Origin of the sequence: Micromonospora sp. NPDC051925 (genome assembly GCF_044548625.1) — a bacterium.
Taxonomy (GTDB): domain Bacteria; phylum Actinomycetota; class Actinomycetes; order Mycobacteriales; family Micromonosporaceae; genus Micromonospora.
The window spans coordinates 55817-111839 of the sequence record NZ_JBIUCH010000001.1 but is presented as its reverse complement, the minus strand read 5'-3'; the positions used below and the strand labels follow the sequence as shown (position 1 = coordinate 111839).

Genomic DNA, 56023 nt, shown 5'->3' with positions numbered 1-56023 from the left:
GAGAAGGTCGGCCTGTCGGTCTCGGCCGTGCACCAGCGGGTCCGCCGGCTGGAACAGCGCGGCGTGATCAGCGGCTACACCGCCCGGGTGTCGTTCGAGGCGCTGGATCTGCCGTTGACCGCGTTCGTGGCGATCCGGCCGTTCGACCCGTCCCAGCCGGACGACGCGCCGGAGCGGCTGGCCCACCTGCCCGAGATCGATTCGTGTTACTCGGTGGCGGGGGAGGACTTCTACCTGCTCCTGGTGCGGGTTGCCGGGCCGGCTGACCTGGAGCGGGTGCTCCAGGAGATCCGTACCGCCGCGAACGTCACCACCCGCACGACGGTGGTGCTGTCCACCCCGTACGAGGGTCGGCCGCCGAAGGTCGCCGTCGGCGAGCCCCGGGTCCGTTCCCGGGGTGGCGTCGACGCGTCGGCCTGACCTCCGGCTGGTGCCCTCAGTGGCCCCTCAGCCGACGCCGGGCTGAGGCTGGCGGGCCGCGCCGGCCGGGGGCCGCGCTCAGCCGCCGTTCCACCGCAGGATCACCGGGCGGCCGTGCTCGTGGCCGAGCACGCTGACGGTGGCGGTGTCCAGCCGGAGCTTGCCGCCGCCGGCGGCGGGCAGGCCGATCCAGCGGGCGCCGACCACGCGCAGGGTGTGGGCGTGCCCGACCAGGCCGACGCTGCCCCGCTCCAGCAGGGGAGTGAGCCGGGCGAGCAACCGGTCGACCCGGGCGCCGACCTGGTCGGGGGACTCTCCGCCGGGGCAGCCGTCGGTCCAGATGTTCCAGGCCGGCTGGTCGGCGTGGATGTCGTCGGTGGTCCGGCCCTCGTACCGGCCGTAGTTCCACTCGGCGAGGTCGTCGTCGGTGTGGTCGACGGTGAGGCCGGCGAGCTGCGCGGTGCGCAGCGCCCGTAGCCGGGGGCTGGCGAGCACGGTGGCGAAGCGCTGGCCGGCCAGCACCGCGGCCAACGCGCGGGCCTGCCGCTCACCGTCGGGAGTCAGCTCCAGATCGGTGTACGAGGTGTGCCGTCGGGCGGCGCTCCAGGTCGTCTCGCCGTGCCGGATCAGGATGATCTCGCTCATGTCTCCCAGTCAACCAGCCTCCGCCGCGACCAGCCCGCACAGCCTGCCGCCGGTGTCCCGCCGTACGGTGGACGACCCAATCATCCTAGGACGGCTTAGAGGTGGTGCGCAGACGCGCACCACTACCTCTGCGCCTACGGCGCAGTCCGTTTGAGCCCGGACAGATCGGGGACGCCGACGGGGAGCGGGGCGCAGACCCCGTGACCGCCGCAGCGACAGGAGGCGACATGAGCTTCACCGACAAGGCGAAGAACAAGGCCCAGGAGCTGACCGGCGTTGCCAAGGAGCGGATCGGCGACGTCACCGACAACGAGCGGATGCGGGCCGAGGGCACCACCGAGCGGAACAAGGCACGGGCCCAGCAGGCCGGTGAGCACGTCAAGGACGCCGGTCGTGACGTCAAGGACACCATGCGCTGAGAGCCGCCGTATCCGCCTGACGCGGCGTCGGGTGGCCCCCCCCGGGAGATCCGGGGGGGCCACCCGCGTTAACGTGCGGTCATGCTGGTCGCCCGATCACTGGTGTTGTTCGTCCTGGCCGCGCTCGCCGAGATCGGTGGCGCGTGGCTGATCTGGCAGGGCTGGCGGGAGCACCGGGGGTTGTGGTGGATCGCCGCCGGGGTGGTCGCGCTGGGCGTGTACGGCTTCGTGGCGACGTTCCAGCCGGACGCCAACTTCGGCCGCATCCTGGCCGCGTACGGCGGGGTCTTCGTGGCGGGTTCGCTGGCCTGGGGGGTGCTGGTGGACGGCTTCCGGCCGGACCGGTGGGACCTGACGGGCGCGGCGATCTGCCTGCTCGGCGTCGTGGTGATCATGTACGCCCCGCGCGGGGCGTGACCGCACACCCGCTGCCTCCGCGACCCGACCGGTCACGGAGGCGGCGGGTGTGCGGTGGGGTCAGTCGTCGCGGTGCGCGGCCCACCACTGCTGGCCGGCGTCGGGGAGGGTGTCGATCGGGTCGTAGTAGGCGTAGCGCTTGTTGAGCGCCTCCAGGTCGGCGGACTCGATGGAGGTGCGGTAGTTCTTGGTCCAGTAGGAGATGCCGCGCTCGCGGTCGTACTCGGTGAGCATGTGCACCCAGCGTTTGCCGACGAAGGGGACGTCGCAGACGATCCGGGGGGTGGCGTAGCCGGGCAGGTAGCCCATGATGTCGTGCTGGAGTTGCTGGGCGTGCCAGACCGGGACCCGCCAGTGTTCGGCGTTGGGGATCATGTCGCACATGTAGAAGTAGTACGGCAGGATGCCGGCCTCGCCCTGGAGGGCGAAGCAGAGGTCGAGCAGGTCGGTGGTGGTGGCGTTGACGCCGCGCATGAGCACGCCCTGGTTGCGGACGTCGCGGACGCCGACGTCGAGGGCGGTCTGGGTGGCCCTGGCGACCAGCGGGGTGATCGACTGGGCGTGGTTGACGTGGGTGTGGATGGCCAGGTTGACGCCGCGTCGGGCGGCGGTGCGGGCGACCCGTTCCAGGCCCTCGACGACGTCGTTCTGCAGCCAGTGCTGGGGCAGGCCCATCAGGGCCTTGGTGGCGAGCCGGATGTCGCGGACGGTCTCCAGTTCGAGCAGCCGCATCAGGTACGACTCGAGGTTGCGCCACGGGACGTTGGCCACGTCGCCGCCGGAGACGACGACGTCGCGGACGCCGGGGTGGGCCTTGAGGTAGCTGATGTGGGCGTCGTAGCGGTCGACGGGCTTGAGGGTGAGCTTGAGCTTGTCGACGGCGGGGGTGGAGTTGCCGACCAGGTCCATCCGGGTGCAGTGCCCGCAGTACTGGGGGCAGGTGGAGAGCAGTTCGGCGAGGACCTTGGTGGGGTAGCGGTGGGTGAGGCCCTCGGCGACCCACATGTCGTGTTCGTGGAGTGAGTCGCGGCTGGCGTAGGGGTGCGACGGCCAGTCGGTGCGTCGGTCGGCGGCGACCGGGATCATGTAGCGCCGGACGGGGTCGGCGCGGAACGCCTCGGTGGTCATCGGTGCGAACGGCACCATCGTATTGATCATCTGGGGTGGCACCAGCATCGACATGGTGGCCAGGGCCTGCTGGTCGGCTGCCAGGTCGGTGTAGAAGGTCTCGTCGACGCTGTCGCCGAGGACGGTGCGCAGCTGCTTGATGTTCTTGACGCAGTTGACGCGTTGCCACTGGGCGTTCTCCCACTGCTCGCGGGTGACGTGGCGCCAGCCGGGGAAACGGGTCCAGTCGGGTTCGGTCAGGGGGCTGCGGCGGTATTCGTAGGGCTGGCCGGCGGTCGGCACGGCGACCGGGGCGGGGCGGGGCCCAGGGATGGTCTCCATCGGTTGGGTCTGGGTCACGGCCCCTCCTCGTGGTGTGCGTGGCCGGGGTGACCGGCGGGCTGGTGCGATGATCGGTAGATCCGAAGGCTACTGGAAAATATCCGGCGAAGAAATTAGTCTGCCGTAAGTTTTCCCGCGATGCGAGTCCTGGTCGGGGCTTCGGGCGGTGGAGAGGGGAGGTTGGCGTGACGTCACCGGTGGGCCTGCATCGCGTCGTGGAACCGGCGGGGGTGCTGCCGCAGGCAGCCTGGCGGCTGGACGCCGACCCACGGATCGCCCCGAACGAGGTGCGGATCCGGGTCGAGCGGCTGAACCTCGACGCGGCCAGCTTCCGGCAGTTGTCGGAGAAGCACGGCGGGGACGGGGAGAAGGTCCGCGCCGAGGTGCAGGAGATCATCTCGACCCGGGGCAAGATGCAGAACCCGGTGACCGGGTCGGGTGGGATGCTGATCGGCACCGTGGAGGAGGTCGGTCGTCGGTCGCCGCTGGGGTTGACGGTGGGTGACCGGGTGGCGACGCTGGTGTCGCTGACGTTGACCCCGCTGACCGTCCTCGACGGGCTGGCCCGCTGGGACGGGCGCAGCGAGCAGGTGCCGTGCGACGGGTACGCGATCCTGTTCGCCCGGTCCATCGCGGCGGTGTTGCCGGCGGACCTGCACCCGGAGTTGTCGCTGGCGGTGCTGGACGTGTGTGGGGCGCCGGCGTTGACCGCGCGGGTGGTCGGCGAGCGGGTGGCGCGGCGGGAGCGGGCCGGTGACCCGTCCCCGGTGACGGTGGCGGTGGTCGGTGGGGCCGGTAAGAGCGGGTCGTTGTCGTTGGCGGCGGCGCGGCGGGCGGGCGCGGGTCGTACCGTCGGGGTGGTGCCGGTGGCGGCGGAGCGGGACGCGCTGGCGGCGGCCGGGGTGGCGTCGGTGGTGGCGTTGGCCGACGCGCGGGATCCGGTGGCCCTGTCGTCGGCGGTGACCACGGCGTTGGGCGGGCCGGCGGACGTGACGGTGGTCTGCGTGGACGTGCCGGGTTGTGAGCACGGTGCGGTGTTGGCCACGGCGGACGGCGGCACGGTGATCTTCTTCTCGATGGCGACGAGTTTCGCGGCGGCGGCGTTGGGCGCGGAGGGGCTGGCGGCGGATGTGACGATGCTGGTGGGCAACGGGTATGTGCCGGGGCACGCGGAGCTGGCGTTGGGGTTGTTGCGGTCGGAGCCGGGGGTACGTGCTCTCTTCGAGTCCCGGCTGGCGGCAGACTGAGTGTCATGACGAACCCCTCGACGTTGTACCGCGGCGCTGTGCTGCACTGTCCGGCGGAGCCGAGCGCGACGGCGCTGTTGGTCCGGGACGGGCGGATCGCCTGGTTGGGTGTCGACGCGGATGCGCCGGCCGCTGATCGGGTGGTGGACCTGGACGGGGCGTTGGTGACGCCGGCGTTCGTCGATGCGCATGTGCACGCGACGGACACCGGTCTGGCGTTGTCGGGGTTGGATCTGTCGTCGGTGCGCTCGGCGGGGGAGTTGTTGGCGGCGGTGTCGGCGTTCGCGGCGGGGCTGCCGGCCGACGGGGTGCTGCTGGGGCATGGGTGGGACGAGTCGGGCTGGGCCGATCGGCGGTTGCCGGACGCCGGGGAGCTGGATCGGGCGGCGGGTGGCCGGCGGGTGTATCTGTCGCAGGCGTCGATCCATTCGGCGTTGGTGTCGTCGGCGTTGTTGGCGGCGTGTCCGCAGGCGGCCGGCGCGGCGGGTTTCGACGCGTCGGGGTGGTTGCGGCGGGACGCGCATCATGTGGTGCGGGCGGTGGCCCAGGGGTCGGTGGGTCGGGGGCAGCGGGTCGCGGCGCAGCGGGTGGCTCTGGCACATGCGGCGTCGTTGGGGATCGCGGCGGTGCACGAGTGTGGTGGTCCGGAGATCTCCGACGAGGAGGATTTCACCGGGTTGTTGGCGTTGTCCGGTGCGGGGTTGCCGGAGGTGTACGGGTACTGGGGTGAGTTGTCGGGGGCGGCGCGGGCCCGGGACCTGGGTGCGGTGGGTGCGGGTGGTGATCTGTTCGCCGACGGGGCGTTGGGGTCGCGGACGGCGCACGTGTCGGCGGCGTACCGGGACGGGCAGGGTTGTGGGCACGGGTATCTGAGCGTCGATCAGGTGCGTGACCATCTGTTGGACTGTGCGGCGCACGGGATGCAGGGCGGGTTTCATGCGATCGGTGACGCGGCGATCTCGACGGTGTTGGCGGGGTTCGCGGCGGTGGCGGCGAGGTTGGGGACGGATCGGGTGCGGGCGGCCCGGCACCGGGTCGAGCACGCGGAGCTCATGAACAAGCGGTTGATCGCCGGGTTCGTGGAGTTCGGGGTGGTGGCGTCGATGCAGCCGGCGTTCGATCGGTTGTGGGGTGGCGCGGGTCGGATGTACGAGTCGCGGTTGGGTCTGGACCGGTCGTGGGAGTCGAATCCGATGGGGGCGATGCACTCGGTCGGGGTGGCGTTGGCGTTCGGGTCGGATTCGCCGGTGACGCCGTTGGACCCGTGGGGTGGGGTGCGGGCGGCGGCGGCGCACCACAATCCGTCGCAGCGGATGAGTGTGCGGGCGGCGTTCGCGGCGCACACCCGGGGTGGGTGGCGGGCGGTGCGGCTGGACAACGAGGGTGTGTTGGCGTTGGGGGCGCCGGCGACGTTCGCGGTGTGGTCGAGCCCGGCGGGGGTGGAGCGGGGTCTGCCGGTGTTGTTGGCGCAGGACCCGGAGTTGCGGGGTCCGTCGGATCCGACGCCGTTGCCGGTGTGCCGGCGCACGGTGTTGCGCGGTGAGGTCATCTACGAGGAAGGCGTTTCGTGAGCGAGCTATCCATCGGTAGGGCGCGGCAGGTGGCGGCGTGACGGGCAAGCTTGACCTGGATCCGGTGCTGGTGGGGCGGGCGCGGGAGTTGGCGCGTCGGGCCGGGCAGCCGGTGGTGGATCTGGCGCGTGGGCACACCACGGTGTCGGTGGAGCGGGCGGTGTTGCGGCTGGCCGGGGTGTCGGGTGCGGATCCGGATGGTATTCCGTGGGTGAACCGGCTGGTGGACGCGGTGGTCGGGGATGTCGGGTTGGGTCACGGGGTGGCGTTGCCGGTGTTCGACGCGTTGGCGCGGGAGCAGTTGTCGGATGTGACGTTGTTGGCGCAGCGGGCGGCGGCGGGGTCGGTGCGGTTCGCGGTGCCGTCGGGGCGGGCGGCGACGGCGGCGCGGCGGGCGGCGCGGCGGGCGGTCGGTGCGGGGGTGCGGTTGATCGATCGGCGGCGTGCGGAGCGGGATCGGTTGGTGCGGCGGTTCGGGGATCCGGTGCGGCGGCCGTGGATCTATCTGATCGTGGCGACGGGTGACATCTATGAGGACATTCCGCAGGCGCAGGCGGCGGCGCGGGCGGGTGCGGATGTGATCGCGGTGATCCGGTCGACGGGGCAGTCGTTGTTGGATTACGTGCCGGAGGGGGCGACCCGGGAGGGGTTCGCGGGCACGTATGCGACGCAGGAGAATTTCCGGTTGATGCGGGCGGCGTTGGATTCGACGTCGAAGGAGTTGGGCCGGTATGTGCGGTTGACGAATTACGCGTCTGGTTTGTGTATGCCGGAGATGGCGACGTTGGCTGGCCTGGAGCGGCTGGACATGATGCTCAACGATTCGATGTACGGGATTCTGTTCCGGGACATCAATCCGGTGCGGACGTTTGTGGATCAGCGGTTCTCGCGGCAGGTGCACGCGCGGGCGGGGATCATCATCAACACCGGTGAGGACAACTATCTGACCACGGCGGATGCGGTGGACGAGGCGCACACGGTGACGGTGTCGCAGTTGCTCAACGAGTTCTTCGCGCATGAGGCGGGGTTGGCGGACTGGCAGTTGGGGTTGGGGCACGCGTTCGAGATCAATCCGGAGGTGCCGGAGTCGTTCCGGTTGGAGTTGGCGCATGCGTTGTTGGCGCGGGAGTTGTTTCCGGATGCGCCGTTGAAGTGGATGCCGCCGACGAAGCACATGACTGGGGACGTGTTCCGGGGGAATCTGCTGGACGGGTTCTTCAATCTGGTGGGGACGATGACCGGGCAGGGGATTCTGCTGGTGGGGATGATGACGGAGGCGGTGGTGACGCCGTGGTTGTCGGACCGGGACATCGCGTTGCAGAACGTGCGGTACGTGTTGGGTGCGGCGGGTGGGTTGCACGAGGATTTCGTGCCGGCACCGGGTGGGTTCATTCAGCAGCGGGCGCACCGGGTGCTCGGTGCGGCGGTGGAGTTGTTGGAGCGCATCGGTGACGAGTCGTTGTTGTCGGCGATCGCCGAGGGCACGTTCGGGATCATGAAACGGCCGGCGGACCGGGGTAAGGGCCTGGCCGGGGTGGCCGCGCACGAGGCGGGTTACTACAACCCGGCGACGGAGATCCTGGAAGGGGCGGCGGCGTGAGTGACGCGACGGTCGTGCGGCCGTACGGGGACACCACCGGTGACGGGATGGTGCAGGTGTCGTTCACGTTGCCGGTGCCGCATGACAAGCGGGCCGAGGGCGCGGCGATCCAGTTGGCGAATCGGATGGGTATCGATCCGGCGATGCTGGTGCACGCGAAGCCGATGAGTGACGGGTTCACCTTCTTCGTGGTGTACGGGCGGGTGAATCATCTGGTCGACCTGGCGAAGGTGCAGGTGGTGGAGCGGGATTTTCCGCTGCTGTCGGCCAAGGAGGTCAACGCGGTGGTGAAGCGGCGGTTGCGGCGCAAGTTGTCGGTGGTGGGGGCGTGTATCGGCACGGACGCGCACACGGTGGGTATCGACGCGATCCTCAATGTGAAGGGCATCGCGGGGGAGAAGGGTCTGGAGTACTACCGGGAGTTGAAGGTGACCAATCTGGGGGCGCAGGTCGGTGTCCCGGAGTTGGTGGAGGCGGCGCGGCGGGAGCGGGCGGATGCGGTGCTGGTGTCGCAGGTGGTGACGCAGCGGGATGCGCATCTGCACAACACGCGGGAGATGTCGGCGGCGTTCCGGGAGGCGTTGCCGGTGGGGCGGCGGCCGTTGTTGATCGTGGGTGGGCCGAGGTTCGACGAGTCGATGACCGCGGAGTTGGGGGTGGATCGGATCTTCGGTCGGGGCACCACCCCGGGTGAGGTGGCCAGTTACCTGGTCCATGCGTTGGTCACGGACCGGGCGGACGGGAGGGCGACGGCATGAGTGACGGGCGGTTGGGGTTGACGGTGACGCATCGGCGTTATGTGCCGTACTCGCATGCCCATTACGCGGGGAACCTGGTCGACGGGGCGTACGCGTTGGGGTTGTTCGGGGATGTGGCCACGGAGGTGTGTATCCGTACCGATGGTGACGAGGGGTTGTTCGCGTCGTACGCGGATGTGCAGTTCGTGTCGCCGATGCGGGCCGGTGACGTGGTGGAGGTGACGGCGACGGTGGTGCGGGTGGGTACCCGGAGCCGGACGGTCGAGTTCGTGGCGCGGGTGGTGTGTCGGGGCCGCCCGGAGCGGGGCGGGTCGGCGGCGGAGGTGTTGGCGGAGCCGATCGTGGCGGTCACCGCGACGGGCACCGTGGTCGTTCCCGGGGCGGCGTGAGTCTGGCCGTCTGCGCCGACGTCGGGTCCACCTGGACGAAGGCGGCGGTGGTGGACCTGGAGGCGGGGCTGCTGGTGGGGGCGTCGTCGGCGCCGACGACGGTGGGCACGGATGTGCTGCACGGCCTGGACGCGGCGGTCGGCGCGGCGGTCGACCGGGTCTCCGGTGGCGGTCGGGTCGCCGGTGGTGACCTGCCGTGGTTCGTGTGTTCGTCGGCCGGGGGTGGGTTGCGGCTGGCCGTGGTCGGTTACGAGCCGCTGGTGACCGCGCAGGCGGGTCGGCGGGTGGGGTTGTCGGCGGGGGCGAACGTGGTGCACGTGGCGGCCGGTCGGCTGGGGGCTGCCGACCTGGCGGCGTTGCGGGCGGCCCGCCCTGATGTGGTGCTGCTGGTCGGGGGCACCGATGGTGGTGACGCCGACACGGTGACGCACAACGCGACCCGGTTGGCGCGGGCCCGGTGGCGGGTGCCGGTGGTGCTGGCCGGCAACGTCGACGTCCGCGACGACCTGCACGCGGTGTTGGCGGCGGCGGGGGTGCCGGTGACGGTGGCGGACAATGTGCTGCCCCGGATCGGGGTGTTGGCGCCGGCGTCGGCGCGGGCGGCGATCCGGGAGGTGTTCCTGCGGCACGTCATCGGCGGCAAGCGGTTGTCGCGGGGCGCCCGGTTCGCGCGGTTGGTGCGGGCGGCCACCCCGGACGCGGTGCTGACCGGGGTGGAGGTGCTCGCCGACGTGGTCGGTGGTGACCTGGCGGTGGTGGACGTGGGTGGGGCGACCACCGACGTGTATTCGGTGCTCACTCCCGACGAGCGCGCCGGTGGACCGGGTCGGGAGGTGGCCGGGACACTGTGGCGGGCCCGCACCGTGGAGGGTGATCTGGGGATGCGGTGGAGCGCGCCGGGGGTGGTGCGGGCCGCCGTGGAGGAGCGGCTGCTCGATGCCGCCGGGCAGGATGCCCTGGCGGGGGCGGCGGCGGTGCGGGCGGCCGATCCGGGGTTTCTTCCGGCCGGGGCCGAGGAGCGGGCGGTGGATCGGCGGATCGCGGCGTTGGCGGCGACGGTGGCGTTGCGTCGGCATGCCCGGGGTGCGGCGACCGGGGAGCGGGCCGGTAGGGACCTGCGGGACGTGCGGCTGTTGGTGGGTTCCGGTGGTGTCCTGCGTCACGCCGACGCCGGTGTGGCGGTGGGGGTGCTGGCGCAGGTGCTCGCCGATCATGCCGGGGGGTGGCCGTTGCCGCGGGCGGCGCGGCCGGCGGTGGACGTGGACTACGTGCTGGCCGCCGGTGGGTTGCTCGCTGGGGAGCATCCGGTGGCGGCGGGGGCGTTGTTGCGTCGGCATCTCGGTGGGGATTGAGACGCGCCGACGCGACACGCCGTGTCGGAACACACGACTGGCCGGGGGTGGGTTGACAGCGGCGGGGGTGCAAGCCGTACCGTCTTTGAGTCCTACTACGGGAAGCGGCTGTTGTTCGCTTCGTCCCTTCGTCCGCTGGCCGAGCGACATGTTTTGGTGCATCTCGTCGCGGCGGCCAGGTCCAGCGGGCGGGGGTCGGCGGGGCGGCGCGAACCGGCCGCGGTTACCGGTGTACGGGCAGGGTGAGAGGTACGGCCAGTAGACAACGGCCCGGCGGGGGCAGCCAGTCCACGTCCGGTCGGTCCGAAGGTCGGCGTCGCTCATCCTCGCCCCACCGGCCGGGGAGGGCCTGGGAGCATCGGGGCGCGGCTTAGGCCGCGCCCCGATTTTGTCTGTGCGGGTCGGTGCGGCCCGGCCCGGTGTCGCGTCAGTCCAGGTCGGACAGGTCGAGTACGAAGCGGTAGCGGACGTCGTTTCGGCGTAGGCGGTCGAGGGCCGTGTCCAGTCGTGCCGACGGGAGCACTTCGATGTCGGCGGCGATGGTGTTGTCGGCGCAGAACTGGAGCATCTCGGCTGTCGCGGGGCGCCCTGCGCTGCCCGCGGAGCTGAGCTTTTTGCGGCCGATGAGCAGGTCCGTCGCCTCGACGGTGACGGCGCCCAGGTGGCCGAGGAGGCTGAGGGTGCCGTCCATTGCCACCAGCTTCAGGTACGGGGCGAGGTCGTGTGGTGCGGAGATGGTGTCGATGACGACGTCGAAGGTGTCACGTGCGGTGGCCAGTTGCCGGGTGTCGGTGGAGTCGATGAGGTCGTGGGCACCGAGCCGGTGGGCGTCGTCGCGCTTGTCCTTGGTGCGGCTGAGGACGGTCGTGGTGGCGCCGAGGGCCACGGCCAGCTTGACCGCGAGGTGGCCCAGGCCGCCGAGGGTGGTCGAGCCGTCCTGCCGGTCGGTGCCGCCGTAGGTGAGGGTCGGGAAGGAGTGGCAGAAGTTCTGCTGGCCGGCCCGGCACATGGCGCAGGTGCCGCAGGAGTCGACGATGTTGCCCACCGCGACGCGGTCGCCGGTGGCGAAGGTGGTCACCTCGGGTCCGGTCTCGGTGACCACGCCGGTGAATTCGTGGCCGGGCACCAGGGGTGTCGTCGTGTGCGGGTCGTAGTGGTGCAGGAGCAACCCCAGACCTCGCGGGGCGCGCGACCTACCAGCGCATCCTGGACGCCGCCACCGAGGAGTTCGCCCGGCACGGCATCGCCGGGGGCGCGTATCGACCGGATCGTGACGGCGGCACGCACCAACAAGGCGCAGCTCTACGCCTACTTCGGCGACAAGGACCGGCTCTTCGACGCGATCTTCCTCAGCTCGCTGGAGCGCATCACCAACGTCGCGCCCATCGACGCCGACGATCTCGCCGACTGGGCCGTCCGCCTCTACGACGAGTACCTGCGCCGCCCCGACCTCATCCGGCTGGCGACCTGGACCCGACTGGAGCGTCGACCCACCGGGCACCTCGTCGAGACCCATCAGCACTACGACGATCGCAAGCTCACGGCCATCACCGAGGCCCAGGCCGCTGGGCGGGTCCGCGCGGGGGATCCGTTCGACATCATGGCCATGGTCATCGCCATGTCGATGGCCTGGTCACCGGTCAGCAACGTGTACGCGGCCAGCAGCCAGGAACCCGACGAGGCGCACGACCAGCGCCGCGCTCTGCTGCGCGACTGCGTCCGGAGAGCCACCGCCGCTGACGGAGCTGACGGCCACCCACCGCGGGAGACCGCTACGCAGGGGTGACTCGCGTGTCGGCAGGGTCACCCTCGATCCCCCGTGAACCGTGCCGGGGCGCAACGTGCGGGCCGACGAGCGCACGCCGGTCGTCGGAGCCGGGCGGGTAGCCTTCGGGCCGTGATCGTGGTGAGGTGCCGGTGACGACGCTCGACCGGGATGAGACCCGTACCCCGGTGGTGGTACGGCGCGGCGGCGCGGCGTTGCCGCTGCGGGTGGCGGTGCCGGTGGCGGTGGCCGCCGGGGTGGCGCTGCTGCTGGCGTTCCCGCCGTACGGGTGGTGGCCGCTGGCCCCGGTGGGGGTGGCCGGGTTGGCCGCGGCGGCGCACCGGCGTCGGCTGCGCGCCGGTGCCGGGCTGGGGTTCCTGACCGGGGTGGCGTTGTTCGCGCCGCTGCTGGAGTGGACCAACCTGCACACCGGTTACCTGCCGTGGGTGTTGCTGTCGTTGTTGCAGGCCGGCTACCTGGCGTTGCTGGGTGCCGCGACGGCGTGGGTGTCGCCGCTGGTGGACCGGTGGCGGTGGACGTGGCCGCCGGTGACCGGGGTGTTGTGGGTGGGGCAGGAGGCGCTGCGCGACCGTACGCCGTTCGGGGGGTTCCCGTGGGGGCGGTTGGCGTTCAGCCAGGACACGTCGCCGTTGCTGCGGTGGGCCTGGCTCGGTGGCGCCCCGCTCGTCACGTTCGCGGTCGCGGTGGCCGGGGGGTTGCTGGTGGTGGGGCTGTGGCGGCGCTGGCCGGGCCCGGACGGGGCGTGGCGGCCGGTTGCCGGGGTGGCCGCCGGGTTGCTGCTGCTGGTCGGGGCGGCGGCGTTGCCCACCGGTACGGGTGACGACGGCCGGTCGGTGCGGGTGGCCATCGTGCAGGGCAACGTGCCGCGGCTGGGCCTGGATTTCAACGCCCAACGGCAGGCGGTGCTCAACAATCACGTCGACGCGACGCTGAAGCTGGCCGCGCAGGTCGACGCCGGCACCGCGCAACGTCCCGACCTGGTGGTGTGGCCGGAGAACTCCTCGGACATCGACCCGCTGCGCAACACCGCCGCCGGGGAGCGGATCTCCCAGGCCGCCGACGCGATCGGGGCGCCGATCCTGGTCGGCGCGGTGCTCGTCGGCCCGGACGAGGGGCAGGTCCGCAACGCCGGGATCCTGTGGCGGCCGGGTACCGGCCCGGACCTGGAGCAGCTGTACACCAAGCGGCATCCGGTGCCGTTCGCCGAGTACGTGCCGATGCGGGCCCTGGCGCGGAAGATCTCCGCGCAGGTCGACCGGGTGCGTGCCGACTTCGTGCCGGGCGTGGCTCCCGGTGTGGTCGACGCCGGGGCGGCGGTGCTCGGTGACGTGATCTGCTTCGAGGTCGCCTACGACGGCCTGGTGCGGGACACCGTCGACGGTGGGGCGCAGTTGCTGGTGGTGCAGACGAACAACGCGACCTTCGACGTGGCGGAGGCCCGTCAGCAGTTGGCGATGGTGCGGTTGCGGGCCGTGGAGCACGGTCGTGCGGCGTTGATGGCCTCGACGGTCGGGGTGTCCGGGTTCGTCGCCCCGGACGGGCGGGTAAGCGACGCCACCGGGTTCAACACCCGGGCGGTGGTGGTGCGGCAGTTGCCGCTCACCGACGGGCGGACCCCGGCCACCCGGGCCGGGAGGTGGCCGGAGGTGGCCCTGGCGGGCCTGGCGGTGCTGGCCCTGGCCGGTGCGGTGGTGCTGCGCCGCAGCCGGCGGCGGGAGGTCACCGCCGTCGGTTGAGCCGGCAGAGACGGGGGAGACGGTGGGTGAGTCAGTCGGAGGGCAGCCGGGGGTGGGCCGGGTGCTGGTGGTGATCCCCACCTACAACGAGGCCGACAACGTCACCGACATCGTGGCCCGGGTCCGCCGGGCGGCGCCGGTGGTGGACGTGCTGGTCGCCGACGACAACAGCCCCGATGGCACGGGGGCGCTGGCCGAGGCGATGGCGGCCACCGATGCGCAGGTGCACGTGCTGCACCGGCCCGGTAAGGAGGGGCTGGGTGCGGCGTACCTGGCCGGGTTCGGGTGGGCGCGGCAGCGGGGTTACGACGCGGTGGTGGAGATGGACGCCGACGGGTCGCACGCCCCGGAGGATCTGCCCGTCCTGTTGGCGGCGGCCCGGGATGCGGATGTGGTGATCGGGTCGCGGTGGGTCGGTGGGGCGCGGGTGGTGAACTGGCCGTGGCGGCGGCTGCTGCTGTCGCGGTGCGGCAACCTGTACGCGCGGATGGCGTTGGGTGTGCCGGTGTCCGACGCCACGGGTGGGTTCCGGGTGTACCGGTTGTCGGCGTTGCGGGCGATGCGGTTGGAGTCGGTGTGCTCGCAGGGGTACTCGTTCCAGGTGGAGTTGTCGCGGCTGGCGCACCGGGCGGGCGCGCGGATCGTGGAGGTGCCGATCACGTTCGCCGAGCGGGAGCGGGGGGCCAGCAAGATGAGCCCGTTGATCGTGGCCGAGGCGTTGTGGCGGATCACCACCTGGGGGTTGCGGGACCGGCGTCCGGCGAGGTGGCGTCGCGGTCATGACCGGTGGCCGTGAGGTGGGGCGTGGCATGCTGGAGAGGCGGGCCTGTCGCCCCGGGCATTGTCCGACCGGTGGCGGTGATCGGGTGCCGCGCGACGCGGATGAGGTGAGATGCGCCGATACCTGAGGTTCGTGCCACCGGCCCTGCTGCTGGCGGTGGTGCTGGAGTTGGCGGTGTTCGTCGGGGTGGGCCGGGCCATCGGGTTCGGTTCGGCGGTGCTGCTGGTGTTCGCGGCGTCCCTGGTGGGGCTGGTGTTGCTGCGCCGGGAGGGGATGCGTGCCTGGCGGGGGTTCCGCACGTCGGTGGAGTCCCGGCAGCCGCCCGGTCGGCAGGTGACCGATGGTCTGGTCGGGTTGGCCGGTGCGTTGTTGCTGGCGACTCCGGGGCTGGTCAGCGGCCTGGTCGGGGTGCTGCTGCTGGTGCCGCCGCTGCGCCGGTTGGCGCGCTCCGGGGTGCAGCGGGCCACGGAGCGGCGGGTGTCGTCGATGGTCGCGGGTGACCTGTTCGGCCCGCGTACGGTGCGGGTGCGTCGCGGTGAGCCGGCGGCGGAGCCGCCGGTGGACGGTGACGTGGTGGCCCCGCCTTTGGTCGACGAGGGCCGGGCCATCGAGGGGGAGATCGTGGAACCCCGCCGGCCCTGAAAGCCGGATCGGATACGGAACGACGATGGCGCCCCCGGGAGGATCCTCCCGGGGGCGCCATCGTCGGTGCTGGTCAGGCGCGGCCGCGGCGGGTGCGGACCTCCTGGAGCCGTTCGGCGAGGATGTCCTCCAGCTCGGCGATGGAGCGCCGCTCCAGCAGCATGTCCCAGTGGGTACGCGGCGGCTTGGCCTTCTTCTGCTCGGGTTCGGTGCCGTCGACGAGCCGGGCGACGCTGCCGTCGAACTTGCACTCCCAGGTCGTGGGGACCTCGGCGTCGACGGCGAAGGGGACCTCGAACTGGTGGCCCTTGGCGCAGAGGTACTCGCGGGTCTGGCGCGGCGCGAGCTCCGTGTTGCGGTCGGATTCGTAGCTGACCGCGCCCAGTCGGCTTCCGCGCAGCATGCGCTCGCCCATGATCGACTTCCCCTCGTTCGTGGTGCAGGTCTACCGGTGTAACGGCCGGTCACCGCTGGGGCATTCCCGCCCGGCGGGTGGAACGACCCCCGCAAGGGTAGCCGGCCACCACAGCGACCCGGCGGGGTCGTCCCCGGCCGGGTCGAATCGGTGCAGTCTTCGGTGTTCACCGGGGATGGTAGCCGTCCGAGCCGAGTCCGGCGGCGACGATGAGCAACGCCACGCCGGCCGTCGCCCGCCGGTCACCCGGCGATCCTGTTCCTGCGGCCGGCCGGTGTTCCCGACGGGCCGCCCGGCGCGCGACGGTCCGGTCGGGGCCCGCCCGCGACGGCCGGTGGCGATAGCATCCGCGGCATGGCCACCACCGTGCATCCCGGCGCGTGCCCCCTGGACTGCCCGGACACCTGTGTCTGGCAGCTCACCGTCACCGACGGGCAGCCGGTGGCGCTGCGCGGCGACCCCGGGCACCCGTTCACCCGCGGCGCGTTGTGCGGCAAGGTCAACCGCTACCTCGACGCGGTCACCGGGCCCGACCGGTTGACCACCCCACTGGTGCGGGTCGGCCCCAAGGGTGTCGGGCCGGTGTCGTACCGGCCGGCGAGCTGGGACGAGGCGGTGCGCCGGGTCGCCGACGGGCTGCGTGCGAGCATCGACCTCCACGGCCCGGAGTCGGTCCTGCCGTACTACTTCGCCGGCACCATGGGTTTCGTGCAGGGCTGGACGATGGGTCCCCGGCTCTTCGCCCACCTCGGGGCGTCCCGGTTGCGCACCACCATCTGCACCGCTGCCTCCCGGGCCGCCCTGGGCTCCCTCTACGGCGGGTCCGTCGGCTTCGAACCGGAGTCGGTGGTCGAGGCGAAACTGATCATCCTGTGGGGGGCGAACCTGCTCTCCACCAACCTGCACCACTGGCCGTTCGTGCGGCAGGCCCAGCAGCGCGGCGCGTACGTCGTCACCATCGACCCGCTGCGCACCGACACCGCCGCCCGCAGCGACGAACACGTGGCGCCGCTGCCGGGCACCGATGCCGCCCTCGCCCTGGGGCTGATGCGCCACGTGCGGGACCTCGGTGGCGCGGACCGGCCCTGGCTGGCCGCGCACACCGTCGGCTGGGAGCGGCTGGAGGCCCGCCTGGACGAGTGGCCGGTGTCGCGCGCCGCCGCCGAGTGTGGCCTCGACGTCGACGTGGTGCGCCGCCTCGGCGCGCGGATCGCCACCAGCCGCCCCACCGCCATCCGCATCGGGCTCGGCCTGCAGCGGCACGCCGGCGCCGGGCAGGCGGTCCGGGCCATCGCGGCGATCCCCCTGGTCACCGGGGACTTCCGCTATCCCGGCGGTGGGGCGCTGGCCACCACCAGCGGCCACCACCGCATCGACCCCGACCGGGTGGCCCGGCCCGCCGGGATGCCCGCCCCGGCGGCCCGGTCGATCAACATGAGCCGGCTCGCCGCCGCGCTCACCGACGAGGCCGACCCGCCGGTCACCTCGCTGGTGGTCTTCGACTCCAACCCGGTCGCCACCGTGCCCGACCAGAACCGGCTGCGCCGCGGGCTGACCCGGGCCGACCTGTTCACCGTGGTGCTGGAGCAACGCTGGACCGACACCTGCGACTTCGCCGACGTGGTGCTGCCCGCCACCATGCAGCCCGAACACCTCGACCTGCACACCTCCTACGGTCACCACTACGCCACCCTGAACCTGCCGGTGCTCACCCCGCCGGGGCAGGCGCTGCCCAACACCGAGATCTTCCGCCGGATCGCCGCCGCCCTCGGGCTGGACCATCCTCGGCTGCGTGACAGCGACGAGGACCTGGCCCGGCAGCTGCTCGACGGCAGTGGGATCAGCTACGAACAGTTGACGCGCAGCACGTACGCCCGGTCCACCGGCGTCGCGGTGGGCACCGCCCCGTACGCCGAGGGGGGCTTCCCCAGCCACGACGGGCGGGCCCGGTTCCACGACCCCCGGCTGACCGCGCAAGGGGTCGACCCGCTCGTCGGCTACACCCCGCCGGCCGAGGTCGGTGACGCGGCGCTGGCCCGCCGGTTCCCCCTGGCGCTGATCTCCCCGGCCGGCCGGTTCTTCCTCAACTCGACGTTCGCGTCGCTGCCCTGGCACCGGGGTCGCACCGGCCCGCCCCGCATCCACCTGCATCCCGTCGACGCCGCCGCCCGGGGCCTGGCCGACGGTGACCCGGCGCGGGTGCACAACGACCGGGGCGAGTTCCTGGCCACCGTCGCCGTGGACGAGGCCACCCGCCCCGGGCTGGCCTTCACCTACAAGGCGTACTGGGCGCGGTTGAGCCCCGGCGGCAGCACCGTCAACGCGGTCACCGGGGTCCGCGACACCGACCTCGGTGGTGGGCCGACGTTCCACGACACCCGGGTCGAGGTGCACGCCGCCGGGCCGCTCCCCGAACCGGCCGATGCGCCACCGGCGGACGGAAGACCGGTCACCCCGGTCGCGGCTCAGCCGCGCTGAGTCGTACCGCCGAGTCGGGCCAATGCGGTGGCCAGGTCGCTGACCTGGTCGGCGAGCTGACCGGCCCGCCGCTGAGCGGCGTCGCGGTCGGCCTGCGCCGCCGGCAGCAGCCGGTCCAGTTCGGCCAGCCGGGCCCGGTCGGCGGCCATCGTCTGGTGTGCCTGCGCCAGTTCGGCGTGCGCCTGCGCGAGTTCGGCGGTCAGGGCGTCCACCCGGACAAGGGCGGCGGCCAGGTCCTCACCGGCGCGGGCGGTCAGCGCGGCGGTCTCCTGCCGGGCGGCGTCGGTGTCGGCCCGCGCGGCGGCGGCCTCCCGGCGGGCCGCCTCGGCGTCGGCTCCGGCCTGCCGGGCCTGCTGCCCGGCGGTGTCGGCCTCGGTGCGGGCCGCCACCGCGTCGGCGCGGGCCCGCCGGGTCTCCTCCCGGGCGGCGGTGGCCTCGGCGTCGGCCCGCTGGGCGTCGGCCTGCTGCCGGGCGGCGTCGGCGCGGGCGGCGTCACGTTCGGCGGTCAGGTCGGCGGCGCGCTGCCGCTCGGCGTCCCGCTCAGCGCGCAGGGTACGCAGTTCGTGGCGGGCGGCGTCGCGGTCACGTTCGGCCTGCACCCGCAGCGCCTGCGCGGCGCTGGCGTCGCGGCGGGCCGCGTCGGCGGCGGCGTCGGCCTGCCCGGCCCGCTCCTGCGCGGCGGCGGCGCGGGCGTCGGCCTGCGCCGCGCGGGCCTGCGCGGCGTCGGCGGCGGCGGTCGCGGCCCGGGTCTCCTGCCGGGCCCGGGTGGTCTCGGCGGCGGCCGTCTCGGCGGCCTCGCGGGCCTCGTCGCGGGCGGTGTGGGCCTGGGCGATCTGCGTGGCGGCGTCGGCACGGGCCTGGGCGAGCTGCCGCTCCACCCCGACCGGGGACAACTCGGCGTGCAGCGCCTCGGTGAGGGTTTCCACGACCTGGTCGAGGCGGTCGACGGCCTCCCAGGTGCGGGCCACCTGCCCGGGTAGACCGGGGGCGTTGCGGTGGCGCATCCGTGAGTTGCGCGACGCCCGCTGGCAGGCGCCGTCGTTGTCCCGGCAGTAGCGGAACGGACGCCCCGCGCCGGCGCGTTGCGGCACGTCACGTCCGCAGTGGGCGCAGGGGCGGGTGTCGGCGGGGGAGGGCTGCGGGTCCATCGACGGGGAAGTCTAGGGCCTGCGGCGACACGCGGGTCAGCCCACCCGGGCGGCCCGGTCCAGGGTGTAGCGGCGTTGCTGGAGCAGCGCGCCGACCATCAGCACGGCGGGCAGCAGACCGAAGCCGTACCGGACTGCGGCCAGCGCGGTGCCGGACTGGAGCACGGTCTGCCCGGCGGTGGAGGCGACGAACCCGCCGGCGGCCAGGCACAGCGAGTACGCCCACGCCCCGAGCGCCCCGCCGAGCGCCTCGGTGGCCGTCCACACCCCGGTGTAGGTGCCGGCGGCGCCGCCACCGGCGCGGATCGCGTCGGGCAGCATCGCGAAGGGCAGCAGTTGCATGCCGGCGAACGCCACCCCGAGCACCACCACCGCGGCGACCAGCACCGGCAGCCCGGCCGCCGCGCCGACGGCCAGGACCAGCGACCCGACGGCGAACGCGGCCTGCGCGGCGAGCAGCGCCCGCTGCTTGCCGACCCGGCGGGCCACCGCCAGCCAGCCGGGGGTGACCAGCAGCGCCGGGGCGACGAAGGCGGCCACCAGCACGGTGGTCAGCTCCGGTCGGCCCAGTTCGTACTCGGCGTAGTAGGGGGCGCCGGCGAGCACCAGGTGGGTGGTGGTGGACATGGTCAGGTAGGCGGTGACCAGCCGGCGGAACTGCCGGTCCCGCAGGGTGGCGAGCAGTGCCCGCCGGCCGCCCTCGGGCGCGGCGGGGGCTGCGGCGGCGACCCGCCGCAGCCGGGTGATGCCGGCGACACCGACCAGCATCGCGGCGAGCATCCCCACGGCCAGCAGCATCCCCATCCGCCGGTAGCCGTCCCGGGTGGCGTCGTTGCCGCCGGTCAGCAGCGGCGCCAGCAGCCCGGAGACGAGGATGCCGACGGTCAGCACCACCATCCGGAAGGCCATCAGCCTGGTCCGCTCGTGGTAGCCGATCCGCAGGTCGGCGGGGGTGGCCAGGTAGGGGACCTGGTAGGCGGCGAAGAGCAGGTTCGCGGCGACGAACGCCACGGCCACCCAGGCGGCGGCCGGCCCGCCGGTCCACCCGGCGGGCACCGCGAACAGCGCGGCGAATCCGGCCGGCAGCGCGCAGCCGAGCAGCAGCAGCCGACGTCGGTCGCCCCGGCGGGCCTGCTCCACGTCGCAGCGGTGCCCCACCCACGGGTGCAGCAGCACGTCGGCGACCTTCGGCAGCAGCAGGGCCAGCCCGGCCAGCCACGGGGTGACGGCCAGCACGTCGGTGAGGAAGTAGAGCAGCAGCAGCCCGGGGACGGTCACCCAGACGCCCATGCCGAGGGAACCGGCCGCGAAGCCGAGCAGCGGTCCCCGGGGCAGCGCGGTGGCGTCGCCGGTACGCGGGTCCTGTCCGGCCATCGCCGCCACCTCCCGGCCAATCCAACGATCGTCGGATTGTAGGGGCAGAATGGCGGCCATGACCATCGCCCGTCGCCGTCCGGGCCGGCCCCGGCGGGACCAGAGCCGACCGACCCGCGAGGTGGTGCTCGCCGCCGCGACCGAACTGTTCGCCCACCGTGGCTTCGACGCCGTCGGGTTGCGGGAGGTCGCCGCCGCCGCCGGGGTCGACGTGGCCACGGTCGCCCACCACACCGGTACGAAGGCGCAGCTCTACGACGCCTGCTTCGCCCGGGTCTTCGCCGCCGAGCAGGAGGTGCTGCACGCCGCTGCCGAATCGGCCCGGTCGGCGTTGTCCGCCGGGCCGCAGGCCGCCCGGCAGGCCCTGCACGACCTGGTCGACGTGTTCGTCGACTTCTCCGAGGACCGGCCGGAGACCACCGCGCTGTGGCTGCGACGCTGGTTGGAGCCACAGCGTCACGCCGAGCTCGACGCCCGCTACGCGGTGCCGTTGTACCGGCTGGTCACCGACCTGCTCGTTGCCGCCGCGCAGGCCGGGGCGCTGGTCGAGCCGACCCCGCACACGACGGTGCGCAGCCTCGTCTGGGCGGTGCACGGGCACGTGGTGGCGTTGGTCGCCGCCGACGGCTCGCCGGCGCGGGAGCGACGGGAGTTCCGGGCGTTCGTGCACCGGTTCCTCGATGCCCTCTACGGCCCGGCCGGGTCTTGACGGGCCGTCGCCCCCCGGCCATTATCCGACAGTCGTTGGATTGAGGGGAGGGGGTCGGTGATGGCGGGGCCGCAGCCCACGGTGGCGGTGATCGGGGCGGGCGCGGCCGGCCTGGCCACCCTCAAGGCGCTCGCCGACGCGCAGGTGCCGGCCGTCTGCTTCGACTCCGGCGACCGGGTCGGCGGCCTGTGGGTGTACGGGGCTCCCGGCTCGCCCGCGTACCGCACGCTGCACCTGAACACCAGCAGGACGCGTACCCAGTTCGCCGACCACCCGATGCCCGCCGACTGGCCCGACTACCCCGACCACGCCCGGGTCGCCGGCTGGCTCGCCGACTACGCCGACCGGTTCGCCCTGACCGGGGCGGTCCGGCTGCGGCACACCGTCGACCGGGTGGTGCCCGAACGCGGTGACCGGTGGACCGTGCACGCCGACGGCCCGGACGGCCCGACCGCCGTCACCGTCGACGCGGTGGTCGTCGCCAACGGCCACAACCGGGTGCCCCGACCACCGCAGCCGTATCCGGCGGGTGTGAGCACCGCGAAGCAGCTCCACAGCCACGCCTACCGCAGCCCGGAGCAGCTCGCCGGTCGGCGGGTCCTCGTCGTCGGCGGCGGGAACTCGGCGATGGACATCGCCGTCGACGCCTCGTACACCGCAGACCGGACCCTGCTGTCGCTGCGCCGGGGTGTCTGGGTGGTGCCCAAGCACCTGCTGGGCCGCCCGTCGGACACCCTCAACGGCGCGCTCGCCCGGCGGTTGCCGTGGCGGCTGCGCCAGCGGATCAGCCAGGCCCTGCTCACCGCCACCGTCGGCGACCCCACCCGCTACGGGCTGCCCGCCCCCGCCCACGGGTTCCTCCAGGACCATCCCACCCTCTCCGACGGGCTGCTGTCCCGACTGGCCCACGGCGAGATCCACCCCCGCCCCGGCATCGCGGCCCTCGACGGCGACCGGGTCACCTTCACCGACGGCCGCACCGACGAGGTCGACCTGATCATCTGGTGCACCGGTTACCGGGTGGAGATCCCGTTCCTCGACCCGGCGCTGCTCGGCGACGGCGCCGACACCCTGCCGCTGTACCGGCACGTCTTCCACCCCGACGTGCCCGGCCTGGCCTTCGTCGGGCTGATGCAGTCGACCGGTGCGGCGTTCCCGCTGGTGGAGGCGCAGGCCCGGCTGGTCGCCGCGCACCTCGCCGGCCGGTACGCGCTGCCCGACCCGGCCCGGCAGCACGCCGACATCCGCGCCGAGCGACGCGCCGCCACGCAACGGTGGGGTCAGCGACGGCCCGCCATGCGGGTCGACTTCGACAGCTACCTGCACCAGCTCGGCCGGGAACTGACCGCCGGGTTCCGGCGTGCCGCACGCGGCGGAGAGCCTGCCGGGGTCGCCGTGGTGACCGGATCGGCGGACAGCGGGAGGAACGGATGACCGACCTGCACGGACGACGGGTGGTCGTCACCGGCGCGCGGGGCACCTTCGGCCGGCAACTCTGCGCCACCCTGCACGCCGCCGGCGCCAGGGTGGTCGGGCTCGACCGGTACCCGGGCACCACCGCCGGGGTGGTGGTGCTGGGCTGCGATCTGACCGACGCCACGGCGGTGCCGGTCGCGGTGCGCGCCGCCGTCGACCGGCTCGGTGGGCTCGACCTGCTGGTCAACAACGCCGGCGTCGGCGGCCCCGCCCCCGCCGAACTGCCCCCCGACGACACCGTGCGCCAGCAGTTGGAGGTGAACCTGCTGGCCGCCTGGCGGACCACCGCCGCCGCCCTGCCCGACCTGATCACCGCCCGCGGCCGGGTGATCTTCGTGGCCAGCCGGATGGCCGTGCTGCCGCTGCCGCTGGCCGCCGCGTACGGGGTCAGCAAACGCGCCCTCGTCGGGTACGCCGACGCGCTGCGCCACGAGGTCGGCACCCACGTCGGCGTCAGCGTGGTCTACCCCAGCATGGTCGCCTCACCGATCCACGACAGCACCACCGAGGCCGGCTTGTCGCTGCGCGGGGTGTCCCGGGTCGAGCCCGTGCAGGGTGTCGTCGCGGCCATCGTCCGGGCGGCCACCGCCCGGCGGGCGCCCCGCGACGTCGCCACCACCCGCCGTGGCCGGCTGGAGCTGGCCCTGGCCCGGCACGCCCCCGCCCTCACCGACCGGGTGGTCCGGCGGGCCGTCGCCGGGCGGATCGCCGCCGGGGACCTCGACGCCGCCCCGCTGGCCGCCGGGATGGTCCGCCGGTACCGCGACCGTTGACCCCGGCCGGGGTGGTGAGCAGCCGGCATCCGTGGTGCCGCGCCGACGTGCGGTGACCGGTCAGCCGCCGAAGGCCACCCGCACCGCCGTGCCCACCGGCAGGTCGACCACGGTGTCGCCGTAGGGGCTGCGGACCTGCACCCGCTGGTCGGTCGCGGCGACCAGCCGGGCGGTGACCCGACCGTCGCCCCAGGTCAACTCCTCGACGGTGAGCCGGCCCCGGCAGGTCACCCCGCGCAGCACCCCCCGGTCCAGGCCCGGCGGCAGCGCCGGCAGCAGCCGCAGCAGCCCCGGCCGGGACTGCACCAACGACTCGATCAGCACCGCCGGCAGGGTGTGCGCGGCGTCGGCGTTGTAGGTCACCCGGCCCGGGTTGTGGGCGCTCATCAGCGACCGGAAGAACATGTCGGCGGCGACGATCCTCCGCAGGGTCGCCCCGACGAGCGGCCCGTCGCCCAACCGGGCCGCCACCAGGGCCCGGTGCAGACTGCCGTGCGCCGAACCGTCCTCGTCGCCGCGTACCACCAGCGCCCGGTGGGCCGCCTCGGCCAGCTCCGGGGTGTCGTCCGGGTCGATCTCCCCGAGCGGCCACACCGGATAGAGATGACTGACGTGCCGGTGGTCGTCGTCGGGGCGGTAGCCGGGCCAGGCCCACTCGGCCAGCGCGCCCCGCTCGTCGACGCGGTAGTCGGGCAGCCGGGCCCGCAGCGCCACCCACCGGTCCGATCCGGTCACCTCGGCCGCCACCGTCATCGCGTGCCGCGCGGCGGCGACGTCCATGGTGGCGTTCACCGCCACGGGCACCGGTCGGCCGGCGTCGTCCAACGGCCCGGTCTCCGCAGAGTACGAGGGCACCAGCACCACCTGCCCGTCGACCTCGGTGACGACGTCGGCGAAGAAGTCCGCCACCTCGGCCAGCCAGCCGGCCACCTCCCCGAGCGGCTCCCCGGTCACCTGGTGGTGTTCGTACAGCGGGTGCAGCAGCCAGTCGGCGCCGGCCAGCCAGGCGGTGAACGGCCAGTGCGGATGGACGTGGAACAGGTGCCCGTTCTCACCGTCGGTGCGGCTGGGCGCCAGCAGACCCCGTGCCCCGTACACCGCGCGGGCGTTGCGCCGCCAGTGGTCGACCTGGGCGCGGACCAGCCGGGCGTGCGCCGCGGTCACCTCCGGCAGCGCGCCGACGTTCGCGCCGGCCAGTTGCAGGTTGAGGTTCGCGTCGGTGGTGAAGTCCCCGGCCCAGGCGGCGTCCCAGGACCCCAACCAGATCCCGGTCAGCCGGGGCGGCAGCACCCCGCTGGCGCTGAACAGCAGGTATCGGCCCGCGTGGAAGAGCCGTTCCACAAGCGCCGGGTCCAGCCGGTCGGGGGTGGCGAGCTGCCGGGCGATCAACTCACCCACCGGGAGGTCCCGGTCCGCCGCCGGCACCGCCAGATCCAGGTCGACCCGGCGGTACGGTTCGGTGTGCCGCGCGACGTGCCGGGCCAGCAGCGTCGGGTAGTCGGTCGCGCCGTCGACCAACCGCCGTTCCCGTTCGGCGGTGCACCAGCGGGGGGTCTCGGTCCGGTGCAGGACTGTGGTCAGCAGCGCCGGCCCGTGCACCAGCACCCGGTCACCGGCGGGTTCGACGTCCCCGCGCACCAGGGTCAACCCCTCGAAGCCGTACGCCCCGCCGGCGTCCGGGTAGTGGCCGCGTACCCGCAGGAACACCTGCCCGTCGCGGCGGTACGCGGTGGTCTCGTAGCGCACCGTCTCGGGGCGGCCCGGCAGGTCCCCGGTGCCGCCGACGACACACGAGCCCTGGTCGAGGTGGGTGACGACCAACCGGTCGGCACGGGAGACGAAGCTGCGCCGTAGCCCGCCGGACCAGCGCACCACCACCTCGCCGGTGGTGAAGTCGGTGTGCCGCCGGTAGTCGTGCACCGGGGTCGGTGCGGCGTCGACGGTCACCGCGAACCCGGGGTGGTACGACTGTGTCCACACCAGGTCCCGGCCGCCGGTGAGCAGCGCGCCGGCCTCGGCCCGCCGGCCGGCGAGGACGAGTTCCCGGACTCGGGGCAGCAGCGCGGCCAACTGCGGGGGTCGGGCGTCGCGGGTGCCGTTGGGCAGCACGAACCGGTGGTGGTTGCACACCAACCGCTCGGCGTGCGGGTCACCGGGCACCATCAGTCCGTACTCGCCGTTGCCGGTGAGGAACGCGTCCCGCCAGTCGGCGGCGGGGGCGTCGTCCCAGATGCGGTGCGCCGACGGTGGTGGCCCGCCGGTCACCGCCGGGCCCGCAGGGTGGGCGCGGTGGTGCTGTCCCGGATGGTCAGCCGGGGTGGCAGCAGGGTCACCTCCGGTACCGGCTCGTCGTGCAGCTTGCGCATCAGCAACGCCACCGCCTGCCGGCCGATCTCCTCGGCGGGCACCGGCACCGAGGTGAGCCGGGGTGCGGCCTGCTCGGCGAACTGGTCGGGGCAGATCGCCACCACCGACATGTCCTGCGGCACCTGCCGCCCGAGGGTGGGCAGAGCGGCCAGCACCGGCCCGACGGCCGCCTCGTTCTGCACCACCAACGCGGACAGGTCGGGGTGCCGGTCGAGCAGGGCGGCCAGTTCCTGACGGATCGAGGCCGGACCCTCCTCGAAGGGCTGGGTGACCACCGTGACGCCGTGCCGGTCGGCGGCGGCGGCCACCCCGGCGCGGGTGCGGTGGGCGAAGCCGGTGCCCCGGTCGTAGACGGCGGCCGGGGCGCCGAGCAACGCCACCCGGCGGTGCCCGAGCCGGGCCAGGTGTTCCACACACACCTGCCCGGCGCGGTGGAAGTCCAGGTCCACACAGGTCAGCCCGGTGGGGTCGGCGGGCACGCCGATCAGCACGCTGGGCCGGGCCAGGTCCCGCAGCAACGGCACCCGGGAGTCGTCCAGTTCGACGTCCATCACCAGCACCCCGTCGACCATGGCGCTGCCGGCGATGCGGCGCAGCCCGGACGGCCCCTCGTCGGAGGTGACCAGCAGCACGTCGTGGTCGAACCGGCGGGCCGTGGTGACCACCGCGATGGCGAACTGCATCACCACCGGCACCTGCATGCCGGCGCGCAGCGGCAGCACCAGCGCGATGGTGTTGGCCCGTCGGCTGGCCAGCGCCCGTGCCCCGGCGTTCGGGTGGTAACCCAGCTCCCGGATGCTGGCCAACACCCGGGTACGGGTCACCTCGGAGATGGCCCGCTTGCCGCTGAGCACGTACGACACGGTGCTCACGGCCACCCCGGCGTGCCGGGCCACGTCGACGATGGTGACCTGGTCGGGCGACTTGCGGTTGCGCCCGGTTGCGCCGGTCACCGCGACCCACCGCCGGCCCGTACCGCCGGGCGGGGCTGCGCGGCCGGGTTGCCGGCGTGCACGGTCACCGCGCCGACCGCCCGGATGTCCCGGGCGGAGCGGCCGACCAGCAGGGTGTGCGTGGCGTCCTCCACCACCGGGCCGCCGCGCTGCTCGTCCCACCAGGCCAGCTCGGTGGTACGCAGCCGCAGGGTGACCGTCCGGCGTTGGCCGGGGGCGAGGGTGAGCCGGGCGAAGTCGCGCAGTTGCCGCAGGGGCTGCTTGACCCGGGAACGTCGCTGCCGGGTGTAGAGCTGCACGATCTCCTCGCCCTCCCGGTCGCCGGTGTTGGTGACCTCGACGCTCACCTCGACCTCGTCGCCGGCGGTCACCGTCGGCGTGCTCACCCGAAGGTCAGCGTAGTCGAACTGGGCGTAGCTCAGGCCGTGGCCGAACGGGTACAGCGGCTCGCCCCGGTAGTACAGGTAGGTGGTGTCGGCGTCGATCACGTCGTAGTCGAGCAGGTCGGGCAGCTCCGCGACGTCGGCGTACCAGGTCTGGGTGAGCCGGCCACCGGGGTCGGCCGCGCCGAACAGCACCTGCGCCAGGGCGGTGCCGTGTTCCTGCCCGCCGTGCGCCGACCACAGCACCGCCGGTAGCTGCTCCTGCGCCCAACCCACCGCGTACGGGTAGCTGCTGGTGAGCACCAGCACCGTACGGGGGTTCGCGGCGTGCACGGCGCGCAGCAACCGGTCCTGCCCGCCCGGCAGGGCCAGGTCGACCCGGTCCTCGGTCTCCCGGCCGTTGACCATCGGGTGGTTGCCGAGGACGACGACCGCCACGTCGGCGGCGGCGGCCAGCGCGGCGGCCTCGGCCGCGCCGTCGACGACCAGTTCGACGGTGAACCCGGTGGCGGTGTCCGGGTCGGTGGCGTCGGCGCGCAGCCGACCGTCGTCGTCGACCCGCACGTACGCGCCGGTGGCGAGGTGGTGCAGCAGCGCCGTGCCGTCGGGGCGGTGGTGGAACCGGAAGGTCTCCCGGACCACCCAGCCGCCCGGTCCGGGGCGGTCGTTGGCCAGCGCCCCGTCGTCGTCGGCGCCGACGTGCCGGCCGTTGGCGACCGCGCGCAACGCCACCACGTCGCGTCCCCAGTCGAACACGTCGAACCAGGTGCCGTCGCGGCCGTCGTCGGCGGTCAGCGGCCCGCCCTCCGACGAGCGGGGGCAGCGTACGTACCGGTCGCCGACGCGCAACGCGATCCGGTCGGTCCCGGCGTGGTGGGTGACCGTCGGGAGCAGCCGGGCCAGGCCCTCCCGGGCGGTGACCGCGTACGGCAGGGCGCCGCAGTACCAGTCCTCGTAGACGATGTCGGCGAGCGGGCCGAGCACCGCCACCCGGGGCGGCGTGGCAGCCGGCAGCGGCAACAGCCCGTCGTTGCGCAGCAGCACGATCGACTGTCGGGCGGCCTCGCGGGCCAGTTCCCGGTGGGCGGGGCTGTCGAGCACGTCGGGGGACACCCCGGCGAACGGGTCCTTCCCGGGTGGGTCCAGGTCGCCCAGGCGGATCCGGACGGTGAGGATGCGCCGCACCGCCCGGTCCACGTCGGACTCGTCGATCAACCCCCGGTCGAGGGCCTCGGTGAGCCGCCGTACGGTCTGTCCGCTGTCGGCGTCGTCCTCGGTGAAGTTGTCGATGCCGGCGCGCAGGGCGGCGGCGAAGCCGGTGACGTGGTCGGGCAGGTGGCCCTGCACCCCGGCGATGTTGGTGACCGCCCCGGCGTCGCCGACCACCATCAGCTCGTCGGAGGTCCACCGCCGCAGCTCGGTGTCCAGCAGCGGGGTCAGGTGCGCGGGCACCCCGTTGACCAGGTTGTACGAGGCCATCACGGCGACCGCCGCGCCGGCGGCGAGCGGGGCGCGGAACGCCGGCAGCTCGTACTCGTGCAACACCCGGGGTGGCAGGTCGCTGGAGGTGGTGGCCCGGTCGGTCTCGTTGTTGTAGCCGAGGAAGTGCTTGACCGTCGGGGCGGTGCGCAGCCGGACGGGGTGGTCGCCGCGCAGCCCGAACGCGTAGGCGGTGGCGAGCCGGCCGGTCAGCCACGGGTCCTCCGACCAGCCTTCCTCGTTGCGACCCCACCGGGGGTCGCGCAGCGGGTTGACCACCGGCGCCCACACGTTGAGTCCGACGGCGACCGGGTCGGCCTGGTGCTTGACCCGGACCTCGTCGCCGACGGCGGCGCCCACCGCCCGGATCAGCTCGGGGTTCCAGCTGCTGGCCAGGCCGACGGCCTGCGGGAAGACGGTGGCCGGGCCGAGCCAGGCGACCCCGTGCAGCGCCTCGGTGCCGGTGCGGAAGCCGGGCAGGCCCAGGCGTGGCACGGGGGCCTGCCACTGGTGCAGCAGGCCGAGCTTCTCGGGCAGGGTGAGCTGGGCCAACAGGTCGTCGGCCTGCGCCTGGGGGGACGGTCCGGTGGCGCGGTCGGTGGGGTCGTTCATCTGCGTTTACCTTCCGGTGGGCTCGCGGTGAGGCGCCGGCCGGCAGTCGAAGCGCTTCAACAGCCGTGAGGACGTGCGGCATTGCGCGATGGTGGGGCCGACAGTCGTCGGCCCGGAGCGGCGAAGCGCTTCGACGACTGCGGAAAACATGCCGCCCCGGGTGCCCGAACGACGGGGCGGCGGTTCGAGGTTGGCACCTGCGCGTCGGCCGGTCAAGGGGTGACCGATACCCGGATCAGCCGACCGGGAGTCGACCGGCCTCGATGGTGGCCAACGCGGCGGTCGCGCCGCCCAGCGCGGTGGCGGTGGAGTCCAGCGTGGAGACGTCGAGCCGGCAGCCACCGGCCTGCGGGGCGAGGGTCCGCGCGACCAGCTCCGTCCGGGCCGCCGGCAGCAGCCAGGGCGCCAGGGTGGCCAGGTGCCCACCCACCACGATCGCCTCGGGGTTGAGCAGGTTGGCCAGGACCGACGCCCCGTGACCGAGGTGCTGGCCGATCTCGGCGAGCCCCGCCAGCACGGACGGATCCCCCTGCCGGGCCAACGCCACGATCCGGTCGACCTCCGGCAGGTAGTCGGTGACCGGGCCGTCCTGCGCGGTGTCGGGGAGCAGGCGGGCGACCACGGCCGGCAGCGCGATCAGCGCGGACAGGCAGCCGCGTCGCCCGCACGGGCACCGCGACCCGGCCGGGTCGAGGCAGAGGTGGCCGAGCTCGCCGGCGTGGCCCCGGCTGCCGCGCAGCAGCCGACCGCCGGCGAGCACCCCGGCGCCGACGGAGACACCGCCGGTGAGGTGGACCAGGTCGGTGGTCCCGGCGTACGCGCCGTGTCGCTGCTCGGCGAGGACGGCGAGGTTGGCGTCGGTGTCGACGGCGACGGTGAAACCGGTCTCCCGCAGCGCGGCCCGCAGGTCGGCGGCGAGCGGCACGTCGCGCCAGCCCAGACCGCTGGCCAGCGGCACGCCCCCGGCGTTGTCGACCAGGCCGGGCACCCCGACGGTGAGGCCGAGCACGGTACGCCCCTGCCCGGTGACCCGACCGATCGCGCGCCGGGCCAGGGTGACCAGGGCCCGGACGGTCTCGGCGGGGGAGGCGGTGGGGGCGGGGAACGCCCGTCGCCAGGTGAGCAGCCGGTTGCCGCCCAGGTCCACCGCGACCACCACCAGGTCGTCCGCCCCGATCTGCAGACCCAGCGCCGCGTACGGGGCGCCGTCGAGGACGAGCATGGTGGCCGGTCGCCCGACCCGGTTCTCGGTCAGCCCGGTCTCGCGGACCAGCCGCCGGTCGAGCAGCTCGCTGACCAGGCTGGAGACGGTGGCCTTGTTGAGCCCGGTGGTGGCGGCGATGTCGGCCCGTGAGCAGGGCGCGTGCAGGCGGACGTGCCGCAGGACCACGGCCCGGTTGGCCACCCGGACGTCGCCCAGGTCGGTCGGCTGCGGTTCGTTGTGGATGCTGATCACGATCTGCCCGCTCCCTGCGCCCTACGGTGTGGGTGGTGCCGCGCCGGTGCATCATCGCCCACCGCCACCGCGGGCGGGTACGCCGTGGCGGCGGGGAGCGACGACGTCGGCGGGCCGGTGCACCGTCGGGAAGTCTATTCGGCTGGAAACTCAACTAATTCTAGCGGTACGCCCGGGTCCGGCACACCCGCGTGGTGCCCGACACCACCACTGCGGGGCCGGACACGGCGCGGGTGGTTCAGTGGCGCGGGAACCAGTCCTCGAACGGTGTCCCGGTGACCGGTTCGCCGTTGAGCAGCAGTTGCCGCGGGGCGCTCCCGCCGACCACGCTCAGCCGCCGTACCCGCAGCGGCCCGTCGGTGCGCACCCGCAACGTGTCGCCGTCGCGGACCGCCTCCACCACCGTGTCGCCGTCGACGTCGTGCACCACCGTCCGGGTGTGCACGCCACCCCAACTGACCAGGGTGACGTCGTCGAACGGCCCGTCGGTGACGGTGCCGGCCGGCGGCACGACCGGGACCAGCGCGCCGTGGCGCACGTAGAGCGGCATCCGGTGCAGCGGCACGGTCACCCGCAGGTGCCGGCCACCGGGATGCCGCTCACCGGTGCCGACGTCGATCCAGTCGTCGCCGGTGGGCAGGTAGACGGCGCGCTGCCCGGACGGGTCGGTGACCGGGGCGACGAGCAGGTCGGTGCCGAGCCGGTACTGCAGGTCGGTCGTCCACGCGGTCGGGTCGTCGGGGGTGTCGACGAGCAGCGCCCGCATCATCGGCGCCCCGGTGCGCGCCGCCTCCACCGCCGCCGACCACAGGTACGGCATCAGCCGGTAGCGCAGCCGCAGGGCGGACACCGCGTCCCGCTCGGTCTCGGCGGGGAAGTCCCAGGGCAGCCGGCTGGTGGTTCCGTGCAGCCGCACCAGGGGTGACAGCGCCCCGAACTGGGTCCACCGCACGTACAGCTCCGGGTCCGGGGTGCCGTGGAAGCCCCCGGTGTCGTGACTCCAGAACGGCACCCCGGACAGCCCGTGCGACAACCCGCCGCGCAGGGTGCTGGCCAGTCCGGGCCAGGTGGCGTTGACGTCCCCGCTCCACTGCGCGCTGTGCCGCTGCCCACCCAGGTACGACGAGCGGGCCCACACCGTGCGGTGCCCGGCCACCTCCTCGGTGAGGTCGGCGACGAGGTCGTTGAAGAGCAGGGTGTAGACGTTGTGCAGTTCGACGCCGGTCATCCCGTTGTGTGCCACCGCGTCGGCCGGCACCGCCTCGGCGAAGTCGGTCTTGAACACCGCCACCCCCTGCTCGAGCAGCGGTCGCAGCAGTCCCCGGAACCAGGCGACCGCGTCGGGGTTGGTGAAGTCGACGATGGCGCTGGCCGGGTAGCTGCCGTGCCAGACATTGGCGACGTACGTGCTGCCGTCGGCGCGGTGCAGGAAGTACCCGGCCCGTGCCGCCTCGGCGTAGAGCGGGCTGTCCGTCATCAGGTACGGGTTCATCCAGAGGCAGACCCGGAAGCCCTGCCCGGTGAGGGTCTCCAACATCCCGGTCGGGTCGGGGAACGCCTCGTCGTCCCAACGCAGGTCCGACCAGCGGCCGGCGACCTGCCAGTAGCAGTCCAGGTGCAGCACGTCGCAGGGGATGTCCCGCTCCCGGATGCGGCGGGCCCGCTCCAGCACCCGCTGCTGGCTGTCGGGGAAGAACCCGGAGGAGATCCAGGCCCCGAAGGCCCACTTCGGCGGCAGGTACGGCCGGCTGGTCAACTCGTCGAAGCGGTCCAGCACCTCGGTGGGGGTGGGGCCGGCCAGCACGTAGTAGTCGATCAGGTCGTCCGGGACGAGGATCTGCACGGTGCTGTGGGTGGACTGGCATACGTCGAACTGCACCGGCATGCCGCTGTCGACCAGCACCCCGTAGCCCCGGTTGGACAGGTAGAACGGCACGTTCTTGTGGGAGCGGTCGGACTCGCCGCCGAAGGCGTCGTAGTTCCACATCAGCGCCCGCTGGCCGCGCTTGTCCAGCGGGGTGAACTTCTCCCCGAAGCCGACGAACCGTTCGTCGCCGAACGCGACGAAGCTCTCGTGCCAGGCGACGTGCGTGCCGTCGGCGCTGCTGCGGCCGAACGGCAGGGTGCGGCGTCGGCCGCTGATGTCCCGGGTGCCCGGGTCCTGGTCGATCAGCACCCGGCCGTCGGGGGCGAGGAACCGCAGGTGCCACGGGTCGAGGCGGATCTCGGCGACGGCCGCCCCGGCGTCGATGTGCACGTGGGTGTCGTCCACGGTGATCGCGGCGAGGTGGGCCCGGGGGTGGACCAGGGGCAGGGCGCGGGCCGAGCGGGTGCGGGCCTGCGGGTCGTCGGTGAGGCGTACCCGGATCACGCCGTGCCCGGCGGCGTCGACCCGGACCACCAGACTGCCGCCGTCGGACAGGCCGGCCTTGAACGTCACACCGTGCGCATCGGTGGCGACGACCTCGGCCCGGCCGACCGTGGCCACCCCGTCCTCCCCCGGCTGCCGTACGGGCAGGTCGGGTGGGTCGGCCACGAAGGTCTCGTACGGGACCAACGGCGGTCGGTACGGCATCGGCGTCTCCTCTGGAGCTTTCCGGCGGTACCGACAGTTTCTTTGCCTTCCCAACGAACTGTCAACGAGGGAGTTCGATTCGCCCGAGAGCTACCCGATTGACATGGGCAAACCACCTCCATAGTTTGGACACCTAACCAACAAAGTCGACGGGACGGTGGGCATGTTGCGCGACGGGCGACTCTGCCACGGCGGTGACTACAACCCCGAGCAGTGGCCCGCCGCCACCTGGCGCGAGGACGTCGACCTGATGCGCCGGGCCCGGGTCAACCTGGTGACCGTCGGTGTCTTCGCCTGGTCCCGACTGGAACCCGCCCCCGGCCGTTACGACTTCGGGTGGCTCGACGAGGTGCTGGACCTGCTGCACGACGGCGGCATCCGGGTCGCGCTGGCCACCCCGACCGCCTCCCCGCCGCCCTGGTTCTCGTTGGCGCACCCCGACGCGCTGCCGGTCACCGCCGACGGCGTCCGGCTGCACCACGGCAGCCGGGACACCTACTGCGCTGCCGCCCCCGCCTACCGGGCCGCCGCCCGGGGCATCGCCGCCACCCTCGCCGCCCGCTACGCCCACCACCCGGCGGTGGCCCTGTGGCACGTGCACAACGAGTACGGCACCACCTGCCACTGCCCGCACACCGAGGCCGCCTTCCGTCGCTGGCTCATCGACCGGCACGGCGACCTGGACACCCTCAACGCCGCCTGGGCCACCAGCTTCTGGAGCCAGCACTACGCCGACTGGGCGTACGTGAGCACCCCCCGGGCCACCCAGTACCTCGGCAACCCCGGCCAACTGCTGGACTTCCGGCGGTTCTGGTCGGACACCCTGCTCGCCGCGTACGTCGAACAACGCGACCTGCTGAAGGCGGCCAACCCGGCGATCCCGGTGACCACCAACTACGTCCTCGGCGACTGGGTGCCGGTCGACCACGCCCGCTGGGCGGCCGAGGTGGACGTGGTGGCCGTCGACCACTACCCGTGGGCGGTCGACGGCGGCGCCGAGGAGCAGACCGCCCTCGCCGCCGACCTGGCCCGGGGCTGGGCCCGGCACGGGCGACGGCGCACCGGTGGTCCCCACCCCAACCCCGCCACCCCGCAACGCGCCGACGCACCGGCGACGTGGCTGCTGATGGAGAGCGCCGCCAGCCAGATCCACACCACTGGCCGGTCGCACACCAAGGAACCCGGCCGGATGGCCCGGCACAGCCTCTCCCACGTCGCACGCGGCTCCCGCGGGGCGATGTTCTTCCAGTGGCGGGCCCCGGCCGGCGGCGCGGAACGCTTCCACTCCGCCCTGGTGCCGCACACCGGGGCCGACAGCCGGGTGTTCCGGGAGTCGGTGCAACTCGGCGAGACCCTCGACCGGCTCGCCGAGGTCACCGCCGGCGAGGTGGCGGCATCCGTCGCGCTGGCCTGGGACGCCGCCAGCGGCTGGGCGCTGCGCCACCCCGGCATGCCGTCGGAGCTGCTCGACGGGCAGGCCGAGGTGGCCGCGGCGCACCGGGCGCTGTGGCGGGCCGGGTACGGCTGCGACGTGGTGCTGCCCGGTGACCCCCTCGACCGGTACCGGCTGCTCGTCCTGCCCGCCCTCTACCTGGCCTCCGACGCCACCGCCGACTGGGTCCGCGCCCATGTCGAGGCGGGCGGGCACCTGCTGGTCAGCTATCTCAGCGGGGTCGCCGACCCGCACGCCCGGATCCGCCTCGGCGGCTACCCCGGCGCGTACCGTGACCTGCTCGGTCTGCGGGTGGAGGAGTTCCATCCACTCGCCGCCGACGAGCAGGTGCTGCTCTCCGGCGGCGGGACCGGCCGGATCTGGTCGGAGACCGTCCACCCGTGCGGCGCCGAGACGGTCTGCGCGTACGTCGGCGGGGTGCTCGACGGCCGACCGGCGGTGACCCGGCACCGGGCCGGAGCCGGCACCACCTGGTACCTGTCGACCCGACCCGACGACGGCACCTACCGGCGGCTGGTCACCGAGGCGGCCCGGGCCGCCGGCGTGCAGCCGGTCTGCCCGGACGCCCCACCCGGGGTGGAGGCGGTACGCCGGGCCAACCCCGAAACGAGCTGGTTGTTCCTGCTCAACCACACCGACCGGCCACAGCGGGTGCCGGTCGAGGGGGTGGACCTGCTGACCGGCGTCCCCGCCGACGGCGCGGTGACCCTGCCGGCCGGTGGCACGGCGGTGATCCGCGAACACCCCCGCTGACCGGCGATCCGGCCGGCAGGGTGCTGTCGCGGCGTGCCGCATCCGGGGCGGCCGTCCCACCGGCGCGTCGGTGGAGCCCGCCCCGGCCGCCCCGCCGATGACCGCCCGGGGCGCCCCGGCCTAACCTTCCCCGGTGTGGACGAGGTACGCGGCCCCGCAACGAGCGCTGCCGCACTGGCCGTTGTACGTGATGTTCGCGGCGATGCCGCTGTGGTGGCTGCTCGGTGGCCTCTACCTGGGCTGGACGCTGTTCGGGATGCTGCTGGTGGTGGTCCTGCTCGCCCATGGCCGGGTGGCCTGGCCGCCCGGCTCGGCGCTCTGGTTCGTCCTCGTCGGGCTGGTCCTGGTCAGTGCCACCCGCCTCGAGAAAGCCAGCGGCCTGCTCGTCTACGGCCTACGGGTCGGTTTCGTGCTGACCGCCTTCGTGGTCTACCTGTACGTCTACACCGCCGCGCGGCAGGGCGCACGCTGGGAACGACTGTTCCAGCCGGTGCTGTTCTTCTGGCTGGCGATGGTCATGCTCGGTTGGGTCGGCGTGCTGGCTCCCCGCCTCGCGCTGACCACCCCGGTGGAGTTGCTGCTGCCCGACGGGCTGGCCGGGCAGCGGATGATCCGGGCGGTCACCCACGTGCACTCCACCGAGTTCAACCCCACCGGCCGTAACCCGTACTACCGCACGGCGGCCCCGTACCCGTACACCAACAACTGGGGGACCGGTTTCGCGCTGCTCGTGCCGTGCGTGCTGGCGTACCTGTCGTCGGTGCGTACCGGCGCGCTGCGCGCGGTGCTGATGGTGTCCCTGCCGCTGGCCCTGGTGCCGGCGTTCCTCACCCTCAACCGGGGGATGTTCATCGGCCTCGGGGTGGGGCTGGTCTACCTGGGGCTGCGCGCGTTGCTGCGGGGCGACGTCCGGCTGATCGGCACGATCACGGCCGGTGTGGCGGTGGCCTGGGTGGTCACCCTGGTCGTCCCGGTCGGCGACATGATCATGAACAGGGTGGAGAACACCGATTCGACCCGCGACCGTGCCGACCTGTACCGGCAGACCCTCGACGCGGTGCTGCGTTCGCCGCTGCTCGGCTACGGTGCGCCGCGCAGCGCCGACACCACCACCGGCGCGGAGCCGCTCGGCACCCAGGGGCAGGTCTGGCTGACCATGTACAGCCACGGCATCCCTGCCCTTCTGGCGTTGCTCGCGTTGCTCGTGGTGCTGATCCGCACCACGGCGGTCGCGGTGTCCCCGGCCGGCCGGTGGCTGAGCGTGGTGCCGGTGGTCGCCCTCGCCCTCGCCCCGTTCTACGGCTTCACCGACATGAACCTGTCGGTGATGTTCTTCGCCATGGGGCTGGCCGTGGCCGCCGTGGACGGCCCGGTGAACCGGGAGCCCGCCGCACCGGTGGCGGCCCGCCCGTCGCCCGGCTGACCCGACGTGCCAGGAACGCCGAGACCGAGCCGCGGCGGCACGATCAGCGTGTTCACCGCCGATCGCAGGGGTTCCGGCGGGTGGGAGCACCGGCCACACTGCTCAGATGTCCATGATCCTGCGGGCCGCCCCCACCGTCGCCGCTCCCGGCCTGGTCCTGCGCTGTTGGCGCGACGACGACGTCGACGCGCTGGTCGAGGCGCACCGGGATCCGGAACTGCGGGCCCGGACCCGCAACCCGTTGACCACCCCGGCGCAGGCGAGGCGCTGGGTGGCCGGCAACCGGCAGGGCTGGGCGGCGGGCCGCCGGTTCAGCTTCGCCGTCTGCGAGCCCGGCTCCGACGGTGAGCGGCTGGTCGCCTGCGTCCTGCTCAAGGACGTGGTGCCGGGACGCGCCGATGCGGAGATCGGCTACTGGACGGCCGGGCCGGCGCGCGGCCGGGGGGTGGCTCCCCGGGCGGTGGACGCGGTGAGCCGGTGGGCCTTCACCCGGTTCGCCGCGACCGGGCTGGTCCGTCTGGAACTGCTGCACCAGGTGGACAACCCGGCGTCCTGCCGGGTGGCGGAGAAGAGCGGGTACTCCTTCGTCGAGCTGTTGTCGGCCCGACCGCCGTTTCCGCTCGACGGGCACCGCCACGTCCGCCACCGTTCCTGAACGAGGCACCCGACACCGGTCTTCCGCCACTTCCGCCCGGCCCCGGGGCGGGAATGCCGCCCGCCCGGCCGGCGCTGCACCGGTGACGACCAGGACGGATACGGTGGGCGTGGGAGGTGTCCCGGGGATGGTGGACGCGTGGGAGGCGGCGGTCGAGGCGCAGATCCGCAGCGCCCAGGAGCGGGGCGAGTTCGACAACCTGCCGGGTATGGGCAAGCCGATTCCCGGCCGTGACCTCCCCTACGACGAGTCCTGGTGGATCAAGAGCTTCCTGGAACGGGAGGCGCTGCCCACCGACCTGCTGCTGCCCACTCCGTTGCAGCTGCGCCGCCGGGCCGAGCAGGTTCCCGACGAGGTCCGCGACCTACCCACCGAGGAGTCGGTCCGGGAGTTCGTCGGGGCGCTCAACCGGGAGATCGTCGCCTGGCTGCGGTACCCGTCCGGTCCCCGGGTGGTGGTCCGCCCGGTCGACACCGAGGCGGTGTTGCGCCAGTGGCGGGCCCACCGCGCCGCCCGGAACGCGGCCGTCGCCTCCGTCCCGGGCGTGACGGAATCCTCGATTCGTCCCCGGCGACGGTGGCGCTGGCCGTGGCGGTGGGCGTGACGACCGTCGCCGGGGTGGGCGCACAGGCCGCTAGCCCGCCGGGTAGAACAGCAACAGCGTGCAGCCGGTAGCGGTCGACGGTACGTGCCATGTCCCGGCCGGTGCGTGCCGCGTCACGCCGGCGGCCGGGTGAGTCTGGCGGCCACGCCGTCGAGGACCCAGTCCAGGCCGGTCGCGAAGGAGGCCTCAGCGTCCACGTCCGTGCCGTCGTACACGGCCCTGGTCAGCGCCGGGAAGCGGCCCGTGGCCAGCATTCTCGTCAAATGTGGGCCGGAGGCGCGCTGCCAGTCGCGCTTGGACAGGCCCGTGGCGCGCTCGGCCCGCAGGTTTGCGATCTCGCGCCTGATCGCGCCGGTGAAGTAGGCGCTGACCGTCTCCACGGCCCGCATGACGGTGTCGATGTCGGCGAGGCCGTCGAGGGCGGCCAGGGTGGCCTCGGCCACGGCGAGGCCGTTCGGACCCAGGACCGGACGGCCGCCGAGCAGGTCGGCCAGCCATTGGTGACGGAGAGCGGACTGCCTGGTGCGGTGGGCGAGGACACTCAGTGCCTCCCGCCAGTCATCGGGCTGCTCCTCCGGGATGATCTCGGCGTAGACCTCGTCCACCATGAGATCGAACAACTCCTGTTTGGTGGAGATGTACCCGTACAGCCGCATCGGGCCGGCGTTCAGCCGGGCGGCGACCTTGCGCAGCGACACCGCGTCCAGCCCGCCTTCGTCGGCCAGCGCGACGGCGGCGGCGACGATCCGCTCCCGGTCGAGCGGCACGGGGCGATTCGGCGGTTCCGGCCGGTCCCACACAGTCATGGTCACACCGTTCTGTTGCGGTCCATCGCGACGGGGAAATACAGTGTATCGGTATGAGACATCGTATCGCCGTGGTCGGGGCCGGCCCTGCCGGCCTCACCTTCGCCCGGGTCCTGCACCGCCATGGCCACCCCGTCGCCGTCCTCGAACGCGATCCCGCCCGCGACGCCCGCCCGCCGGGCGGCACGCTGGACCTGCACGAAGGGCTGGGTCAGCTCGCGCTGGACAAGGCGGGGCTGCTGGCGGAGTTCCAGGCGCTGTCTCGCCCCGAGGGGCAGGCCATGCGCATCCTGGACACGGACGGGACCGTCCTGCGGGACTGGCGGCCCCGTCCAGACGATCGGGCCAATCCCGAGATCGACCGCGGGCAACTCCGTAACCTGCTGCTCGGCCCTCTCGACGTCCAGTGGGGTCGGGGCGTGACACAGGTGGTGCCGGGAACCCGGGATGGCGCGCTGGTCCATTTCGCGGACGGACGACAGGAGACGTTCGACCTCGTGGTCGGCGCGGACGGTGCCTGGTCACGGATCCGCCCGGCGGTCTCGTCGGCGACACCGCACTACACCGGGGTCACCCTGGTCGAGACCTCCCTCGACGATGTCGACACCCGCCACCCCGACCTCGCCCGGTTGATCGGCGACGGTTCCATGGCCGTGTACGGCGCGAACCGGGCTCTCGTCGCCCAGCGCAACAGCGGCGGCCACGTCAAGGTGTACGCCCAGTTCCGCGCGCCGTTGGACTGGCACACGAACCTGGACCTGGCCGACATGGAGGCCGTGCGATCGAGCCTGCTGGCTCTGTTCGACGGCTGGGCCGCTCCCGTCCTCGACCTCCTCCACCACGGCACCGCCTTCCTCCACCGGCCCCTCTACGCCCTGCCCGTATCCCACACCTGGACCCACGTCCCCGGGGTGACGCTACTGGGCGACGCCGCCCATCTGATGCCCCCGCTGGGGGCCGGCGCGAACCTCGCGATGCTGGAAGGCGCCCAGCTCGCCGAGTCCATCGCCGCCGGCCCCGGAGACCTGGACGAGGCGGTCCGCGCCCTCGAGGAACAGATGTGGGCACGGGCCGCCAGGTGGGCGAAGATCACGACGGCCGGCCTGGAACGCCTCGTGAGCCCGGACCCCGCCGACGCCCTCGCCCTCTTCGACGAGGTCCAACCCTCCTGACTGCCAGGTCGATCCGTGCTTCGGCAGTTTCTGACTGGTGTCCGGCGGCGTCAGGATCTCCGGGCTCGCCGCCGGAGGCTCCACTTCACTGCCGCGGGGTCAGGTCGCGCAGTCCGTTCTCCAGCAACGCGAACGCATGCTCGGCGTCGTTGACGGCACCCGCATAGCGCTCACTGGCGGGCTCGCCGTGTGCCAGGCGCTCGGCGTTGTCCTGTGCCAACGCCCACTGCACCGCGACGATCTGGGCGGCGGCGAGCCGCGCGGTGAGCTCCGGCGTGGCCGCAGTTTCCTGCAACGCCTCGGCTAGTGCGCGTTCCGCGCCGGTCTTGAACCGTTGCATCCGGGCCACCAGCGAGGGCACGTCGAGGATCATCCGGTTGAGCCTGCGTACGTCGGAGCTGTCGTTGAGCCCGGTGATCGGATCCCGCTCGCGCAACCCGCGGAGGAAGTGCTCGCGCAGTGCGGTCAGCGGGGTGGTGCCGGCCGGCCGGGCCCGCACCACCCGGCCGGCTTCGGTCTCGTGGTCGGCGAGACGGTGCACCACGAGGTCTTCCTTGGTCGGGAAGTACGCGAAAAGCGTGCGTCTGGATACCTCTGCCGCCTCGGCCACCTGGGCCACCGAGACCTGGGTGAAGCCGTGTCTGAGGAACAGCGCGATCGCCGCCTCGGAGATCGCCGCGTGGGTCCGCTGCTTCTTGCGTTCCCGAAGTCCTGGCCTGCCGTCCACGACCCCCACCGTAGCAAAAGTTACCTCGAAGTAATTTTGCACTGGGTGTACTTTTGCTCTGAGGCGAGAATTGAGGGGGAATGACGGTGCTGACGGAGATCGAGACCGAGGTCGTCATCGCGGGCGCGGGCCCGACCGGGCTGATGCTGGCGTGCGAACTGGCGCTGGCCGGTGTGGAGACCCTCGTGCTGGAGAAGCTGCCCGGGCGCATCGAGCAGGTGAAGGGCGGTGGGATTCAGCCCCGTACCGCCGAACTGTTGGAGATGCGCGGCCTGCTGGAGCCGCTGCTGCAGCGGGCCACGCCGCGCGAGCCGGTGGGCGGGCACTTCGCGGCCCTGCCGGTGCCCTTGGACTGTGCCCCGTGGCGTACCAGACATCCCTTTCCGATCGCGATTCCCCAGTGGGAGGTCGAGGAGGTGCTGGAACAGCGGGCGACCGCCGCCGGCACCCGGCTTCTGCGCGGCGCTGCGGTCTCGGGAGTCGAGTCGGACGGCAACGGCGTGACGGTGACGGCGGACGGTCTGCGGGTGCGGGCACGCTATCTGGCGGCGTGCGACGGCGGCCACAGTACGGTGCGCAAACTGCTCGGCCTGCCGTTTCCCGGTAGGCCCGGAACTCAGCAGGCGGTGCTGGCCGACATCCGGCTGTCTGCCGTCTCGTCGCTGGTGCCGCAACAGATGGGGCACATGAGCACGATGACCCGTCAGGGTGGCGGCTACTGGGCCATGCTGGGTCCGGTCGGTGGCGACCGGTACCGGTTCACCTTCGGGCGTGCCGACCAGACGGACGACACTCGCGACACCCCCGTCACCCACCAGGAGATCACCGCCGCGCTGCACGCGGTGTACGGCGAGGAGACCACTCTCGGCGCGGTGGACAACTCCTCCCGGTTCACCGACGCCACGCGACAACTGGAGCACTACCGCGCGGGCCGCGTCCTGTTCGCCGGGGACGCCGCACACATCCACCCGCCGCTGGGCGGCCAGGGTCTGAACCTCGGCGTGCAGGACGCGTTCAACCTCGGTTGGAAACTGGCCGCGGCCGTCCAGGACCAGGCGCCGGACGGCCTCCTGGACAGCTACCACGCCGAACGGCATCCGGTCGGAGCCCAGGTCCTGCACCACACATCGGCACAGCGGGTCCTGGCCGACCCGCGCCCCAGCGAGGACGTGGCCGCCCTGCGCGACATCTTCATCGACCTGCTGCGACTGCCCGACACCAACCGGCACCTCGCCGGGCTGTTGTCCGGCCTGTCGCTGCGCTACGAACTGTCCGGCGAGCACCCGCTCACCGGGCAGCGGATGCCGGACGTCGACCTGGTGACCGCAGCAGGCCCTACCCGACTGTCGGCGCTGTTCGGTGCGGGGCACGCCGTCCTGCTCGATCTGGACGGAGTCGTCCCGACCGCCCTCCCACTCCCGGCCCGAGTCGACCTCGTCCGTGCCACCTGCAGCGACGAGGTGGGTGCTGCCGCCCTGCTCTTTCGTCCCGACGGCTACCTCTGCTGGGCCACGGACAACCCCGTCGACTGTGGAGAGACCCTGCTTCCCATCATCGCGGCAGCCGTGACGCTGGCCGGTGCCTCCACCCACGGCAGGGGGTGGCGGTAACTCTGGGCTGCGCCCTCGTCGACCGCCTGGTGATCGGCTGGCGATGCCGCCACCCGGGCTTCCCACGGTGTTGTGGAGCGCGTAGCACCCGCGCTGCGGGCCTGCCTCGGATGATCGTCTGTCATCGTCTGGCAGATCACCTCGGGGTGGGCAAGCTCAACTCAGCGCCGCCCGCCAACTCCACCCGGTACGCCGGGGTCGGTCGGGTAGCGCAGTGCGGCCGGTCATCCACAGCAGCATCTCGGCCGGATCACCGTCGGGGGCGTCGGGGAAGAGCCGCCGCAGCACCGCCGCGCTGAGTGCCGCCGGTGGCCGCCAGCCGATCGCCAGTCCTCGGGCGATGTCGTACGTGTGCAGCAGGGTCTCGGCGACACCCATCGCCGCGAAGCCGGGCGGGTCACACGGCCCCCAGTGCCAGGCGCGGACGTCGGCCGGGGCGGTGTCGACGGCGGCCGCGAGCAGCCCGGAGCTGGCGGCGACCACGCTCAGCACCTGCGCCGGAGTGGCGTCGGGGCGGACCCGCAGGTCGAGGGGGAGGTAACCGGTGTCGGGTCGGCCGGTCAGTTGGGTGGCGTAGCCGAGCAGGTCGTGGGCGACGTGCGCGGCGGTAGTCCAGCACGACCAGTCAAGGCCACCGGCGGTGGCGGTCCAGTCCCGATCCGTGTACGGACCAAGGGTCCGCGCCATCTCGTCGGCCGCCTGCCGTACGTCGCGTCCGGACAACGATCCCTCGGTCACCATCCGACGATCATCACACTCGTGCGCGCCCCCGGTCACCTGGTTAACCGGGGTTGTCGGCAGCCGAGGTGCGGCGCGTTCCGTTCAGGATGCGGCGTCTTCATTATCTCATGAGCGCCTCTTTCGGCTACAACAGGTAGCGGCTTTCGGTCTATCCGGTGACCGCTACGGTGCCCGGCATGCTTACTGGTGAGGAGAAGTTCGTTCGTTCCGGGCAAGTTCGGTTGTGGACCGAGCGTTTCGGTCGGCCTGATGACCCCACCGTCTGTTGGTCATGGGCACCTCCACGCAGGGCATCGGCTGGCCCGATGAGCTTGTGGAGGCTCTGGTGGAGAGCGGCCGGCAAGGTGATCCGGTTCGATCACCGGGACACCGGCCGTTCCGACTCCGTCGATTTCACCACGCACCCGTACGCGCTTGCCGACATGGCAGCTGACACGGCCGCCGTTCTGGACGGTTACGGCGTCACGGCCGCGCACATCGTCGGGACGTCGCTGGGCGCGGCGATCGGGCAGTGGCTCGCCGTGCATCAGCCGGCCCGCGTCCGCACGCTGACGGCCATGGCATCCTCTCCCATGGGGAACAACCCCGGCCCAGCGTGGGCGCGGGCGATGGCTGGTCAACCAGCTGCGGCCGGCGAACTCCCGCCTCCGACGGCACGGTTCCTCAACCACGTGATGGACTCGGCGAAGGCACCCCGTGCGACGGCCCAGCAGCGGATGGACGCCGACGTACAGACCTGGCGAGTGCTCAACGGCGATGTCCTGCCCTTCGACGAGCCGGCCGCGCGGCGGTTCGTCGAACACTGTTACGCCAGGGCCAACGACATCGCTGCGGCCTCGAATCACGATCTGGCCGGTCGGCGCTGGGACGACGACCGGCGGGCCTCCTTGTCCCGCATCACCGCCGCGGCCTTGGTCCTGCACGGCAGCGATGACCCGCTGTTCCCTCAAGCCCACGGCGAAGCTCTCGCGGCGCAGATCCCGGCGGCCCGCCTGGAGATCGTGCCGGGAATGGGCCACCACCCGTTCTTCTCGCCGGGGCTCACCGAGCGGATCGCCGACTCGATCATCCGCCACACGACCTGATCCCAATCCGCCCGCAGCCGGGCCATAGTCGGACAGGGATTAGCCGTACCTGACTATGGCCCGGCCGTGCTGGCGCTGGTGGTGAGCGGGGCCACGCTCAACGCGAGACGGCTGGTCATGTCGAGCTTGACTTCGCCGTACGGGGCGACGTGGGTCCAGAAACAGTGGGGTCAGGCCGCGCCGGGCCGCGCCGGGCGGCGTCGGTGAGCCGGGCGTCCCACCGTCGTTGGCATCGCGCACCGAGCGGACGACTGTCGAAAGATGACCGAATTACTGGATAAATATTGCCGGTAATCCAGTAATCAGGACGGACATAGCGGGCAAAGTGGCCGTACATCATAATGACTGTTCTGTTGTTCTCCCCGTCGGTGTTCACGGATCTTCAGTGGCCCGTCCGTAGTCCAGACCAAAGCAACGCTGAGAACTGAGGGTTGATCAAGCTCTGTCCCGAGCCCTAGCGTCCGTTTCGTGATGGTCGATGCTCATAAGGTGGGTTCGTGGCGATTCAGGATGTGTTCTCGGCGGAGGAACTGGCGCGGCTTCGGGTGCTGGTCCACGGAGTACCACGGCCTTGGCCTGGCCGCCCTGCGCCGGACCGGCCGCGACGTCGACGACGAGGTCCTGGCGCACATCTGGCCGACCCACCACGAGAGGCCCGTCCGTAGTTTCCAGACCACAACAACGACAAGCAGTTGATCTAGGCCCGCACCTGGGGCGATTGCCTCCAGGACTCGGGTCGCCGAAGGTCGCTTCACGATTTCCCGCAGTTTCGGTATGTGGGACGCGGGAGCAGAGAGCTGCTCGGCTACTTGAGCCGGTCGAGGGGCGGCCCTGGATCCGGGCGGCCAGCTCGGGGTCGATGGGGTCGAGGACGCGGGCAGGTCGGGGGCGCACGATTGCCGGGAGGGGGACTCGCCTCCATGATCTCGATCGACCGGGGCTTGGCCGAAGCCGTCCACGTCGGCACGTTGTCGACGGTCATCCTCTCGATGGCCGTCTGCCGTGCGGTCGTCCAGTGCAGACCTGACCTCGTCACCGGCCGTACGCAACAGTCTTCACCGCCGAGGGGCCTCGTGAGCATCACCATCACCTGTAGGTAACTGGGTGGCGGTGTGGCCTGCTGCGGTTCGGGTGAATCGGCGGGCGAGATGCGCGAATGCCTCGGTCAGTTCGTCGGGGCCGACGACGTCGATGTCGGCGTCGTAGCGGGCGATGGCGGCGGCGAGGCTGGGCCAGGACCAGGACCCGAGGGTGAGTCGGCAGCGGTCGGGGGCGATCTGCTCGACGAGGCCGTCGCGGGTGTAGAGGGCCACGGTGGCGGCCGGCAGGTCGAGGAGCACCGTGCCCTGGCACGGCCAGTTCCCCGAAGCGTCCTCGGAACCACGGAAGACGCCGGTGACGTACGCGGCAACGTCTCCGCCGGGCAGCGCACGGGGAGTGAAGCGTGGCCCGTTGGGGGTGCGCAGGCTCATCCGGTCGGCGCGGAAGGTACGCCAGCCGTCACGGTCGAGGTCCCACGCGACGAGGTACCACCGCCCGTCCCAGGTGATCACGTGGTGTGGTTCGGTGCGACGCGGCGGCTTCGTGCTGTCGGAGCCGTAGTCGAAGCGCAGGATCTCGCGGGCGCGAACGGCGGCGCTGATGGTCAGGAGCACGTCGGCGTCGACCGGTTCGGCCGGCCGTGTGGTGGGCCGCTCGACGGCGGTGACGTCGAGTGCGGTGATGCGGTGACGTAGCCGGGAGGGCATCACCTGGCGGATGGTGTTCAGCGCCCGTTCGGCGGCCTCGGCGAGGCCGCTGCCGGGGGTGGTCGCGGCGATCTGCAGAGCGACAGTGAGAGCGACCGCCTGATCGTCGTCGAACAACAGTGGGGGCAGTTCGGTGCCCGCACTGAGCCGGTAGCCGCCCTCCGGGCCTTTGACCGCGACGATGGGATAGCCGAGCTCGCGCAGCCGGTCGACGTCGCGGCGCACGGTGCGCAGGCTGATGTCCAGGCGGTCGGCCAGCACGGTGCCGGACCAGTCCCGGCGGGTCTGCAGCAACGACAGCAGGGCCAGCAGTCGCGCGGACGTTTTCGGCATGATCCTGATTCTGCCCGCAGTAGATGCCACAACCTGTCACCTACTGCTGCGAATCTTGAACTCGAGCCGGTCAAGCACGGTGCTTCGGTGACGCCGAGAGCCGCTCATCCCCTTATATACGGAGACGACACATGTTCGATGTTCTGGGCGATCTCAACTGGCTCGGGGCCCTGGTCGGGTTCATCGCCCTGTCCCTGCTCGGCGGCCTCTGGTTCGTAGCCCTGTTCCCCAAGGCGTACAACCGCTCCCTCGGCCGCGACGCGAACGCGAAAGCGCCGTCGACCCTGCTGTTCTTCGCCGGGCCGCCGCTCGCCGGCCTGATCATCACGCTCACCAGCGCGGTCCTGTTCGCCGCGCTGAACATCGACACCTATGGCGACGCGCTGTTGTTCGGCCTCGTCGTCGGCGTCGGCTACCTCGCCGCCAACACCGTCACCATCGCCATCAACCCCAACTTTCCGCGACCGCTGCTCTACGCGGCGATCTCCGGCAGCTACAACCTCGTCGGCAGCCTCATCGTCAGCACCATCCTGCTGGCCGTCTGAGACCGCACCGGCGGCGGTCGGATCCACCGATGCGGCCGGTCCACCACCACCTGCTCTGGTTCCCTCACATGAGGTTCAACCAGCCCATCGCGGGCGCGATCGCGCCCGCGAACAACTACCCCAGGAGTCCCGCATGGCCATCATCACCACCACGCACCTGAACTTCCGCGGCGACGCCCGGGCAGCGCTGGAGTTCTACCAGTCGGTGTTCGGCGGCCACCTGACCGTCGTCGCCTACGGGGACTTCGGCATGCCCAAGGAACTGCCCGACGCCGACAAGGTGGTCTTCGGTCAGGTGACGGCCGACAACGGGTTCAGCATCATGGCCTTCAGCGCTCGGATCCCTTGGAGTTCGAGGTCGGCTACATCGATCCCGACGACGGGGAAGTACGCCGGCTGTTCGCTGACGCGTTCGGCGTGGCGTTCGAGCGCGTACCGGCGGTGCGGTCGTTTCCGTCGTACAAGGGCCAGCGAAACTATCCGGGTCTGTATTGGTCGGCATCCTGGGGAGGTCACGTCGGTGTCGAGTCGTGGCTGGAACGGGACGAGGTAATGGCCATGGATTTCGACGAGTACTACCCCGACGGCGAGCAGGTACCGCAGCATCGACGCCACGCCGATCCGGTCAGCGGCTGAACCTCTCGATCGCCTCGGGGGTCACCGGGGTGAAGAAGTTGACCATGTTGCCGTCGGGGTCGCGGAAGAGCAGGGCGCGGTTACCCCAGGGCATGGTCGTGGGTTCGTTCACGAAGTCCTCTACCGTGTTCTTCAGCTTCTCGTAGATCGTGTCCACGTCGTCCACGAGGAACTCGGTGATCACGGTGTGGTTGTCGGCCGGGCGGGCCGAGCCCGGTGCGAACAGCGCGACCGTGCGGGTGCTGCCGATCGCCAGCGTGCCGTGGGTGGTGCGCAACTCGGCGAAGTCCTCGTTGCCCCAGGCCGCCTGCACGCCCGTGATCTTCTCGTAGAAGCCGACGAGTCGGCCGATGTCGTCGGTGATGATGCGGATCGAGACGAAGTCCATGTCTTCTCCCTGTTCAGTACGTATCGTGCCAGAGGCGAGGCCCACGCTAGACCTAATACTGGACAGATCGGGTCCAGTATTAGTTGTTACAGTCCAGGCTGTGGCACGACCAACAGCTCAGGTGCTCACGCTGCTGGAGCTTCTTCAGTCCGGCGGTGTCCGGACGATGGCCGAACTTGCCGAGCGCCTGGGTGTCGAACCGCGCACGGTGCGGCGCTACGTGGGTCATCTGGTCGACCTCGAGGTGCCGGTCGAATCGGTGCGAGGTCGCTACGGTGGGTATCGGCTCGCCGCCGGATATCGGCTGCCGCCGCTGATGCTCAGTGACGACGAAGCCCTGGCCGTCCTGCTCGGCCTGGTTGCCGGCCGACGCGCCGGGCTGGCGACGGCAACGGGTACGGCGGGCGAGACGGCCGCCGCGAAGATCCGTCGCGTCCTGCCGCCGCGGATCGCGGACCGGCTGGATGCCGTACTCGAATCCCTCGCCTTCACCGCCGAACCCGGCGAACTCCCTGCACCGCAGACAGGTGTACTGCTCACCGTCGCCGACGCGGTCCGCCATCACCGGCCGATCTCGCTCCGGTACACCTCGCGTGACGGCCGGCGGAGCGCTCGCGTGTTGTATCCGTTCGGGCTGGTCAACCATGCCGGCCGGTGGTACGTCACCGGAGCCGATCCGGAGGTCGGCGAGGATCGGACCTTCCGGCTCGACCGCATTGCCGACGCGAGAACACTCCCTGGCTCCTTCGAGCCCTCGCCCGCCGGAAACGATCCCGCAAGGCACCTTCTCACCTCGATGGCACAAGCGCCGCACCGGCATGCCGTGACGCTGCGGATGCAAGGAACACTCGAGCAGATCCGCACCCGGCTACCGGCCAGCATCGCCGAGGTGCGAGAGGAGGATGACGAAGGCTGGCAGTCCGTGGAGATCCGGGCCGATAGTCTCGACTGGCTGCCCGCCGTGCTCGCCACGCTCGACCTGCCGTTCGTCATCGAACGCCCGGACGAGCTCCGCGACCGTGTCATCGCGCTCGCCGACCGGCTGGCGGCCTCAGGACGGACGCTGTTGTAGCGATCCTGGAACACGGGGTCACACGAGAGGCGGTCCTGCCTGACTCATCACCAAGCGTCGATAGACGCGGTCACCCGGGAGAGACGGCTGCTGCTCGGCGAGCTCGCAGTAGTCCACCGGGTTCTGGGAACTGTTGGCGACCGGGTCGGGCTGGCCGAGGTACGCCTCGCGCACGGGGTGGCCCTCCGGCAACAGGCTGCCTTCGCGTGCGATCCGCTTCCCGCTGGGGGCAGGCGTCGGCTACGCCAGGGTCTCCACCGGCGCTAGAAACTCGAACGGCAACTCGACGCCCTGCGCTCCGCGGGCTGCCGGCGCATCCGAGAAGCCGTCCGGCGACGAGGCGATGGCTTTGGATTTCGACGGCACGGTTACGGTGCTCCGATGCAGGCGTATGAGACTCGGCGGGCGACGCGGGCAGTCCTGTCGAGCGCCTCATGGCTGGGCCTGACCGTCCACGACGCGACCGTCCTGCACAACTCCAACAAGCTCACCCTGCGCCTGCGGCCCTGCGACGTGCTGGCCCGGGTGGCGCCGGCGGCAGACCAGGGCGCCCAGCTTGAAGTGGATGTCGCTCAGCGGATGGCCGAGGTCGGGAGCCCGGTGGCCGCGCTGGTTTCTGCGGCCCAGGCGCTCGTGGTCGACCAGGCCCGAACGCCGGAACTGGCCGACCCGGACCGGGTCTTCCTCGCCAGCACGCTGGACCGCATGCGACGGGCGGCCGGCCCGAGCAACTCCTGCACGGCGAACCCCATCCGGGCAACCTGCTCGTGACCCGGACGGGCCCGCTCTTCATCGACTTCGAGACGTGCTGCCGGGGGCCGATCGAGTTCGACCTGGCCCACGCGCCCGACGAGGTTGGCGACCACTACCCGGGCGTCGATCACCACCTGCTCCGAGATTGCCGGACCCTCATGCTGGCGATGATCACCGTGTGGCGCTGGGATCGCGACGACCAGCTCCCCGACGGCCACCGGCTCGGTATCGAGTGGCTGAACGAACTCCGGAAGGCAACGGCTCAGTCCGGATAGAAGCGCCGATACCGCGGGGACAGGATGTCCCGATGGAACTGACCACCCCCGGCTCACCGGGGGGGTCGACATGTCATCTGGATCGGGACCGGACAGCCGCCTGGCCGAGGGGGCGGTAGCCTGCGCCGATGCCGGTCAGGGACTTTCACGAGGACGACTGGCCCGCGGTTCGGGCGATCGTCGAAGCCGTCGTCGCCGCGGGCGACACCTTTCCGTACGATCCCCGGTGGTCGACCGCGACGCTGCGCGACGTCTGGGTGGAGCGTCCGCCCGGTCGGACCACGGTGGCCGTGGTGGGGAACCGGGTGCTGGGCACCGCGAAGATGCGCCCGAACCGGCCGGGCCCCGGCCGGCACGTCGCCACCGCCAGTTTCATGGTGGCCCGCAACGCCCGGGGGCGGGGGGTCGGTCGCGCCCTGGCCGAGGAGGCCCTCGACTGGGCACGCGACCAGGGCTACGCGGCGATGCAGTTCAACGCGGTGGTCGAGGGAAACAAGGCCGCCGAGCGGCTGTACCGGCGGCTGGGGTTCACCGTGGTCGGCACCGTGCCGGCGGCCTTCGACCATCCGACCCGGGGGCGGGTCGGGCTGCACGTCATGCACCGCTTCCTCTGAACGGCGGTGCGGTGGGCCCTCGGCCCGGGTGCCAGGATGGTGCGATGAGCAACGAGCCGATCGACCTGTTGACCGCGCTGGCCTCCTTCGACCAGTTGTGGAGTCCGCGCATCGTCACCCGGGTCAACGACTACGACGTGCGGGTGGCGAAGGTGGCCGGGGAGCACGTGTGGCATGCCCACGACCACACCGACGAGTTCTTCCTGGTGCTCGACGGTGAGCTGCGGATCGGGCTGCGTGACGGGGACGGCGAGCGGACGGTGCTGCTGCCCCGGGGCGCGGTGTACGTGGTGCCGCGCGGGGTGGAGCACCGTCCGTCCGCTCCCGGCGGGGCGTCGATCCTGATGTTCGAGCCGTCGGGGACGTCCAGTGTGGGCGACCGGCACGACGAGGTGCCCGCACATGTGGACGCCACCACGGGCCACGCCCTCTGAGCCTGACGGCCCCACCAGCCGGGCGTGGTGTGCTCGGCTGGTGGCCGCCGCTGGCGCAGACGATCCCGCCGCAGGATGGGGCCGGTCGCGCCGGGTTGACGAGCGCGCCGGAACGCGGTAAATACTGAAGTGCAAGTTGAGTCGCCCTGGCTCAACTCAAGGACCTTCGGCCCGAGGAAACCGAGGAGGCACGATCATGCTGATGCGTACCGACCCCTTCCGTGAGATCGACCGGCTCGCCGAGCAGCTCTTCGGCACCACCAGCCGGCCCGCCGTGATGCACCTGGACGCCTGGCGCGACGGCGACCACTTCCACGCCGCGTTCGACCTGCCCGGCGTGGACCCCGACAGCATCGACTGCACGGTGGAGCGCAACGTGTTGACCGTCCGTGCGCAGCGCCGCCGCCCCACCACGGACACCGTCGAACTGGTCGCCGCCGAGCGGCCGATGGGCACCTTCTCCCGGCAGCTCTTTCTCGGTGACACCCTCGACACCGACCGCCTGGAGGCCGCGTACGACCACGGCGTGCTGACGTTGCGCATCCCGATCGCGGAGCGCGCCAAGCCACGCCGGGTACCGGTCACCGCCGGTAACGGCCGCAGGCAGCTCACTGCCTGACCGGCACCCTACGGTGGGGGCCGGCACGGGCCCCCACCGGCCGGACCGCCTCCCGCCCGCACGTCGGCGATCCGGTCGGGCGCGCCTCATGGTGATCTACCGTCGAGGCTGAGAGTCTTCTTCACATGCTGCGCCCCGACGTCCCCGTCCTGCCCCACACCTCGGCCCGCCCGGCCCTCACCGGCACACCGGTCGACTTCACCGAGGCGTGGCTGCGCAACCGCAGGCTCTCGGCGCACACCCGGGACGCGTACCGACGGGACATCGCCGGCTGGCTCACCTGGTGCGCCGCCGGTGACCTGGACCCGCTGCGGGCCAACTTCCTCGACGTCAACGCCTACGCCCGGCAGTTGGAGGCCACCCCGGCGGCGCGCAGCGGCCGGCCGCTGACCCCGGCCACCGTCGCCCGTAAGCTCTCCGCCCTGTCCAGCTGGTACGAGTTCCTGGTCAAGCTGCGTGCGGTGGACGCCAACCCGGTCTCCGGCGCCGACCGGCCGCGCATCGACCGGGACCATTCGGCCACCGTCGGGCTCACCCCGCAGGAGGTGGACGACCTGCTCGCCGCCGCCGACGCCGACACCGGACCGACGGCCGCCCGCAACCGGGCCGCCGTCGCCCTGCTGGCCGACCTCGGGCTGCGGGTCGGCGAGTTGGTCTCACTCGACCTGACCGACCTCGGGGCCGAGCGGGGCCACCGCAGTGTCCGGTTCGTGGGCAAGGGCGGCAAGCCGCGCCGTCGTGCGCTCACCCCGGGCACCGCGTACGCGGTGGACGCCTACCTGGCCGATCGGGCGGCGGCAGCGGGGGTGAGCGTGGACGCGTTGACCGGTCCGCTGCTGGCCACCACCACCGGTGGCCGCCTCGACCGGCACTCGGTGTTCCGGCTGGTGCGCCGGCTGGCCGCGACCGCCGGCATCGCGGCGGCGGCGAAGCTGTCCCCGCACTCGTTGCGGCACGCCTTCGCCACCACCGCCCGCGAGGAGGGGGTGCCGCTGGAGGACGTCCAGGACGCGATGGGGCACGCCGACCCGCGGACCACCCGCCGCTACGACCGGGACCGGCACAACCTCGACCGGGACCCGGCGTACGTCATCTGGGCGGCACGGGCGCGGCGGCGGAGCTGAGAAAACCCATTGACGGAGTGAGCCCTCACTCCAACCCTCGTGGGCATGACGTCACACGGGGAACGCCGGCGTCGCGCGCCAGCCATGAATGCCGACCGGCGTCGCGCCATGATCGTGCAGACCGCCCTGCCCCTGCTGACCAGCCGGGGCACCGCCCTGACCACCGCCGAGGTGGCCCGGGCCGCCGGGATCGGCGAGGCGACGGTGTTCCGTGCCTTCGCCGACAAGCAGGCGCTGCTCGACGCCTGCGTGGCCGAGGTCCTGCGACCCGAGCCGCTGCTCGACCAGTTGGCGCAGGTCCGTCTGGACCAGCCCCTGGCCGACCGGCTCACCGAGGCCGCCACCGCCATCCACGCCCACCTGGCCCGGCTGGGCGCGGTGCTCGGCGCCCTGCACGCCGCCGGCCGGTCCCGCCCTGCCCCGCCACCCACCGACGGGTCCTCGGCCGGGGCGATGGCCGCGGTCCGGACGGCGATGGCCGGACTGTTCGCCCCCGAATCCGACCGGTTGCGCCTGCCGGCCGATCGGCTCGCGGACCTCTTCCTCGGCCTGCTGTCCCCGCACGGACCGCTGGCCGCCGCACCACCGTCGACCGCCGAGCTGGTCGACCTGTTCCTGCACGGCGCGCTCACCCGCGCCCACGGCCGCTGACCGTCGCGGGCGCTGTCCCGCCGTGCCCGCGCCGGGAAGCCGCTGACGGGTGACTGTCGTCCGACCTCTACCGGCACCGCCCGGCGTGGGCCGGGCGGTGCCGGTCGGGCCGGGCCTCAGCTCTGTCGGCGGGGGCAGATGCAGAACGGCTGCCCGATCGGGTCGAGCAGCACCACCCACCGCCCGTCGCCGGGCTGGAACTGCGGCCGGGTCGCTCCGGCCGCCACGAACTCCTGCTCCGCCACGGTGAGGTCGTCAACGTGCAGATCGAGGTGGTAGCGCCCGTTGGAGTCCGGGTCGGGCCAGCGCGGCGGCGTGTACCCGGCGACCCGGCCGAACCCGATCGACACCCCGCTCGGGGAGGTGATCATGGTGTAGTCGGCTTCGCTGTGGGTGAGATCCCAGCCGAGCACCCGCTGATAGAAGGCGGCGTGCGTGGCCGGGTCGGAGCTGTCCAGGGAGACCATGGCGAGATCAGCGGTGACTGTCATGCCGGGCATCGTGCCAGCCGTGCCCGACACTTTCCGCAGGTCGACCGGCAACCGGGCGGGGCGGGTCAGCCGAGCAGGTCGAGGTGGTGGTGGGCGTCGGCGGAGATGTCCTCGTGCCGCAGCCACCGCCGGGCCCACAACCGGGCCGCCAACTCGGCCTGCTCGTCCCCCCACGCCGCGTGTTCCACCAGCAGCGCCGCCGTCAGCGCGTACGCCATCCGCAGGGCCAGCCCCCGCGCGCCGGCCAGCACCGTCGCCGCGCCCGGGTCGGCGGTGACCTCGGCGAGGGTGACCCGCAGCTCCTCGACCGCCGTGGCGAGGGTGTCGGCCAGGGCCGGAGCCAACGGTCGGGCCAGGTCCACCGCGGCGGTGAGCCGGCGCAGCAACGGCGTGCCGGCGTCCTCCCGGGTGACCGCGCGCAGCACGTCCACGGCCAGCACGTTGGTGGTGCCCTCCCAGATCGGCAGCACCTGGGCGTCGCGCAGCAGCCTCGGCACGCCGGTGTCCTCGACGTAGCCGGCCCCGCCGAACGCCTCCACGTACTCGGCGGCGGAGGCCACCGCCAGCCGACCGGTGGCCAGCTTCGCCAGCGGCGCCACCACCCGCAGCTCGGCGGCGGCGTCCGGGTCCGCGCCGACCTCGACCCGACCGAGCAGCGCGAACGCGTGCCCGGCCAGGGCGAACGCGCCCGCCGCGTCGACCGCCAGCGCGCCGAGGGTGGCCCGGTGCAGCGGATTGTCCGCCAACGACCCACCCGCGACGTGCCGGCTGCCCGCGTACGCCCGCGCGTACGCCAGACCGCGGCGCATCCCCGACGCGGCGGCCGAGGCGTTGTGCACCCGGGTCACCACCACCAGGGTCATCGCCCGCACCAGCCCCGGCACCGCCGGGTCACCCAACGGCAGCGCGTACGCGTCGCGCAACCCGATCTCGGCGGTCGGCAACGCCCGGGTGCCCAGCTTGTCCTTGAGCCGGCGCACCGTCACCCCGGGGGCGGGGGAGTCCGGCGCAGCGGTCGCCCCGGCCAACGGCGAGTCGACGGCGTACCGGGGCACCAGGAACGGGGCGAGCACCCGGGCGCCCCGGCCGGCGCCCTCCGGCCGGGCCAACGCCACCGCCATCGCCGCGTCGGCCGCCGAACAGAACCACTTCTCCCCGGTCAACCGCCACGACCCGTCGGCGGCGGGCCGTCCGATGGTGGTGGAGCGGGACAGGTCCGAGCCGCCCTGCGACTCGGTCATCCACTGCCCGCTGGCGATCGCCGTGTCCGGGTCGGTGGAGATCAACCGGGGCAGCCAGGCGTCCCGCACACCCGCGTCGACCTCGGGGGTGCTCAACAACGCGGCGGCGCCGTCGGCCATCGCCACCGGGCAGGAGAAGGTGGCCGACTCCGGGCCGTACAGGTGCAACAGGGCATGCTGGACGACGCGGGCGGCGGCCCCCCACGTGCCACGCGCCGAGGCCAGGTAGGGCAGCGCGACCACGGCGTGCCGGGCGGCGGCGGCCCGCTGGGCCTGCCAGCCGGCGGAGGTGTCGATCCGGTCGACGCGGGCACCCCACGCGTCGTACCGGACCAGCGTCGGCGGGTGGGCCTCGGCGTCGGCGTGCGCGGCACGCAGCGGCCCGACGACGTCGGCGGCCAGGTCGGCCAGCCGGCCCTTCGCGGCGGCGTGTCCGGTCGCCCCGAGCTGCCGCTCGAGCCAGGACCGCAGCAGCGGATCACCGACGTACGGGTCCTCGGCGGCCGGCACCGGCTGCACGTAGCGGCTCATCCGTCGCTCCTTCACCAAGGGGTGTCCGCCGACGGTAGACGATCCGCCCCACGGCGCGACAGGGGGCGAAAGCACCTGCGCGGCGCGGGCCCGCCGCATACCGTCGCACCTGATGGGCGTGGAGCAGGC

The 56023-nt window shown here is 72.7% G+C and carries 53 protein-coding genes (2 of these 53 cut by a window edge); 35 read left to right on the top strand and 18 right to left on the bottom strand.

Annotated features, from left to right (window positions below):
- A protein-coding gene (locus ACIG87_RS00575; RefSeq protein WP_396846789.1) for an Lrp/AsnC family transcriptional regulator crosses the window boundary here: on the top strand, nucleotides 1-420 show its 3' portion. It extends 72 nt beyond the left edge of the window; 420 of the gene's 492 nt are visible here — the last part of the coding sequence; its start codon lies beyond the left edge, outside the window; it ends in the stop codon at nucleotides 418-420.
- Between the two features lie 78 nt (nucleotides 421-498).
- Here ACIG87_RS00575 and ACIG87_RS00570 read toward each other — a convergent pair whose 3' ends face one another.
- The gene (locus ACIG87_RS00570; RefSeq protein WP_396846788.1) at nucleotides 499-1065 is read right to left on the bottom strand and encodes a histidine phosphatase family protein; all 567 of its coding nucleotides are present in this window, start codon (nucleotides 1063-1065) and stop codon (nucleotides 499-501) included.
- 227 nt (nucleotides 1066-1292) lie between these two features.
- Between ACIG87_RS00570 and ACIG87_RS00565 the strand changes: the two genes are divergently transcribed.
- Nucleotides 1293-1484 carry a CsbD family protein gene (locus tag ACIG87_RS00565; protein WP_396846787.1) on the top strand — a complete coding sequence of 64 codons (192 nt, stop codon included), beginning with the start codon at nucleotides 1293-1295 and terminating at the stop codon, nucleotides 1482-1484.
- Nucleotides 1485-1565: 81 nt separating this feature from the next.
- Nucleotides 1566-1901, top strand: coding sequence for a YnfA family protein (locus ACIG87_RS00560; protein ID WP_396846785.1), 336 nt, complete (start codon nucleotides 1566-1568; stop codon nucleotides 1899-1901).
- Between the two features lie 60 nt (nucleotides 1902-1961).
- On the opposite strand, the gene ACIG87_RS00555 is transcribed toward ACIG87_RS00560, so the two are convergent.
- The gene (locus tag ACIG87_RS00555; protein WP_396846783.1) at nucleotides 1962-3368 is read right to left on the bottom strand and encodes a KamA family radical SAM protein; all 1407 of its coding nucleotides are present in this window, start codon (nucleotides 3366-3368) and stop codon (nucleotides 1962-1964) included.
- 179 nt (nucleotides 3369-3547) lie between these two features.
- Between ACIG87_RS00555 and ACIG87_RS00550 the strand changes: the two genes are divergently transcribed.
- Genes ACIG87_RS00550 through ACIG87_RS00525 form a run of 6 tightly spaced genes read left to right on the top strand, consistent with a single transcriptional unit; the run spans nucleotide 3548 to nucleotide 10267 of the window.
- A complete protein-coding gene (locus tag ACIG87_RS00550) occupies nucleotides 3548-4597 on the top strand; it encodes a zinc-binding alcohol dehydrogenase (protein ID WP_396847566.1) in 1050 nt (349 codons plus the stop codon).
- 5 nt (nucleotides 4598-4602) lie between these two features.
- Entirely contained in the window at nucleotides 4603-6168 is a 1566-nt protein-coding gene (locus ACIG87_RS00545) for an amidohydrolase (RefSeq protein WP_396846781.1), read from the top strand.
- 37 nt (nucleotides 6169-6205) lie between these two features.
- Nucleotides 6206-7768, top strand: a complete 1563-nt coding sequence (locus ACIG87_RS00540; RefSeq protein ID WP_396846779.1) for a lysine 5,6-aminomutase subunit alpha — start codon at nucleotides 6206-6208, stop codon at nucleotides 7766-7768.
- Nucleotides 7765-8526, top strand: a complete 762-nt coding sequence (locus ACIG87_RS00535; RefSeq protein WP_396846778.1) for an OAM dimerization domain-containing protein — start codon at nucleotides 7765-7767, stop codon at nucleotides 8524-8526. Before ACIG87_RS00540 ends, ACIG87_RS00535 begins: the two co-directional genes overlap by 4 nt.
- Nucleotides 8523-8915, top strand: coding sequence for a hotdog domain-containing protein (locus ACIG87_RS00530; RefSeq protein WP_396846776.1), 393 nt, complete (start codon nucleotides 8523-8525; stop codon nucleotides 8913-8915). Before ACIG87_RS00535 ends, ACIG87_RS00530 begins: the two co-directional genes overlap by 4 nt.
- Nucleotides 8912-10267, top strand: coding sequence for a glutamate mutase L (locus ACIG87_RS00525; RefSeq protein WP_396846774.1), 1356 nt, complete (start codon nucleotides 8912-8914; stop codon nucleotides 10265-10267). Before ACIG87_RS00530 ends, ACIG87_RS00525 begins: the two co-directional genes overlap by 4 nt.
- A gap of 427 nt (nucleotides 10268-10694) precedes the next feature.
- Here the strand turns inward: ACIG87_RS00525 and ACIG87_RS00520 are convergent, their stop codons facing one another.
- Complete coding sequence (locus tag ACIG87_RS00520; RefSeq protein WP_396846773.1) at nucleotides 10695-11435, bottom strand: zinc-binding dehydrogenase; 741 nt, start codon at nucleotides 11433-11435, stop codon at nucleotides 10695-10697.
- Nucleotides 11436-11537: 102 nt separating this feature from the next.
- On the opposite strand from ACIG87_RS00520, the gene ACIG87_RS00515 reads away from it, so the two are divergent.
- The 4 genes from ACIG87_RS00515 to ACIG87_RS00500 all read left to right on the top strand — a co-directional run bounded on the left by ACIG87_RS00515 (nucleotide 11538) and on the right by ACIG87_RS00500 (nucleotide 15212).
- Nucleotides 11538-12053, top strand: a complete 516-nt coding sequence (locus ACIG87_RS00515; RefSeq protein ID WP_396846771.1) for a TetR/AcrR family transcriptional regulator — start codon at nucleotides 11538-11540, stop codon at nucleotides 12051-12053.
- Nucleotides 12054-12184: 131 nt separating this feature from the next.
- A complete protein-coding gene (lnt, locus tag ACIG87_RS00510) occupies nucleotides 12185-13789 on the top strand; it encodes an apolipoprotein N-acyltransferase (protein ID WP_396846769.1) in 1605 nt (534 codons plus the stop codon).
- Between the two features lie 22 nt (nucleotides 13790-13811).
- Nucleotides 13812-14585, top strand: coding sequence for a polyprenol monophosphomannose synthase (locus ACIG87_RS00505; RefSeq protein ID WP_396846767.1), 774 nt, complete (start codon nucleotides 13812-13814; stop codon nucleotides 14583-14585).
- A 96-nt stretch (nucleotides 14586-14681) separates the two neighbouring features.
- Nucleotides 14682-15212, top strand: coding sequence for an FxsA family protein (locus tag ACIG87_RS00500; protein ID WP_396846765.1), 531 nt, complete (start codon nucleotides 14682-14684; stop codon nucleotides 15210-15212).
- A 73-nt stretch (nucleotides 15213-15285) separates the two neighbouring features.
- Here ACIG87_RS00500 and ACIG87_RS00495 read toward each other — a convergent pair whose 3' ends face one another.
- A complete protein-coding gene (locus tag ACIG87_RS00495) occupies nucleotides 15286-15627 on the bottom strand; it encodes an RNA polymerase-binding protein RbpA (protein WP_007070998.1) in 342 nt (113 codons plus the stop codon).
- Nucleotides 15628-15981: 354 nt separating this feature from the next.
- Here ACIG87_RS00495 and ACIG87_RS00490 point away from each other — a divergent pair, with 354 nt between their 5' ends.
- Nucleotides 15982-18105: a molybdopterin-dependent oxidoreductase gene (locus tag ACIG87_RS00490; protein ID WP_396846763.1), complete on the top strand. Its 2124-nt coding sequence runs from the start codon at nucleotides 15982-15984 to the stop codon at nucleotides 18103-18105.
- On the opposite strand, the gene ACIG87_RS00485 is transcribed toward ACIG87_RS00490, so the two are convergent.
- Complete coding sequence (locus ACIG87_RS00485; RefSeq protein ID WP_396846761.1) at nucleotides 18093-19253, bottom strand: hypothetical protein; 1161 nt, start codon at nucleotides 19251-19253, stop codon at nucleotides 18093-18095. The genes ACIG87_RS00490 and ACIG87_RS00485 overlap by 13 nt on opposite strands.
- 36 nt (nucleotides 19254-19289) lie before the next feature.
- Nucleotides 19290-20627, bottom strand: a complete 1338-nt coding sequence (locus ACIG87_RS00480) for an MFS transporter (RefSeq protein ID WP_396846760.1) — start codon at nucleotides 20625-20627, stop codon at nucleotides 19290-19292.
- Between the two features lie 58 nt (nucleotides 20628-20685).
- Between ACIG87_RS00480 and ACIG87_RS00475 the strand changes: the two genes are divergently transcribed.
- From ACIG87_RS00475 to ACIG87_RS00465, 3 genes are read left to right on the top strand one after another with little or no spacing between them, the layout of a single operon-like run.
- Entirely contained in the window at nucleotides 20686-21336 is a 651-nt protein-coding gene (locus tag ACIG87_RS00475; protein ID WP_396846758.1) for a TetR/AcrR family transcriptional regulator, read from the top strand.
- A gap of 60 nt (nucleotides 21337-21396) precedes the next feature.
- Nucleotides 21397-22770, top strand: coding sequence for a flavin-containing monooxygenase (locus tag ACIG87_RS00470; protein ID WP_396846756.1), 1374 nt, complete (start codon nucleotides 21397-21399; stop codon nucleotides 22768-22770).
- Nucleotides 22767-23585, top strand: coding sequence for an SDR family NAD(P)-dependent oxidoreductase (locus ACIG87_RS00465; protein WP_396846754.1), 819 nt, complete (start codon nucleotides 22767-22769; stop codon nucleotides 23583-23585). Before ACIG87_RS00470 ends, ACIG87_RS00465 begins: the two co-directional genes overlap by 4 nt.
- Nucleotides 23586-23645: 60 nt before the next feature.
- Here the strand turns inward: ACIG87_RS00465 and ACIG87_RS00460 are convergent, their stop codons facing one another.
- From ACIG87_RS00460 to ACIG87_RS00440, 5 genes are all read right to left on the bottom strand, one after another.
- Nucleotides 23646-25850, bottom strand: a complete 2205-nt coding sequence (locus tag ACIG87_RS00460; protein WP_396846752.1) for a glycosyl hydrolase family 95 catalytic domain-containing protein — start codon at nucleotides 25848-25850, stop codon at nucleotides 23646-23648.
- The gene (locus ACIG87_RS00455; protein ID WP_396846750.1) at nucleotides 25847-26905 is read right to left on the bottom strand and encodes a LacI family DNA-binding transcriptional regulator; all 1059 of its coding nucleotides are present in this window, start codon (nucleotides 26903-26905) and stop codon (nucleotides 25847-25849) included. Before ACIG87_RS00455 ends, ACIG87_RS00460 begins: the two co-directional genes overlap by 4 nt.
- Nucleotides 26902-29379, bottom strand: a complete 2478-nt coding sequence (locus tag ACIG87_RS00450; protein WP_396846749.1) for a beta-glucosidase — start codon at nucleotides 29377-29379, stop codon at nucleotides 26902-26904. The genes ACIG87_RS00455 and ACIG87_RS00450 overlap by 4 nt, the downstream gene beginning before the upstream one ends.
- A gap of 235 nt (nucleotides 29380-29614) precedes the next feature.
- A complete protein-coding gene (locus ACIG87_RS00445; RefSeq protein WP_396846747.1) occupies nucleotides 29615-30835 on the bottom strand; it encodes an ROK family protein in 1221 nt (406 codons plus the stop codon).
- A 238-nt stretch (nucleotides 30836-31073) separates the two neighbouring features.
- Nucleotides 31074-33410: a TIM-barrel domain-containing protein gene (locus ACIG87_RS00440; RefSeq protein WP_396846746.1), complete on the bottom strand. Its 2337-nt coding sequence runs from the start codon at nucleotides 33408-33410 to the stop codon at nucleotides 31074-31076.
- A 163-nt stretch (nucleotides 33411-33573) separates the two neighbouring features.
- On the opposite strand from ACIG87_RS00440, the gene ACIG87_RS00435 reads away from it, so the two are divergent.
- The 4 genes from ACIG87_RS00435 to ACIG87_RS00420 all read left to right on the top strand — a co-directional run bounded on the left by ACIG87_RS00435 (nucleotide 33574) and on the right by ACIG87_RS00420 (nucleotide 38298).
- Nucleotides 33574-35616, top strand: coding sequence for a beta-galactosidase (locus ACIG87_RS00435; RefSeq protein ID WP_396846744.1), 2043 nt, complete (start codon nucleotides 33574-33576; stop codon nucleotides 35614-35616).
- A gap of 133 nt (nucleotides 35617-35749) precedes the next feature.
- Nucleotides 35750-37039, top strand: a complete 1290-nt coding sequence (locus tag ACIG87_RS00430) for an O-antigen ligase family protein (protein ID WP_396846743.1) — start codon at nucleotides 35750-35752, stop codon at nucleotides 37037-37039.
- Between the two features lie 106 nt (nucleotides 37040-37145).
- A complete protein-coding gene (locus ACIG87_RS00425; RefSeq protein WP_396846741.1) occupies nucleotides 37146-37694 on the top strand; it encodes a GNAT family N-acetyltransferase in 549 nt (182 codons plus the stop codon).
- Nucleotides 37695-37821: 127 nt separating this feature from the next.
- On the top strand, nucleotides 37822-38298 hold the full coding sequence (locus tag ACIG87_RS00420; RefSeq protein ID WP_396846740.1) for a DUF1992 domain-containing protein: 477 nt from the start codon (nucleotides 37822-37824) through the stop codon (nucleotides 38296-38298).
- Between the two features lie 113 nt (nucleotides 38299-38411).
- On the opposite strand, the gene ACIG87_RS00415 is transcribed toward ACIG87_RS00420, so the two are convergent.
- Nucleotides 38412-39104 carry a TetR/AcrR family transcriptional regulator gene (locus tag ACIG87_RS00415; RefSeq protein WP_396846738.1) on the bottom strand — a complete coding sequence of 231 codons (693 nt, stop codon included), beginning with the start codon at nucleotides 39102-39104 and terminating at the stop codon, nucleotides 38412-38414.
- A gap of 53 nt (nucleotides 39105-39157) precedes the next feature.
- Between ACIG87_RS00415 and ACIG87_RS00410 the strand changes: the two genes are divergently transcribed.
- Complete coding sequence (locus tag ACIG87_RS00410; RefSeq protein WP_396846736.1) at nucleotides 39158-40276, top strand: FAD-dependent oxidoreductase; 1119 nt, start codon at nucleotides 39158-39160, stop codon at nucleotides 40274-40276.
- Nucleotides 40277-40361: 85 nt separating this feature from the next.
- On the opposite strand, the gene ACIG87_RS00405 is transcribed toward ACIG87_RS00410, so the two are convergent.
- A complete protein-coding gene (locus tag ACIG87_RS00405) occupies nucleotides 40362-41003 on the bottom strand; it encodes a TetR/AcrR family transcriptional regulator (protein WP_396846734.1) in 642 nt (213 codons plus the stop codon).
- 80 nt (nucleotides 41004-41083) lie between these two features.
- Here ACIG87_RS00405 and ACIG87_RS00400 point away from each other — a divergent pair, with 80 nt between their 5' ends.
- Nucleotides 41084-42613, top strand: a complete 1530-nt coding sequence (locus ACIG87_RS00400) for an FAD-dependent monooxygenase (RefSeq protein WP_396846733.1) — start codon at nucleotides 41084-41086, stop codon at nucleotides 42611-42613.
- Between the two features lie 156 nt (nucleotides 42614-42769).
- Here ACIG87_RS00400 and ACIG87_RS00395 read toward each other — a convergent pair whose 3' ends face one another.
- Complete coding sequence (locus tag ACIG87_RS00395) at nucleotides 42770-43336, bottom strand: maleylpyruvate isomerase N-terminal domain-containing protein (protein WP_396847564.1); 567 nt, start codon at nucleotides 43334-43336, stop codon at nucleotides 42770-42772.
- A 173-nt stretch (nucleotides 43337-43509) separates the two neighbouring features.
- On the opposite strand from ACIG87_RS00395, the gene ACIG87_RS00390 reads away from it, so the two are divergent.
- Nucleotides 43510-44439 (top strand): alpha/beta fold hydrolase, encoded by a 930-nt coding sequence (locus ACIG87_RS00390; protein WP_396846731.1) that lies wholly within the window; start codon nucleotides 43510-43512, stop codon nucleotides 44437-44439.
- 1055 nt (nucleotides 44440-45494) lie between these two features.
- Here ACIG87_RS00390 and ACIG87_RS00385 read toward each other — a convergent pair.
- Nucleotides 45495-46520 (bottom strand): helix-turn-helix transcriptional regulator, encoded by a 1026-nt coding sequence (locus tag ACIG87_RS00385; protein ID WP_396846730.1) that lies wholly within the window; start codon nucleotides 46518-46520, stop codon nucleotides 45495-45497.
- A 131-nt stretch (nucleotides 46521-46651) separates the two neighbouring features.
- Between ACIG87_RS00385 and ACIG87_RS00380 the strand changes: the two genes are divergently transcribed.
- Nucleotides 46652-47065 carry a DUF1761 domain-containing protein gene (locus ACIG87_RS00380; protein WP_396846728.1) on the top strand — a complete coding sequence of 138 codons (414 nt, stop codon included), beginning with the start codon at nucleotides 46652-46654 and terminating at the stop codon, nucleotides 47063-47065.
- A gap of 345 nt (nucleotides 47066-47410) precedes the next feature.
- On the top strand, nucleotides 47411-47701 hold the full coding sequence (locus ACIG87_RS00375; RefSeq protein ID WP_396846726.1) for a hypothetical protein: 291 nt from the start codon (nucleotides 47411-47413) through the stop codon (nucleotides 47699-47701).
- On the opposite strand, the gene ACIG87_RS00370 is transcribed toward ACIG87_RS00375, so the two are convergent.
- Complete coding sequence (locus ACIG87_RS00370; protein ID WP_396846724.1) at nucleotides 47691-48089, bottom strand: VOC family protein; 399 nt, start codon at nucleotides 48087-48089, stop codon at nucleotides 47691-47693. The two genes, ACIG87_RS00375 and ACIG87_RS00370, sit on opposite strands and share 11 nt — an antisense overlap.
- 121 nt (nucleotides 48090-48210) lie before the next feature.
- Here ACIG87_RS00370 and ACIG87_RS00365 point away from each other — a divergent pair, with 121 nt between their 5' ends.
- The 8 genes from ACIG87_RS00365 to ACIG87_RS00330 all read left to right on the top strand — a co-directional run bounded on the left by ACIG87_RS00365 (nucleotide 48211) and on the right by ACIG87_RS00330 (nucleotide 53631).
- Entirely contained in the window at nucleotides 48211-49161 is a 951-nt protein-coding gene (locus ACIG87_RS00365) for a helix-turn-helix transcriptional regulator (RefSeq protein WP_396846722.1), read from the top strand.
- 381 nt (nucleotides 49162-49542) lie between these two features.
- Complete coding sequence (locus ACIG87_RS00360; protein WP_396846720.1) at nucleotides 49543-49932, top strand: hypothetical protein; 390 nt, start codon at nucleotides 49543-49545, stop codon at nucleotides 49930-49932.
- Nucleotides 49929-50189 (top strand): hypothetical protein, encoded by a 261-nt coding sequence (locus ACIG87_RS00355; RefSeq protein WP_396846719.1) that lies wholly within the window; start codon nucleotides 49929-49931, stop codon nucleotides 50187-50189. Before ACIG87_RS00360 ends, ACIG87_RS00355 begins: the two co-directional genes overlap by 4 nt.
- Nucleotides 50190-50317: 128 nt before the next feature.
- Nucleotides 50318-50803, top strand: a complete 486-nt coding sequence (locus ACIG87_RS00350) for a GNAT family N-acetyltransferase (protein WP_396846717.1) — start codon at nucleotides 50318-50320, stop codon at nucleotides 50801-50803.
- Between the two features lie 44 nt (nucleotides 50804-50847).
- The gene (locus ACIG87_RS00345; RefSeq protein WP_396846716.1) at nucleotides 50848-51237 is read left to right on the top strand and encodes a cupin domain-containing protein; all 390 of its coding nucleotides are present in this window, start codon (nucleotides 50848-50850) and stop codon (nucleotides 51235-51237) included.
- Nucleotides 51238-51433: 196 nt separating this feature from the next.
- On the top strand, nucleotides 51434-51856 hold the full coding sequence (locus tag ACIG87_RS00340) for an Hsp20/alpha crystallin family protein (RefSeq protein ID WP_396846714.1): 423 nt from the start codon (nucleotides 51434-51436) through the stop codon (nucleotides 51854-51856).
- A gap of 125 nt (nucleotides 51857-51981) precedes the next feature.
- Nucleotides 51982-52980 (top strand): tyrosine-type recombinase/integrase, encoded by a 999-nt coding sequence (locus tag ACIG87_RS00335; protein WP_396846713.1) that lies wholly within the window; start codon nucleotides 51982-51984, stop codon nucleotides 52978-52980.
- Between the two features lie 108 nt (nucleotides 52981-53088).
- The gene (locus ACIG87_RS00330) at nucleotides 53089-53631 is read left to right on the top strand and encodes a TetR/AcrR family transcriptional regulator (RefSeq protein ID WP_396846712.1); all 543 of its coding nucleotides are present in this window, start codon (nucleotides 53089-53091) and stop codon (nucleotides 53629-53631) included.
- 116 nt (nucleotides 53632-53747) lie between these two features.
- Here ACIG87_RS00330 and ACIG87_RS00325 read toward each other — a convergent pair whose 3' ends face one another.
- On the bottom strand, nucleotides 53748-54122 hold the full coding sequence (locus ACIG87_RS00325) for a VOC family protein (RefSeq protein WP_396846711.1): 375 nt from the start codon (nucleotides 54120-54122) through the stop codon (nucleotides 53748-53750).
- A gap of 65 nt (nucleotides 54123-54187) precedes the next feature.
- The gene (locus tag ACIG87_RS00320; RefSeq protein WP_396846709.1) at nucleotides 54188-55894 is read right to left on the bottom strand and encodes an acyl-CoA dehydrogenase family protein; all 1707 of its coding nucleotides are present in this window, start codon (nucleotides 55892-55894) and stop codon (nucleotides 54188-54190) included.
- Between the two features lie 112 nt (nucleotides 55895-56006).
- On the opposite strand from ACIG87_RS00320, the gene ACIG87_RS00315 reads away from it, so the two are divergent.
- Nucleotides 56007-56023, top strand: the start of a protein-coding gene (locus ACIG87_RS00315; protein ID WP_396846708.1) for a hypothetical protein. The gene runs 442 nt beyond the window's last position; the window shows 17 of its 459 coding nt (coding positions 1-17); it begins with the start codon at nucleotides 56007-56009; its stop codon lies beyond the right edge, outside the window.

Excerpts from the sequence above, each read along its gene's own strand:
- ACIG87_RS00570 (WP_396846788.1), bottom strand. The coding sequence starts at position 1,065 with ATGAGCGAGATCATCCTGATCCGGCACGGCGAGACGACCTGGAGCGCC.
- ACIG87_RS00565 (WP_396846787.1), top strand. The coding sequence starts at position 1,293 with ATGAGCTTCACCGACAAGGCGAAGAACAAGGCCCAGGAGCTGACCGGC.
- ACIG87_RS00560 (WP_396846785.1), top strand. The coding sequence starts at position 1,566 with ATGCTGGTCGCCCGATCACTGGTGTTGTTCGTCCTGGCCGCGCTCGCC.
- ACIG87_RS00545 (WP_396846781.1), top strand. The coding sequence starts at position 4,603 with ATGACGAACCCCTCGACGTTGTACCGCGGCGCTGTGCTGCACTGTCCG.
- ACIG87_RS00530 (WP_396846776.1), top strand. The coding sequence starts at position 8,523 with ATGAGTGACGGGCGGTTGGGGTTGACGGTGACGCATCGGCGTTATGTG.
- ACIG87_RS00500 (WP_396846765.1), top strand. The coding sequence starts at position 14,682 with ATGCGCCGATACCTGAGGTTCGTGCCACCGGCCCTGCTGCTGGCGGTG.
- ACIG87_RS00495 (WP_007070998.1), bottom strand. The coding sequence starts at position 15,627 with ATGGGCGAGCGCATGCTGCGCGGAAGCCGACTGGGCGCGGTCAGCTAC.
- ACIG87_RS00490 (WP_396846763.1), top strand. The coding sequence starts at position 15,982 with ATGGCCACCACCGTGCATCCCGGCGCGTGCCCCCTGGACTGCCCGGAC.
- ACIG87_RS00485 (WP_396846761.1), bottom strand. The coding sequence starts at position 19,253 with ATGGACCCGCAGCCCTCCCCCGCCGACACCCGCCCCTGCGCCCACTGC.
- ACIG87_RS00480 (WP_396846760.1), bottom strand. The coding sequence starts at position 20,627 with ATGGCCGGACAGGACCCGCGTACCGGCGACGCCACCGCGCTGCCCCGG.
- ACIG87_RS00475 (WP_396846758.1), top strand. The coding sequence starts at position 20,686 with ATGACCATCGCCCGTCGCCGTCCGGGCCGGCCCCGGCGGGACCAGAGC.
- ACIG87_RS00470 (WP_396846756.1), top strand. The coding sequence starts at position 21,397 with ATGGCGGGGCCGCAGCCCACGGTGGCGGTGATCGGGGCGGGCGCGGCC.
- ACIG87_RS00465 (WP_396846754.1), top strand. The coding sequence starts at position 22,767 with ATGACCGACCTGCACGGACGACGGGTGGTCGTCACCGGCGCGCGGGGC.
- ACIG87_RS00450 (WP_396846749.1), bottom strand. The coding sequence starts at position 29,379 with ATGAACGACCCCACCGACCGCGCCACCGGACCGTCCCCCCAGGCGCAG.
- ACIG87_RS00440 (WP_396846746.1), bottom strand. The coding sequence starts at position 33,410 with ATGCCGTACCGACCGCCGTTGGTCCCGTACGAGACCTTCGTGGCCGAC.
- ACIG87_RS00435 (WP_396846744.1), top strand. The coding sequence starts at position 33,574 with ATGTTGCGCGACGGGCGACTCTGCCACGGCGGTGACTACAACCCCGAG.
- ACIG87_RS00425 (WP_396846741.1), top strand. The coding sequence starts at position 37,146 with ATGTCCATGATCCTGCGGGCCGCCCCCACCGTCGCCGCTCCCGGCCTG.
- ACIG87_RS00420 (WP_396846740.1), top strand. The coding sequence starts at position 37,822 with ATGGTGGACGCGTGGGAGGCGGCGGTCGAGGCGCAGATCCGCAGCGCC.
- ACIG87_RS00415 (WP_396846738.1), bottom strand. The coding sequence starts at position 39,104 with ATGACTGTGTGGGACCGGCCGGAACCGCCGAATCGCCCCGTGCCGCTC.
- ACIG87_RS00410 (WP_396846736.1), top strand. The coding sequence starts at position 39,158 with ATGAGACATCGTATCGCCGTGGTCGGGGCCGGCCCTGCCGGCCTCACC.
- ACIG87_RS00400 (WP_396846733.1), top strand. The coding sequence starts at position 41,084 with ATGACGGTGCTGACGGAGATCGAGACCGAGGTCGTCATCGCGGGCGCG.
- ACIG87_RS00385 (WP_396846730.1), bottom strand. The coding sequence starts at position 46,520 with ATGCCGAAAACGTCCGCGCGACTGCTGGCCCTGCTGTCGTTGCTGCAG.
- ACIG87_RS00380 (WP_396846728.1), top strand. The coding sequence starts at position 46,652 with ATGTTCGATGTTCTGGGCGATCTCAACTGGCTCGGGGCCCTGGTCGGG.
- ACIG87_RS00370 (WP_396846724.1), bottom strand. The coding sequence starts at position 48,089 with ATGGACTTCGTCTCGATCCGCATCATCACCGACGACATCGGCCGACTC.
- ACIG87_RS00360 (WP_396846720.1), top strand. The coding sequence starts at position 49,543 with ATGCAGGCGTATGAGACTCGGCGGGCGACGCGGGCAGTCCTGTCGAGC.
- ACIG87_RS00350 (WP_396846717.1), top strand. The coding sequence starts at position 50,318 with ATGCCGGTCAGGGACTTTCACGAGGACGACTGGCCCGCGGTTCGGGCG.
- ACIG87_RS00345 (WP_396846716.1), top strand. The coding sequence starts at position 50,848 with ATGAGCAACGAGCCGATCGACCTGTTGACCGCGCTGGCCTCCTTCGAC.
- ACIG87_RS00340 (WP_396846714.1), top strand. The coding sequence starts at position 51,434 with ATGCTGATGCGTACCGACCCCTTCCGTGAGATCGACCGGCTCGCCGAG.
- ACIG87_RS00335 (WP_396846713.1), top strand. The coding sequence starts at position 51,982 with ATGCTGCGCCCCGACGTCCCCGTCCTGCCCCACACCTCGGCCCGCCCG.
- ACIG87_RS00330 (WP_396846712.1), top strand. The coding sequence starts at position 53,089 with ATGATCGTGCAGACCGCCCTGCCCCTGCTGACCAGCCGGGGCACCGCC.
- ACIG87_RS00325 (WP_396846711.1), bottom strand. The coding sequence starts at position 54,122 with ATGACAGTCACCGCTGATCTCGCCATGGTCTCCCTGGACAGCTCCGAC.
- ACIG87_RS00320 (WP_396846709.1), bottom strand. The coding sequence starts at position 55,894 with ATGAGCCGCTACGTGCAGCCGGTGCCGGCCGCCGAGGACCCGTACGTC.